Source organism: Nitrospirota bacterium, assembly GCA_040755395.1.
GTDB lineage: Bacteria > Nitrospirota > Nitrospiria > Nitrospirales > Nitrospiraceae > DATLZU01.
Genome location: JBFMAX010000017.1, coordinates 1 through 57671 on the forward strand (window position 1 = coordinate 1; position 57671 = coordinate 57671).

General features: G+C 61.1%; 51 protein-coding genes (1 of these 51 running past the window's edge). 36 read left to right on the plus strand and 15 right to left on the minus strand.

The genetic code is table 11. The features are described 5' to 3' along the window. The first annotated feature begins 167 nt into the window (after nt 1–167). The 26 genes from AB1555_17830 to AB1555_17955 all read left to right on the plus strand — a co-directional run bounded on the left by AB1555_17830 (nt 168) and on the right by AB1555_17955 (nt 30903). Nucleotides 168–1751, plus strand: a complete 1584-nt coding sequence (locus AB1555_17830; GenBank protein MEW6248546.1) for a radical SAM protein — start codon at nt 168–170, stop codon at nt 1749–1751. Between the two features lie 73 nt (nt 1752–1824). Then, nucleotides 1825–6372, plus strand: a complete 4548-nt coding sequence (locus AB1555_17835) for a glycosyltransferase (GenBank protein MEW6248547.1) — start codon at nt 1825–1827, stop codon at nt 6370–6372. 613 nt (nt 6373–6985) lie between these two features. Beyond that, entirely contained in the window at nt 6986–8212 is a 1227-nt protein-coding gene (locus tag AB1555_17840; GenBank protein ID MEW6248548.1) for a glycosyltransferase family 9 protein, read from the plus strand. Continuing rightward, nucleotides 8209–8367 (plus strand): hypothetical protein, encoded by a 159-nt coding sequence (locus AB1555_17845; protein MEW6248549.1) that lies wholly within the window; start codon nt 8209–8211, stop codon nt 8365–8367. Before AB1555_17840 ends, AB1555_17845 begins: the two co-directional genes overlap by 4 nt. Nucleotides 8368–8413: 46 nt before the next feature. Next, nucleotides 8414–10231: a glycosyltransferase gene (locus AB1555_17850; GenBank protein ID MEW6248550.1), complete on the plus strand. Its 1818-nt coding sequence runs from the start codon at nt 8414–8416 to the stop codon at nt 10229–10231. Between the two features lie 76 nt (nt 10232–10307). Next, nucleotides 10308–12038, plus strand: coding sequence for a glycosyltransferase family 9 protein (locus AB1555_17855; GenBank protein ID MEW6248551.1), 1731 nt, complete (start codon nt 10308–10310; stop codon nt 12036–12038). A 13-nt stretch (nt 12039–12051) separates the two neighbouring features. Beyond that, nucleotides 12052–12582, plus strand: coding sequence for a hypothetical protein (locus tag AB1555_17860; GenBank protein ID MEW6248552.1), 531 nt, complete (start codon nt 12052–12054; stop codon nt 12580–12582). Nucleotides 12583–12785: 203 nt separating this feature from the next. Beyond that, nucleotides 12786–13613 carry a flagellin gene (locus AB1555_17865; protein ID MEW6248553.1) on the plus strand — a complete coding sequence of 276 codons (828 nt, stop codon included), beginning with the start codon at nt 12786–12788 and terminating at the stop codon, nt 13611–13613. Between the two features lie 83 nt (nt 13614–13696). Next, nucleotides 13697–14053 (plus strand): flagellar protein FlaG, encoded by a 357-nt coding sequence (locus AB1555_17870; GenBank protein MEW6248554.1) that lies wholly within the window; start codon nt 13697–13699, stop codon nt 14051–14053. 23 nt (nt 14054–14076) lie between these two features. Next, nucleotides 14077–15459 (plus strand): flagellar filament capping protein FliD, encoded by a 1383-nt coding sequence (fliD, locus tag AB1555_17875; GenBank protein ID MEW6248555.1) that lies wholly within the window; start codon nt 14077–14079, stop codon nt 15457–15459. Nucleotides 15460–15485: 26 nt separating this feature from the next. Next, a complete protein-coding gene (gene fliS, locus AB1555_17880; GenBank protein ID MEW6248556.1) occupies nt 15486–15881 on the plus strand; it encodes a flagellar export chaperone FliS in 396 nt (131 codons plus the stop codon). A gap of 9 nt (nt 15882–15890) precedes the next feature. Further along, a complete protein-coding gene (locus AB1555_17885; GenBank protein ID MEW6248557.1) occupies nt 15891–16205 on the plus strand; it encodes a hypothetical protein in 315 nt (104 codons plus the stop codon). A 477-nt stretch (nt 16206–16682) separates the two neighbouring features. Further along, on the plus strand, nt 16683–17141 hold the full coding sequence (locus AB1555_17890; protein ID MEW6248558.1) for a PilZ domain-containing protein: 459 nt from the start codon (nt 16683–16685) through the stop codon (nt 17139–17141). Nucleotides 17142–17253: 112 nt separating this feature from the next. Next, nucleotides 17254–17451, plus strand: a complete 198-nt coding sequence (locus tag AB1555_17895) for a helix-turn-helix domain-containing protein (protein ID MEW6248559.1) — start codon at nt 17254–17256, stop codon at nt 17449–17451. Nucleotides 17452–17547: 96 nt separating this feature from the next. After that, entirely contained in the window at nt 17548–19389 is a 1842-nt protein-coding gene (locus AB1555_17900; GenBank protein MEW6248560.1) for a HEAT repeat domain-containing protein, read from the plus strand. An 81-nt stretch (nt 19390–19470) separates the two neighbouring features. Further along, nucleotides 19471–20292, plus strand: a complete 822-nt coding sequence (locus tag AB1555_17905; protein MEW6248561.1) for a protein-glutamate O-methyltransferase CheR — start codon at nt 19471–19473, stop codon at nt 20290–20292. A gap of 99 nt (nt 20293–20391) precedes the next feature. Beyond that, nucleotides 20392–20796 (plus strand): response regulator, encoded by a 405-nt coding sequence (locus tag AB1555_17910; GenBank protein MEW6248562.1) that lies wholly within the window; start codon nt 20392–20394, stop codon nt 20794–20796. Beyond that, entirely contained in the window at nt 20786–21166 is a 381-nt protein-coding gene (cheY, locus tag AB1555_17915; GenBank protein ID MEW6248563.1) for a chemotaxis response regulator CheY, read from the plus strand. Before AB1555_17910 ends, cheY begins: the two co-directional genes overlap by 11 nt. Before the next feature lie 93 nt (nt 21167–21259). Then, complete coding sequence (locus AB1555_17920; protein MEW6248564.1) at nt 21260–21850, plus strand: protein phosphatase CheZ; 591 nt, start codon at nt 21260–21262, stop codon at nt 21848–21850. 111 nt (nt 21851–21961) lie between these two features. Continuing rightward, nucleotides 21962–23875, plus strand: coding sequence for a chemotaxis protein CheA (locus AB1555_17925; protein ID MEW6248565.1), 1914 nt, complete (start codon nt 21962–21964; stop codon nt 23873–23875). Continuing rightward, a complete protein-coding gene (locus AB1555_17930; protein ID MEW6248566.1) occupies nt 23872–24852 on the plus strand; it encodes a chemotaxis protein in 981 nt (326 codons plus the stop codon). The genes AB1555_17925 and AB1555_17930 overlap by 4 nt, the downstream gene beginning before the upstream one ends. A gap of 103 nt (nt 24853–24955) precedes the next feature. Further along, entirely contained in the window at nt 24956–25249 is a 294-nt protein-coding gene (locus AB1555_17935; protein ID MEW6248567.1) for a DUF6733 family protein, read from the plus strand. Between the two features lie 237 nt (nt 25250–25486). Next, nucleotides 25487–27367, plus strand: coding sequence for a methyl-accepting chemotaxis protein (locus AB1555_17940; GenBank protein ID MEW6248568.1), 1881 nt, complete (start codon nt 25487–25489; stop codon nt 27365–27367). Nucleotides 27368–27443: 76 nt separating this feature from the next. Then, entirely contained in the window at nt 27444–28559 is a 1116-nt protein-coding gene (locus AB1555_17945; GenBank protein ID MEW6248569.1) for a chemotaxis response regulator protein-glutamate methylesterase, read from the plus strand. A gap of 88 nt (nt 28560–28647) precedes the next feature. Then, nucleotides 28648–30333 carry a methyl-accepting chemotaxis protein gene (locus tag AB1555_17950; protein ID MEW6248570.1) on the plus strand — a complete coding sequence of 562 codons (1686 nt, stop codon included), beginning with the start codon at nt 28648–28650 and terminating at the stop codon, nt 30331–30333. Nucleotides 30334–30387: 54 nt separating this feature from the next. Then, nucleotides 30388–30903: a chemotaxis protein CheW gene (locus tag AB1555_17955; protein ID MEW6248571.1), complete on the plus strand. Its 516-nt coding sequence runs from the start codon at nt 30388–30390 to the stop codon at nt 30901–30903. On the opposite strand, the gene AB1555_17960 is transcribed toward AB1555_17955, so the two are convergent. Next, nucleotides 30893–31150, minus strand: coding sequence for a hypothetical protein (locus AB1555_17960; GenBank protein MEW6248572.1), 258 nt, complete (start codon nt 31148–31150; stop codon nt 30893–30895). The genes AB1555_17955 and AB1555_17960 overlap by 11 nt on opposite strands. 145 nt (nt 31151–31295) lie before the next feature. Between AB1555_17960 and AB1555_17965 the strand changes: the two genes are divergently transcribed. From AB1555_17965 to AB1555_18010, 10 genes are all read left to right on the plus strand, one after another. Continuing rightward, nucleotides 31296–32063: a flagellar motor protein gene (locus AB1555_17965; GenBank protein MEW6248573.1), complete on the plus strand. Its 768-nt coding sequence runs from the start codon at nt 31296–31298 to the stop codon at nt 32061–32063. A gap of 94 nt (nt 32064–32157) precedes the next feature. Continuing rightward, a complete protein-coding gene (locus AB1555_17970) occupies nt 32158–32982 on the plus strand; it encodes a flagellar motor protein MotB (protein ID MEW6248574.1) in 825 nt (274 codons plus the stop codon). 127 nt (nt 32983–33109) lie between these two features. Then, the gene (locus AB1555_17975; GenBank protein MEW6248575.1) at nt 33110–33469 is read left to right on the plus strand and encodes an STAS domain-containing protein; all 360 of its coding nucleotides are present in this window, start codon (nt 33110–33112) and stop codon (nt 33467–33469) included. A gap of 4 nt (nt 33470–33473) precedes the next feature. Continuing rightward, nucleotides 33474–34688 (plus strand): fused response regulator/phosphatase, encoded by a 1215-nt coding sequence (locus AB1555_17980; protein MEW6248576.1) that lies wholly within the window; start codon nt 33474–33476, stop codon nt 34686–34688. Between the two features lie 165 nt (nt 34689–34853). After that, nucleotides 34854–38297, plus strand: coding sequence for a response regulator (locus tag AB1555_17985; GenBank protein MEW6248577.1), 3444 nt, complete (start codon nt 34854–34856; stop codon nt 38295–38297). Beyond that, on the plus strand, nt 38294–38671 hold the full coding sequence (locus AB1555_17990) for an Hpt domain-containing protein (GenBank protein ID MEW6248578.1): 378 nt from the start codon (nt 38294–38296) through the stop codon (nt 38669–38671). Before AB1555_17985 ends, AB1555_17990 begins: the two co-directional genes overlap by 4 nt. Nucleotides 38672–38688: 17 nt before the next feature. Then, nucleotides 38689–39588 carry an ATP-binding protein gene (locus tag AB1555_17995; GenBank protein MEW6248579.1) on the plus strand — a complete coding sequence of 300 codons (900 nt, stop codon included), beginning with the start codon at nt 38689–38691 and terminating at the stop codon, nt 39586–39588. Between the two features lie 314 nt (nt 39589–39902). Beyond that, a complete protein-coding gene (locus tag AB1555_18000) occupies nt 39903–40139 on the plus strand; it encodes a hypothetical protein (protein ID MEW6248580.1) in 237 nt (78 codons plus the stop codon). 268 nt (nt 40140–40407) lie between these two features. Then, nucleotides 40408–41523, plus strand: a complete 1116-nt coding sequence (locus AB1555_18005) for a PstS family phosphate ABC transporter substrate-binding protein (protein MEW6248581.1) — start codon at nt 40408–40410, stop codon at nt 41521–41523. Nucleotides 41524–41676: 153 nt separating this feature from the next. Further along, entirely contained in the window at nt 41677–42372 is a 696-nt protein-coding gene (locus tag AB1555_18010; protein MEW6248582.1) for a hypothetical protein, read from the plus strand. A gap of 52 nt (nt 42373–42424) precedes the next feature. On the opposite strand, the gene AB1555_18015 is transcribed toward AB1555_18010, so the two are convergent. The 14 genes from AB1555_18015 to gspC form a co-directional block, all read right to left on the minus strand. Then, a complete protein-coding gene (locus AB1555_18015; GenBank protein ID MEW6248583.1) occupies nt 42425–43750 on the minus strand; it encodes a porin in 1326 nt (441 codons plus the stop codon). A 390-nt stretch (nt 43751–44140) separates the two neighbouring features. Continuing rightward, the gene (gene gspK, locus AB1555_18020; GenBank protein ID MEW6248584.1) at nt 44141–45091 is read right to left on the minus strand and encodes a type II secretion system minor pseudopilin GspK; all 951 of its coding nucleotides are present in this window, start codon (nt 45089–45091) and stop codon (nt 44141–44143) included. After that, a complete protein-coding gene (gene gspM / locus AB1555_18025; protein MEW6248585.1) occupies nt 45075–45626 on the minus strand; it encodes a type II secretion system protein GspM in 552 nt (183 codons plus the stop codon). Before gspM ends, gspK begins: the two co-directional genes overlap by 17 nt. Beyond that, on the minus strand, nt 45623–47197 hold the full coding sequence (gene pilM, locus AB1555_18030) for a pilus assembly protein PilM (GenBank protein MEW6248586.1): 1575 nt from the start codon (nt 47195–47197) through the stop codon (nt 45623–45625). Before pilM ends, gspM begins: the two co-directional genes overlap by 4 nt. Nucleotides 47198–47428: 231 nt before the next feature. Beyond that, nucleotides 47429–48322, minus strand: coding sequence for a type II secretion system protein GspN (gene gspN, locus AB1555_18035; protein MEW6248587.1), 894 nt, complete (start codon nt 48320–48322; stop codon nt 47429–47431). Nucleotides 48323–48327: 5 nt separating this feature from the next. Further along, complete coding sequence (locus tag AB1555_18040) at nt 48328–48945, minus strand: type II secretion system protein GspJ (protein ID MEW6248588.1); 618 nt, start codon at nt 48943–48945, stop codon at nt 48328–48330. Continuing rightward, the gene (locus AB1555_18045; protein MEW6248589.1) at nt 48920–49351 is read right to left on the minus strand and encodes a prepilin-type N-terminal cleavage/methylation domain-containing protein; all 432 of its coding nucleotides are present in this window, start codon (nt 49349–49351) and stop codon (nt 48920–48922) included. Before AB1555_18045 ends, AB1555_18040 begins: the two co-directional genes overlap by 26 nt. Then, nucleotides 49348–50253, minus strand: coding sequence for a prepilin-type N-terminal cleavage/methylation domain-containing protein (locus AB1555_18050; GenBank protein MEW6248590.1), 906 nt, complete (start codon nt 50251–50253; stop codon nt 49348–49350). Before AB1555_18050 ends, AB1555_18045 begins: the two co-directional genes overlap by 4 nt. Before the next feature lie 12 nt (nt 50254–50265). Further along, on the minus strand, nt 50266–51144 hold the full coding sequence (gene gspG / locus AB1555_18055) for a type II secretion system major pseudopilin GspG (protein MEW6248591.1): 879 nt from the start codon (nt 51142–51144) through the stop codon (nt 50266–50268). Nucleotides 51145–51192: 48 nt separating this feature from the next. Then, nucleotides 51193–52428, minus strand: coding sequence for a type II secretion system inner membrane protein GspF (gspF, locus tag AB1555_18060; protein ID MEW6248592.1), 1236 nt, complete (start codon nt 52426–52428; stop codon nt 51193–51195). Nucleotides 52429–52438: 10 nt separating this feature from the next. Next, nucleotides 52439–54157: a type II secretion system ATPase GspE gene (gspE, locus tag AB1555_18065; protein MEW6248593.1), complete on the minus strand. Its 1719-nt coding sequence runs from the start codon at nt 54155–54157 to the stop codon at nt 52439–52441. Between the two features lie 273 nt (nt 54158–54430). Continuing rightward, entirely contained in the window at nt 54431–55252 is an 822-nt protein-coding gene (locus AB1555_18070) for a hypothetical protein (GenBank protein ID MEW6248594.1), read from the minus strand. A 346-nt stretch (nt 55253–55598) separates the two neighbouring features. Next, on the minus strand, nt 55599–57170 hold the full coding sequence (locus AB1555_18075) for a secretin N-terminal domain-containing protein (GenBank protein ID MEW6248595.1): 1572 nt from the start codon (nt 57168–57170) through the stop codon (nt 55599–55601). Further along, nucleotides 57157–57671 carry the 3' portion of a type II secretion system protein GspC gene (gspC, locus tag AB1555_18080; protein MEW6248596.1) on the minus strand. It continues 361 nt past the right edge of the window, so 515 of the gene's 876 nt are visible here — the last part of the coding sequence; its start codon lies beyond the right edge, outside the window; its stop codon occupies nt 57157–57159. Before gspC ends, AB1555_18075 begins: the two co-directional genes overlap by 14 nt.

The window sequence follows — 57671 nt, forward strand, 5'->3', positions numbered from 1 at the left end:
TGGCCTAGGACCAACGATCTCGGGTCGACCCGACCCAGAGGTCGGACAAAACATCAACCACTTAGCCCCAGGAGGGGGGGGAATTTCAGATGAAAGAAAAGGGTCCCTTTTCAGATGAAAGTTGACACGCATCACGAACTGCCTAGCGGGTTACGGAGTTGAGTGCCATGCATCGGCCCTCCTCGCCGGATTTGTTGCTTGTGAACCCCGGTCAACCGGAGCGGTGCTATCAGACCCTGGCCACCAAGCTGACAGCGGTCGAACCGCCGATTTGGGCGGGGTTGATCGCGACGTTTGTCCGTCGGCATGGTTGCTCCGTCGAGATTCTAGACGCACAGGCTGAAGGGTTGGAGCCGGAGGCTGTGGCCCGGAGGGTTGCCGCCCAGCGCCCACTCCTCGCTGCGGTGGTGGTCTACGGGCACAACCCATCGGCCTCGACTCAGTTGATGTCGGCGGCTGGGGCGATTTGCAACATGATCAAGGCGTATTGTCCAGAACAACGGGTTTTGCTCGTCGGTGGACACGTGGCGGCGCTGCCTCGGCGCACCCTCGAGGAAGAAGCGGCCGATTTCGTCTGCGGAGGGGAGGGTCCGGTGACGACGCTGGACTTACTGCAGGCCTGCAAAGGCTCCACTCATCCGAATTACGCGCAGGTCCGCGGCCTATGGTACAGGAGCGACGGGTCTATTCGGACGACCCCTCCCGCGCCTTTGGTGATGGACCTGGATGGAGCTATGCCGGAGGTCGCATGGGACCTTCTCCCCATGAGTCGCTATCGCGCCCACAACTGGCATTGCTTCAGTCGTCTGCATGCGCGACAGCCGTATGCAGCGTTCTACACGACCTTGGGATGCCCCTTCCGCTGCTCCTTCTGCTGCATTCAGGCCCCCTTTAAAACAGGTGAACTGGCGTCTGGATTTCACGAGGACACGAACAGTTACCGGTATTGGCGACCGGATACCATTATCGGGCAAATCGACATGCTGGTGAGGGACTATGGTATTCGCAACATCAAAATCGCGGACGAAATGTTCGTGCTGAATCGGCGACACGTCTCAGCCCTCTGCGATCGTCTCATTGAGCGAGGCTATGACCTGAATCTGTGGGCCTATGCCAGGGTGGACACGGTGCAATCCGACGAACTCATCGCAAAGCTCCAACGTGCGGGCTTCCGATGGCTTGCCCTGGGCATCGAATCGGCGAGCGAGCACGTTCGCCAGGAGGTCAACAAAGGCTTCACCCAGGGGCTCATTGCCAGTGCGGTGAACAGGGTGCGCCAGGCGGGCATTCACGTCGTCGGAAACTATTTATTCGGCCTCCCCGAAGACGATAGAAACAGCCTTGAGGCCACGTTGGATCTTGCCTTGGCTCTCAACACGGAATGGGCCAATTTCTACTGCGCAATGGCCTATCCCGGCTCTGCTCTCTATACGCTGGCGCTCCGCGAGCAGTGGCCGCTGCCAAAGACCTGGTCGGGCTATTCGCAGTATGCCAGCGATTCGCACCCGTTGCCGACAAGATGGCTGTCCTCAACGGAGGTCTTGCAGTTCAGGGATCAGGCCTTCAGGACCTATTTCACCAATCCCCGGTATCTTGATCTGGTAGGTGCAACGTTTGGGAAGGACACACTTCCCCATATCCACGAGATGCTGTCGCATAAGCTGGAAAGACAGACCATCCCGTCGTGGTGCAAGGAGACGACGTACTGGCGGAACGCAGACGGCGGTAGCCGGAGGCGGGTGTTGTTATGAACCACCCTCTACTGTTTCTTGGGTCGCCGCGAGGAACTCGCATCTTGATCGCAGTAGGAAAGGGACATTGGACATGAGTGACACGATCTCCCTGGATGGGGGAACCCCGTTCACCGTGCTCCTCATTCCGTTGGAATTTACCTCGTGGAGCATGGCCAAACCCTGGTCCTATACGGCCAACTTTGCCATTGAGGAGGGCTTGCGTGCCTGCGGCGCTCGTTGCACGGTCCTCCCCGCGCTCTGTCAAGCGCCGGACGTACCGCTCCGGTCGTGGTTGAACCACGCTCAACGTGTGATCGGCACCCAACGATTCGACCAGGTCTGGCTGTGGCTTGTGCACTGTCCGTACCCGGAATCCTTTCTCGACTGGGTTGCGCAGTTGGCTCCCGTTCGGGTTGGCTTCGTCATGGAATCGTTGGAGTACGACGCCGAGGAGTACCGCCGGTACCCGCATCTCCGTGGGCGAGACGCGCGTGTGATGCAGGGGTGCCGGTACCTGACGCATCTTCTGACGGTTGATGAGGAAGACGCCAGGCGATGCAATGACCGCGGGCTGGTCAGAGCGCTCTTTTGGCCACCATCCGTGCCGGCGCGTTTTCTGACGGATACGATTGATCTCCCAAGCCACCCGAAGGGCGCGTTTTATGGTGAGTCGTATGGGGTTCGAGAGACGTGGCTGTCATGGCCGTCCCTCGCACCGTGGTTGGTGCACGCGCCGCAGGCTGAGTCCCGCACGACTTTTCCGCAGCGATTCGACGAACTCCATCGGCAGGTTGCTGATCAATTCCGCGCAGGCAGACGGTGGGACTTCGAGGCAATGGAACGATATGTCGCGGCCTTGCGCGAGCTGCGGGAACAAATTTTTGCGAATTGGCTGGCGCACCTTAAGCAATGGGCGGCAATTGTCAACCTTCCGACCCTGCTGAAGTCCTATCCCGGACGCGTGGTGGAAGCGATGGCCGCCGGTCGTCCGGTGCTCTCATGGTCGATACCGAACCGTCCTAACACGCGTGCCTTGTTCGAAGACAACCGCGAGATCCTGTTAGTTCCGAACACGAATCCCGATGCGTTGGCAGCCGAGTTGGAACTGGTGATCCGAGACTCATCCTTCGCCGCCACGCTGGCTCGAGCGGCGCTGCAAAAGATCCGGCGTTATCACACGAGCGAATACCGCCTTGACCAGACCTTGCGGTGGATGAGAACCGGTGCCGAGCCGGAATACGGCCTTGGCAGGGAGACGTCGCAACTGAACGCGTGCGGCCCCTCGTGCGGAGAGGATGAGGATCCGGCGCTCCGCCAGTCTTCCACCGCTCCGCAGCCCGCATTCCGTCTGGGCGGCAAGCACCAACAAAAAGCGCAGGCCACGGCCGAACGCATTCAGCCTGGCGAGAGGAGAACGGATCATATGCGCACTGATGAGTTTTACACTCAGCTCTTTGTCAACCAGCCGGCGTGGTCTGGTCCCGAGCCCAATGCCGATGAAGCTGCGCGCTGGGCAAAAATCGCAGCATGTTTGGAATTCGTGCGACGAGACCTATTGGCAACAGACGCCCATCGTTCCTTGCGCCTCATCGATGTCGGCTGTGGACGCGGCTGGCTGACGAATCTGGCGTCAATGTATGGCACATGCGAAGGGATCGAGCCAGTCGCAGCTGTGATCGATCATGCGCGGCGGTTGTTTCCTGAGGTGCGCTTCGAAGTGGGAACTGCCGAGACCGTCACCGCACGGCCGGATTTTGAGCCTTACGATATCGTGCTCTGCTCGGAAGTGATTGAGCACGTGCCCTATGCCGACAAGGCCGCTTTTCTTCAAGGACTGGCTGCGCTGCTGAAGCCAGGGGGGTATCTCGTGTTGACGACGCCCCGCGGCGACGTGTGGGAGGAATGGCAAAAAGTCGCGCATCCCAACCAACCGATCGAAGACTGGCTGACGGAAAACCAATTGGGTCAGTTGTTGCGCGAACAGGGATTTCACCCGCGGGGTTGTGACCGGATCTATGTCGAGCTCCCTGCCCTCAGTTATGTTCCCGCACCGATGCCACGCGATTTTGCCACGCGCCGGCTGCTGCCGATTTATCAGGTCTGGGTCTGTCAATGGGCACCTGGAGAGACGGCTTTCCCTCGGCCTTTCTGCCGATCGGCGTTGGTGTCCGTGGTCGTCCCGACTTACAACCGTCCGGAACGTCTCCGCGAGGCATTGGCCAGTTTAGCCAGACAGACCTTTCGGGATTTCGAAGTGATCGTCGTAAACGACGGAGGCCAGGACGTCTCGGCGGTGGTGGCCGAGGCCAACCGCGACGGCCGCATCACCTACATCGTGCATGACAAGAATCGAGGGCTTGCGGCCGCGCGGAATACTGGCCTGCGCCATGCGAGGGGGCGCTACATCGCCTACCTTGACGACGACGATCGCTTCCTTCCAGATCACTTGGAAGTTCTCGTCACCGCGCTCGCTGGTGGGACTCACAAGGTCGCCTATACCGATGCCTGGCGCGTGCACGAACGGAAAGAAGGGGATCGGTTTGTCGAGATCGGCCGCGATGTGCCCTACTCGAGAGACTTCGACCCCGCCTTACTGCTCGTCAGTAATTACATTCCGGTCCTCTGCATTGTGCACGAACGAGCCTGCCTCGAACAAGTGGGGCTGTTCGACGAGAGTCTCTTCGCCCATGAAGACTGGGATCTGTGGATCAGAATGGCCACGCAATTCGCCTTTCTGCACGTCAAGAAAACGACAGCGGAATTCACGTGGCGAAACGATGGCTCATCCATGACGAGCGGGCGACCGGACGCGTTCGCCAGAACCACCGAGATCATCTATCGGAAATACAGCCCCTATAGCGACCACTTGCCGATCGTCCGTGCAGCTCAAGCACAGCGGAGCGGTCACTTGCGCCTACGACAGACGACTCGTGAAGTGACCTGCTCCATCATCATCCCGGTTTGGAATAAGGTGGAGTTGACGAGACGGTGCCTGGAAGCTCTGGCGACCACACCGGATGAGCCGAGGTGGGAAGTCATCATTGTCGACAACGGCTCGACCGATGGGACATCGGCGTTGCTTGCGGAACTCGGCGGCGACGTGCGGATCATCCGCAACGATGAGAATCTGGGGTTCGCGAAGGCCTGCAACCAAGGCGCGAAGGCGGCTAGAGGCCGTTATCTGGTGTTCCTCAACAACGACACCATTCCGCAATCTGGTTGGCTGGAGGCGCTGGTGCGGGAAGTCGAAGAGCATGCCGACGTCGCCGTGGTGGGCAGCAAGTTGCTGTACCCCGATGGGACGATCCAGCACGCCGGTGTGGCGTTTTCCCACGTGTGGTTCACGCCGTATCATTTGTACCAGGGTTGTCCAGCCGACTTGCCGGCGGTGAACCGGCGGCGTGAATTTCAGGCGGTGACGGCCGCCTGCATGCTGGTACGTCGAGAGGTGTTCGACGAAGTCGGGGGATTCGACGAAGGGTACCGGAACGGCTTCGAGGATGTGGATCTGTGCCTCAAGGTTCGCGAACGAGGATGGAAGATCGTCTATCAACCGAAGAGTGTGCTGTACCATCTCGAAAGCCAAACACCCGGACGCAAAGCCCATGATGCGGACAACAGCCGTCTGTTCCTGACCCGGTGGGGGTCATGCTGGTGGTTGGCGGATGAAGACCTGCTCGCATTTGAGGATGGATTCTATTGCGAGTATCCCACCGTGAATTCGGTACAGCAACGTCCCCTCATCGATCCGGCGCAGCGAGAAAGGTGGCAAGTCGTTGCGGAGACCCAACTCGCAGGGCAACGGCGCAACTTCGAAGCGGTCCGGTCGCGACTCCGAAAGCCGGATCGGTGGCCGGACAATCCCATGGTGCTGCGATGGGGAGCGCGGGTCGCGCAGGTGCTCGACGAAGCCGAAGCGGCAGAGCAGTTGTGGCGCCGTGTGCTGGAGCTGAAGGAAGATCCGGAGGCCAGGACAGCATTGGCCAAAGCAGCGCTCGCAGCCGGCCGGCTGGAAGAGGCTGAGGCGCAGTTGACCAGGATTCGGGCCGGCGCACAGGGTGGCGGAGAAGCCTGGCTCCTTCAGGGTGTCCTCGCCATGCAGCGACAGGCATTTGGCGAGGCAGCGGCGCCATTCGATGCCGCGCTGGCTGAGGGAGCCGATCGACGGAAAGCCCGGCTGGGACTGGTGATGGCACGTCTGGGGTTGTTGGAGACGGAATACTCAGAACAGCAAAAACCACATGACATAGGGCAAAAGCCAGCAGCAAGAAAGGACGCGCAAGAGAGCCCGGTCAGGCAATGGGCCCACCACGCAGAATCGGCGTGGGAGTTGGCGGTGGCGCTCCTCGAAGAGTGTCCCGACGACGCGGAGGTGATCCATTGGCTGCTCCGCGCAGGGAGGGTTCTAGAGCGCTGGGCGGCGTTAGCCGAGCGGCTCGCGCGGTTCGTCCAGCGAAATCCCGGTGAGCTGGCCATACGGTATGCGTGGGCTGGCGTCCTCCTCCGCTGCGGGCGAGTAGATGAGGCTAGGCGTGAGGCCGAAACGATCCGGCTGCTTCAGCCGGACTTTCAGGGACTTAGGGATCTGGAAAAGGCATTAGAGGCAAACGGGCAAGAAGTCGAGGTGAACTCGGGGTGAAATCGCTCACGCGAAGATGGCACTCATACAGACTTCAAGACCGAGGAAGGTCGGGGCAGTGAATGTGTGTCCCATGTCAGGGGGGCCGATCAGCCGATAGCCTTGCCGGTCAAGCTAATACAATTGCACCGGTTTCGCCGGGGGCTCCAAGAACCAGCATTTCGACAGGCCAAAGCGGGCGTTGAGCTTCATCAAGTCCATGCCAAATGCTTAGTAAATGGAGAGCAGATTTCGATTCCCAGATCGACGGGGTCTTCCGCACCTCGTATAGAGACACGGGACACATTCTCCTTGGCGAAAAACAGGAGATAAGGCTTCACGATGCCGGCCGGGGACCAGATGACGTCCAAGGGCGCGTACATGAGATTATTTAGGTCATGCTCTCTGATGACATGTTCAAACACCCCAAATAGGTTTGGGGGAGCTTTCTGACGGCGGAATTCCAGGGATAGCCTCATATAGAAATCGCCGTCGATCAATTCTTAACGTTTTCCGTCATCGAAAAGGGCGCACAAATCGTCGCAGGAGTATTTGAGGCCGCGTGGATCATTGTGGAACTCATCGCTCGAGCGTCTCGCTTCAAACTGGAACGCGGATGCTAGTCAAGGAAACTGTGGCAAGCAGGGCGCTGGTGATCCAATTGGCCCGCCTCGGCGACATCGTGCAGTCGGCGCCGGCAATCCTGGCGCTCAAGGCGCAGGACCGCGACCGACTCGTCGATGTGCTCTGCCCGGCCCCTTTGGCGACGCTGGCTGCCTGTTTGCCGGGAGTGTCAACAGTGGTCCCCTGGGACGGCATGCGGTGGAGGGCCCTTGCGCGGCGCTCGTCGCTGGACGAAGCCGAGGCGACGTTTCGCGAACTTGTGCCCGAGTTGTACCAGACGGTATTCAACCTCAACAATCACCCACTAGCAATTTACGCCGCCCATCTGCTCGGCACACGCGTGGTTGGACCCGGCGAGGCCGGACCGTTGAGCGAGACGTTGCTGCCGTGGGCCGCGTATCTCCGTCAGGTCGCTCAGGAACCTGGGGCGAACCGGGTGCACCTCGCTGATGCCTGGTGCGGATTCTGTGGCGTGAAGCCCACTGGCCTGGCGCCTCGCCTTGAAGCTTTCCCGGTCGAACTGGATTCCGATCTCAGGCGGTTTACTCAAAGTGACAGGCTTCGCATCGCAGTCGTTGTGGGAGCGGGAGATCAAACCCGGGTGATCCCGCCGTCGATGTGGGCGCAATGGATCACTGTTTTAGCCAAGGCATGCACTAATTGGACCGTCGTGTTGATCGGCGGTGCGGGCGAGCATGAAGCCGCATTGGCGATCCACGAGGCGCTGTCTCCTCTGGTGGGGGGACAGGTCTGGGATGCGACCGGCAGAACGACGCTTCGCCAATTGGCCGGGCTGTTGGCGTGCTGCCAGTGGGTGGTCGGTGCCGACACCGGGCCGCTCCATCTGGGCACGGCGGTCGGCGCCAGGGCGATGGGCTTCTATCTCGGCCGAGCCCGGGTGCATGAGACCGGGCCGTATGGAATCGGGCATTGGGTCTGGCAGGCCGATCCATCTGGACGGTTCGACCTTCACAGTTCGAAGTGCGAAGATGATGGATTCGGAGAGCATATGGGTTGGCCAATGACGACCCTCGGACTTCGAACTTCGAACCTCGAAGGGACCTGGCCGGTGGAGGAGAGCATCGAGTTGTTGCTGACTGGGTCCTGTTCGTCCGTTCCGGAGGGCTGGTCGCTGTGGCAGAGTCATCTCGACCGATGGGGTGTGTACTACACGGTGGCGGGTGCGGCGGCTGAGCCGGACCTCAGCCGGGAGGATGTCTGGAGGCGACTGGCATGAACATTCTCCTCTTGGGCAATCCGTACTTCCGCCAGGACTTGGTCGAGCTCGGCCACGAGGTGAAGACTGCCAAGTTCGTGTGTCGAGTGGATGTGCAGGTCGGGCGACCGCCGATCGCTGCGCAATTGCGGAACAATATAAGGCCCTGGCCGTAGTTGCAGCGCGAACCGCGTGGAAAGCGGTGAGGACAAGAGTCCGTTCATGAAGAGCTTCTCAGCGAATTGTGCCCGTCTGGCCGGCCGTGATGCCTTGTTGGCAGCTCGCCTTCGCGAGAGCGGTGGAGGCGTACTGTCAGTGACAGCGGCCAGGAACGGCCTGCCGACCGCAACAATCCATGGTCGCTGGGTCCATAGTGCCTATGATCCGTGGAATGAGGCGGAGGTGTGGGCTGAAGCGCAGGCGAAGGCCTATCAGTCCGGTGAGGTCGCGGTTGTGCTCGGGGTGGGATTGCTCTATCACGTGGAGGCGCTCGTGCGGCGGCTTCCGGCTGATGCGCGTGTGACAGTGGTTGTGCCGGACCTGCGCGAGCTGCACGATGCCTGTGAAGCACGGGATCTCACTGGATGGGTTGACCGTGCGGCATGGAGATGGGGCGAGCCCGGGCAGATTGCGCGGGGGCTGGCGGAGTCGGACCGGCCGCTTCGGTTCCTGACATACGCGCCGGCCGCGCGGCTCCATGCCGACGTGCATGCTCGGATCGAGGAAGCCCTGCGCCGGAGGTTGGCCGCTCAGGCCGGTGGCCAACTGCACGTCGCTGTGGTCGGACCCATTTACGGGGGTTCCTTACCCATCGCCCGCTACGCGGCATCGGCGCTGGAAACTCTCGGCCACCGTGTCAACTGGATCGACCATAGCGCCCATGACGGCAGCTATCGCATCCTGGGAGGGCTCAAGGAGCCGCGGCATCGCCTGACTCTTCAAGGCAAGTTTGCGGAGATGCTGGGCCTGCTGACGCTCGTGCGGCTAGCGGAGGATCCACCAGATCTGGTGATCGCTTTGGCGCAGGCTCCCCTGGAGATGCCGGTTTTGGAGCATCTGCGCCGCAAGAAATTTCTGACCGCCATATGGTTCGTGGAGAACTACCGCCACCTCACCTACTGGCAACAGCTCGCCGCCGGGTACGACCACTGGTTCGTCATTCAAAAAGGGGCCTACGAGGAGATGCTCCGGCGTGCCGGTGCTCCGCACGTCACCTATCTCCCGCTTGCCGCGGATCCGGCGGTGCACCGGTCCATCGAGTTGAGTGACAGCGAACGCGCGGAATTCGGGGCCGATGTCTCATTCGTCGGAGCCGGATACGCCAACCGCCGCGCGATCCTCCCCCGTCTGGTTAAGGCCGAATGGACCTTTAAGCTGTGGGGCAATGAATGGGATGGCGCGACAGATCTGGGAGGTGTGCTCCAGCGGCAGGGATCGCGAATCGACACCGAAACCTGCGTGAAAATCTTCAATGCCACCACGATCAATCTCAATCTGCATTCCTTCACCGGAACCACCTTGGATCCTCAGGGGGATTTTGTCAATCCGCGCACCTTTGAGCTGGCGGCCTGCGGCGCCTTTCAACTGACGGACCGCCGCTCGTTGCTGCCAGAGGTGTTCACGGCGGAGGAGGTCGCTTGTTTCGAGTCACCTGACGAGCTGCCGTCGCAGATCAGACAGTGGCTACATGAACCGGAGGCCCGACAAGCGATGGCGAAAGCCGCCCTTCGGCGAGTCTTGGCCGAGCACACCTACGTCCACCGAATGCGGGATCTGCTCGCTGAGGTGGGACTGAGGCAGCCCGACCGGGTCGGCTCGATCCTGCGCGGGGACCGTCAGGCGTCCCGGCTGGTGGCTTGCTGCGACAAGAGCCCTGAGTTGATCCCTCTGCTGCGGCAATTTCCGGACTCCCAGCGGGTGGAGCTCAAAGCGCTCGCCTCCCGAATCCGTGCAAAGGGACCGACCGCCAAGTTGTCGCGCGACGAACTGTTGGTGCTCATGCTCGATGAGTATCGGAGCGAAACGAGAGATCTGGTCTGAGAAATATGAACGATGAGTCCTGAATATTGAAAGGGGACCTGCAAACGGTCGTTTCCTCTGCGGTGCGTCGATAGCTATGTCTCGACAGGTGCTCATCATCAACATTACCCGCATGGGAGACCTGGTGCAGACCGTGCCGCTTCTAGCTCGCCTGCGGCACGAGCGGCCTGAGGTCGAGGTTGACCTCGTGGTCGACGTGAGTTTTGCCCCGGTCGCCGCCTTGCTTCCGGGATTCCGGCAGGTCTTCGCGTTCAATTTTCACGGACTAGTGGATGACAGTCGAGCGATGGCCAAGGACCTCGTATCGCTTTACGCCGATGTCGAGGCGTGGGTCAAGCCGCTGCGCGACGCACGCTACGACCGGATCGTCAACCTAACCTTTAACCGGCGCAGCGGCCTGATGGCATCGTGTATCGGTGCTCCTGATATTCGCGGCGTCTCGGTATCGGCGGACGGCTCGACGCTCGTGCGCGATCCGTGGATGGCGTATTTCACCGATCTCCATCATTACCGCCGCCTCAACCGGTTCAATCTCGTGGACTTGTATGCCTTAGGTGGAAGCGGTCCCGGTCCCTTTTCGCCGCTCGCGGTCACAGTTCCTCGGAAGGCAGCCGAGTGGGCGAAGAGTTTTTTACGGTTAGCCGTGCGAAGTATCTCCCATTCTCCGGCCTTGAACGTGAAACCGAAGCTGTGGATTGCCGTGCAGGCCGGCGCGAGCGAGGCGATCAAGGCGTGGCGGCCCGAGTACTTCGGGCGTACGATGGCTGCGCTCAGTCACCGGCTTCGGGTGGGCTTCGTCATGATCGGGACGAAGCAGGAGAGGGGGATGGTAGAAGAAGCCATCGCCGCGTATCGTGCGGCGGGAGGTTTTAGTCCGTTGTGCAACGCGGTGGGACAGACGACGCTTCCCGAACTGGCTGCGCTGCTGGCCGAATGTCGGCTGCTTCTCACGAATGACACGGGACCCATGCATCTCGCCGTCGGCGTCGGCACGCCGGTCATCGATCTCTCCGTCGGGCATGTCGACTTTCGCGAGACCGGTCCCTATGGGCCAGGGCATTGGGTCATCCAACCTGACATCGACTGCGCTCCCTGCGGCTTCGACCACATCTGCTTCCATCATGCATGCAAAGACCGGATAGACTGTGACCAAGTCGCCGAGCTCGGCCTCTATACGCTGCACGCCGGATCGTTTCCCGCCCACGCGACCGGCATCCGTCTTTATGAATCAGCCGTCGATGAAGACGGCCTAGCGGACTATGTTCTCCGCGCCGGGCGGTCCGACCCGTTGACCGAGTGGTACGGCTCGTTCTGGCGGCGATACTGGTTTGAGTCTTTGACCCGCCGTCCCAGCCGCCGTGCTCCCCTTTCGACGCCTGCGCCGGACTATGAGGCGGCAGGACAAGTGTTCAGCCGTCTTCAGCCCCTTGCCGATCAGCTCGTCGCTGAGGCGGAAAAGTTGGCTCAGCTCAGTCGCCAATGCCCTCTTCCGGTGAAATCGCTCAAAGAGGCGCAAGCACGATTCGGCGAGGCTCGGCAGCATGCTGTGCGCGTGGCCGCTTCCTCACCAGCCTTCGGCCCGCCGACGGTTGCCTTTCTGCGTGAAGCCTCCAATGCGGAGGACGAGGGCTTGCCGGCGTTAGCGCTGGCTCAGCTACGGGCCTGCCGTGTTTGGAGGAAGAGGCTGGCGGAGGTGGCGTGCCTGCTCGGAAGTGTGAAGAAGACGGAGATCGGGATCGAGCACGTAGCGGGTGTCGACCACTCGCGGCCCAGCTCGGTGCCCGGCTTTCAGCCTACCGTAAACTAAATGGAGAGACGCTATGCAGGTCATATTGGACGAAGAACGATGGGAGATCGAAGACGGCGCGTCGCTCATGGAAGTCTTGGCCCAAGTGAGCGAGCGAACCAAGGCCAAGCAACGTATCGTCACCGGGTTGGAGATCGAAGGCCGGCGGATGACGGACCGAGATTTAACCCCGGCGTTTCTCGCTCGCGCAGCGAGAGAGGTGGGCAACGTTCGGGCGACCTCTCAAACTGCACTGGAGATCCTGGCCGGAGCCCAAGCATCGATCGAGCGGTTCGGCTCGCTGTTGAAAACCGAGGGCCGGCGGCTCGTAATCGCCTTGCGTGAAGGTCAAGGCGCCCTTGCGCCGGTCGATACCTGGCTGGGCCAACTCGCGGATTACCTTGAGGTCGCCGAAGTAGCCAGCCATAACCGGTCGTCCCTCGCCGGCAGGGAAGCCTTGGCAAGCGTGCTGGCCGATGTGATGGAGGCTCGAGCGGCTGGCGACACCGTGCGCCTCGCGGATCTGGTCGAATACGAACTGTTGCCGAACCTCGACGGGCCGTGATCTCGTGCCTTCTTGTGCGCGGTTGCTGCTCGTTCCTGGATGGGGCGGCTACTAAAGTCCGGCGTCATCTCTGCCGATAGAGGTGGCGACGGTCGGGAGGGCTGATCGACCGCCCGATCGCGTGGAAGATTCGTCCTGGTCCTTCGGCACGGATGCCGAGGGGTTCGTGGCAGTCAGTCGCTCTAGTCAAGGAGGAACATGCTATGGCCCTCACCATCAACACCAACATCGCGTCGCTTTCCGCTCAACGCAATCTGAGTGTCAGCTCGGATTCGTTGCAGCGGTCGGTTGAACGGCTGTCGTCCGGACTTCGCATCACGCGGGCGGCCGACGACGCGGCGGGTTTGGGCGTGTCGGAAACTTTGCGCGCTCATATCCGCAGCATCAACCAAGCGATCCGGAACGCCAACGACGGTATCAGTCTGACGCAGATCGCTGACGGTGCCGCATCCACCATCGGCAATCTGCTGGCCCGGATGCGCGAACTGGCGTCGCAGTCGTCCAACGGCACCCTGGGTGCCACCGAGCGGTCGTACCTGGATCAGGAGTTCGTCGCACTCAGGTCGGAGATCGATCGCATCGCGACCGTGACGGAATTCAACGGCAATTTTCTTCTGAGCGGCGCTTCAAACAGCTTTACTCTCCAAGTAGGGTTCAAGAGCAGCGCCAACGATAAGCTGTCGATCAGCCTCAGGGACCTAGACCTGGCGTCTATCGGTCTCAGCTCGGTCAATGTGTCCACGGCGACCAACGCGCAGAGCGCCTTGGCAAACATCGACAGCGCGATCAGCGCAGTCGCCACTGCTCGCGCCGATTACGGTTCCTACCAGAATCGGTTCGAGGCTACGATTGCGAGCCTCCAGGTGACGAGCGAGAACTTCTCTGCCGCCGAATCGCGGATTCGGGATGCAGACATCGCCTACGAGACGGCGGTCTTCACGCGGAACCAGATCCTCGTGCAGTCTGGCATCGCTGTGCTGGCGCAGGCCAACACTCTGCCGCAGCAGGCGCTGGCGCTGCTCCGGGGATAGAGTAACCCCGCCGTTCACCAGTCCTCTCTCCGCGCGAGCGGAGAGGGGGCGGTGGTGAACGGATTTGCCCAACGGAGGCTCCCATGATTCGTGAAGTCACCAGACGGGAGGAACTCCTCAAAGGCGCACAAGCGATGGACAAAACCTTTGCCAGGCCGCTCCTGGCGAAGGAGCCGATAGCGGTGGCCGAGCGCGTCGACTCGGGTCAGGTCGTTTTGGATCGACAGGATGTCGAGCGCGCCATCGCACGGGTGCGCGAGGTGCTCCAAAATGTCGGCCATCTGAACATCGAGGTGGACCAGGATCTCAAACGGGTCATCATGAAAGTCGTGAACTCTCAGACGGGGGAAGTGATCCGGCAAATTCCGCCGGAAGAAGTGCTCAACCTGGCCAGGAACCTCAACGGCGTGAAGGGGCTGTTGGTGAAAGAACACGTTTAATTTCGCAACCGTAAGGATTGTCCATGGCATCCGGCATTAGTTTCGGGGGGCTCGGGAATGGGGTGGACTTCGGGCAGGTCGTCGATCAATTAGTGCGGATCCAACGACTGCCGATCGACAAGCTCTCGAAGACGCAGACCACGCTCAAGACCACGCTGACCGATTACGAGACGTTGGGCGCCAAGCTCCTTTCTCTCCAAAGCGCGGCGGATGCGCTTCGTCTCAGCGCGACGTTTGATCGGTCGTCATCGTCGGTCAGCGACTCCACCGTATTGACGGCCTCCGCTTCCTCGACGGCGACGGCCGGCAGCTATACCCTTCGGGTCACTCAACTCGCGCAGGCCCATCAACTGACCAACAAGGCGGCCAAGGCGGTCTCCAGTCCCTCCACGGATATCGTGAGCGGCGCCTCCGGCACGTTTACGTTCAGGGTCGGATCGGGGAGCAATCAGACCGTCGCGTTGAGCAATACAGCGACGTTGGAGGATCTCAAGACCGCCATCAACGACCTGGGCGCCGGAGTCTCAGCGTCGATCGTGAACACCGGGACGGATACGGCTCCGGCGTACCGTTTGGTCTTGACTGCGGCAAGCACCGGAGCGAGCAATGCCATCACCATTGTGGCCGACAGCACGGATATGGACTTCCTCAATGCTAGCGGCACGGGTGGCACCGATGTCCTTCAGGCCGCTCAGGACGCAGAGATTGTGCTGGGCGACCCGGGCCAAAACCCCGTGACCCTTCGCCGCAGTTCGAATACCATCACGGATGCGATTGCCGGTGTCACGCTGACCCTGATCAAGGCGACGGGCATCGGGACGGTGAACGTGAACGTGACGAGGGACACTGCGGCCGTGAAGGCGAACATCAAAGCATTGGTTTCGGCCTATAACGACATCGTGAAGTTTATCAACGAGCGCAACACCTACGACGTCGCCACAAAAACCGGCGGGATCTTTTTCAAAGAGAGCACGTCCAAGACGGTACTCAGCCAGCTCCGCCGGGCTCTGTCGGACGAGGTCAGCGGCCTCTCCACCTATACGGCGGTTGGCCAGATCGGCTTCAAGACCGAGCGGGACGGAACCATCACGCTGGATGAGACGAAGCTTGACTCGGCCCTGAGCGAGGACTACGGCGCGCTAAAATCGCTCTTCATCAGACAAGTGAGCACCACTGGCGTAGCCCAACGGATTGCCGATGCCGTCGATGCCCTCGACGATGTTGTCAACGGGGCGCTGACGTTGCGGAAACAGACGCTGACCGATCTGATCGAGGACCTCGGCGATGAAATCCGCCGGAAGGAGGACGCCTTGGACGCCTATGAACAGCGGTTGCGCGCTCAGTATGCCGCGTTGGATGGGTTACTCAGACAACTGCAAGGTCAACTGACGTTTCTTCAGTCGTGAGTACAACCGACACAAGGACAGAAACCATGATTACGTACGGAGTCACTCAATATCAGCAGACCCAGGTCATGACCGCGTCAAGCGTCCAGTTGATCGTGTTGTTGTACGAATCGGCGATGCGCAGTCTGGAGCTGGCCCGCGAGGGCATTCTGCGCAACAATCATATGGACAAGGGTCGCTTTCTTGGCCGGGCCATCGCGATCGTGAGCGAACTGTCGAACACGCTGGATATGGAACGAGGCGGTGAGATCGCGGTGTCGCTTCGGCGCCTGTACGACTACATGCTAGGAGAGTTTACCTGGGCGAACCTCCGTCATGACCCGAAACCCCTGGAAGGACCACTCCGCTGCCTTAGCACTCTGTGCGAAGCTTGGCAGACTGTGGCGCGCGAGGGAACCTCGCCACGAGCCGTCGGAAGCTGAGGGACGGGTGTGTCGACCCGAGACGAAGAGGTGGAAGCCTTGACCCGTCTTGCGTTAGAAGCGGCCGAGATGGGCCGTTGGGACGCCGTTCTGCAGTCCTATGAGAAACGCGAGGCGCTCTTGGCCGGGGCGGATATGTCCGTATCCTTGGCCAGGCGGTTGCATGCCATCGATTGCGCGATCCACGAAAAAGTCCGCGTGGCCCTTGTCGCCTTGGGCGCCGCGCTCGGTGAGATCGCTGCCGCTCGCAGGCGGATGAGCGGCCTTGAGAGGCAACTCGCCTCCCGCTGGAACGGGAGCATCCTCATGAGCCACCGAGTGTGATCCACTCCAGTCCGTTCGTGTTGCTGCTTAAGCGTCCGGACGGGATCACACCTTTACACCAGAGGGCGCCCGGTGCGCGCCAGGCGAGCCGGAGCATCTCTCGCACGCGGCAACAAGTGCCTGTTCTGAACAGGCTACACCCTCCTCCCCTTTTCTTTTGTGGGGGAGGGTGAGAATGGGGGGCTTCATGGTGCGCGGGCCTGCCGGTGCGGAAACGCCGACAGGTAAGCAGTCGCTCATGGGAACTTTGTTATAACAATACACGGCAGGGTTCTTGCGTCCTTATCACGGTTAGGGGGCCGAGATCGAGAGATGTCGTTGATGAGCCACACGCTGGATCAGAACAGCTTTCGAGTGAATGATGCCCACCGGTCCGATGAGCGACGAGAGTGGCTGAGAATTGAAGACCGACTGTTGTTCGAGTACAGGCTGTTGGATCCGCCTGAAGTCAGGCCGCCTCACGTGTGCCCTCCAGAGATGGAGCAGACGATCGAGACGTTCATTACGAAGCCGACGGCCGATTTGTTGTGCCATGCAGCGCCGTCGACCGCGGAGTCGCCTCTCGTTCCGTGGCTGCTGAAGATCGATTGGCTGCTGAACCTGATACTCAGGACCCTGGCGACTATGCATCCGGAAGGTATTGTTCTGCCCGAGGTCGCCTCCTTGAATATCAGCGGAGGAGGTATCGGGTTCGAAACCACGCGGGTGATCGACGTCGGCAATCGATTGTCGCTGATGCTGATTTTGCCGCCGTTCGCCGCGGTGCGCGCGGAAGCCATTGTCGTCGCCGTCACGCCGGTAAAGTGCGACCGGCCTCGCTGGCACGTGTCAACGGAGTTCACCGCCATCAGCGCCGACGACCGAGAACGCCTGATCCGCCACATCCTGCAGACCCAGGCCGAGCGGTTGCGTGAGCGCCGCACCGGTGCGGGCTAACGCGAGGCTCAGACATTCCGGGTCTGTCCCCGAGTCCACAGCCCTCAAGTTTCCTTCCTGAACGACCGATATCGTATTCACTATGAACGACACTCTGTCTGCATTAACCGATATGAATTCGGACGCAGTCGCTTCAGTACAGAGCGAGATTCTCACCGTAGAGGACGTGGCGCGGTTCCTGCGCGTTCCTAAGTCCACGGTGTATAAGCTCGCCCGGTTTGGACAGTTGCCGGCTTCCAAGATCGGGAAGCATTGGCGCTTCCTTCGCCGCGACATCCAGGACTGGATGCACGTCCGCGCCTCTCAGTGAGAAGGCGCGGCACCGTTTTCGATCGCTCTGGATGGCTGCGCCGGATTCCAGGATGCGTGCCGTCCCGCAGGGGAATCCCCTCTGCCTGGAAGTTTCATGATGGATGCGACGGCGACTTATACCCTCGAACGGCTTGCACGGGAGGATCCCGCGCGCCGGCGTGAAGCGCTCGAAGCGCTCGCGGAACGCGGGCGCCACGACGACGTGGAGATTCTCGTCGCCTGCCTGCGCGATTCCAACCCCGGTGTTCAGGAGGCGGCAATGAGCGCCTTGGCGCGAATCGGGGGAGACCTTGTCGTCAGGCGGCTGGTTGCGCTGCTGCGAGAGCCGCCCGCCATTCGGAACATGGCCGTTGAGGTGCTTAGGCAGATCGTCTCCGGCGCACTCGACTCGGCCCTGCCGATCTTGCGGTCGCCCGATCCGAATATTCGAAAATTCATGGTGGATATCCTGGGAAGGCAGACCGATTCTCGGGTCGTGCCCCCTCTGATCGAGCTGCTGTCCGATCCGGACGCCAACGTGCGGGCAGCGACGGCCGAGGCGCTCGGCCGCCTCCGCGCTGCGGAGGCGGTTTCCGGGATCGTCTCTTTGCTCAGCGACGAAGAGTGGGTGGTGTTTGCGGCGATCACGGCGTTAGCCGAAATCGGGGAGCCGGCGGCCTTGCCGCCGCTGATCGATGTGTTGGAAAAGGGCAGCGAGGCCGTGCAATGCGCAGCGGTCGACGCTATAGCCCATCTCGATCGGGAGGGCGTTAGTCTCCCGGTCCTCATGCGATTGATCGAATCGTCGAATCCGGAATTGCACGCCGTCCTGATCAAGACGTTGGTCGCGATCACGGACCGCGTCGAAGCCGACATCTGGTCGACGTTGGATCCGACGAGGTGTCTGCCAATCCTGCGTGAACTTTTGCGCCGTCCGGACCCGGAACTCCGCACCGCGGCAATCGTCGCCTTGGGACGTCTGGGGGATAAGCGTGCCACGCGCCTGATTCTGAACGCCTGCCGACGATGGGAATATGCTGGCGAAGAGGTGATCGCTAGGGCGATTGCCGCGCTGACGTCTCTGGGAGACGCGCCCCAACTGATTCAAGCCATGCGGCCGGATGAAGACGACATGACGATAGGGACCATCCTGATCCGCACGCTGGGCCAGATGCGTTGCACCGATGCGGTGCCTGCGCTGGCGGCGGTCCGACTCGGCAGCCCCAATTGGGAATTGCGAAAGCTTGCGCTTCACTCACTGGCTCTGATCGGCACGGACGAGGCGATGCACGTCATTCAACACGCCATCGGCGATCCGGCCGGCTACGTCCGCTGCGAAGCCGTGCGGCTGCTGGCCCAGTCCGGCCGAGCGACCGACATCAAGTCGCTGCTCGACCAGCTCAAAGCGGAACGCTACGAGGATGTGCGCGAAGCGATTGTCGATGCGCTCGCGGCTGTCGCGACGGCCGAGGTCGGAATCGAAGCCGTGGCCCTGCTCGACAGCACTTGCCCGAAGGTGCGGCGCGCGGGCGCGCAGCTCATCGGGCGCATGAGGCTGCCTGAAGGGCTGCAACCGCTGCTCGAGGCATTGAACGATCCGGACTGGTCAGTCCGCCAAGCGATTGCCGAGGCGCTCGGTTGTTTTGACGATCGGCGGGCGGCGGATGCGTTGCTGGTCGGCTTATCGGATGAGGACGAACGGGTGCGCCTCGCCGCCGTCATGGCGCTGTCGCAGACCGACCGTCCGGAGTGCCGCGCGGCGCTCATCGGCCAGGGCCTTCGAGACCCGGATATCTGGGTGCGCTATCGCTCAATCGAGCGTCTGGGCAGGGGCCGCGCCGCCGAGGCCGTCCCGGCGTTGACCATAATCGCGAGAGATTCTCGCGAACCGGAGATGCTGCGGCGGGCGGCTGCGGAAGCTTTGGCGGCAATCGATAGGCGGGAGACGCGCAAATAGCGAGACCTGCGTGTAATGGAAGCGAGGTCCGCCTGTCCCGTCAGGACCAGCGCTCCTCGGTCGCGCGTTAGGAGCCGGTTCATGGAACTCAGCCTCAGCACGTTCAAGGAGTTGCGCGACCTCATCTACGAACGAACAGGAATCTTTTTCCAGGAGAACAAGAAGTACGTGCTGGAGAGTCGTCTGCAACCGAGACTGCGCGAGCGCCGCTGCGCCTCATTCGATGAATACGCGAGGCTTCTTCGGTTCGACGCCTGGCGCGACAAGGAACTCAACATGCTGTTCAACCTTGTCACAACGAACGAGACGTATTTCTACAGGGACTTGCCACAACTGGACGCGTTCATGAACGTCATTCTGCCGGCTGTCATGGAAGACAATCAGTCCACCTCGCAGCTTCGGATCTGGAGCGCAGCTTGCTCCACCGGCGACGAGCCTTATACGCTCGCCATCCTGCTTCTGGAGCACGCCCCGCTGGCCAAGTGGTCGATCGAGATCCTGGCGACGGACTTGAGCGAAGCCGTCCTGCACACCGCCCGCAGGGGCGTGTACGGGCCGTACGCGGTCCGCAACGTGCCGCCGGCGATTCTCCAAAAGTATTTCATGGTCGAAGATGGTCAGTATGTGCTGTCGGCCAAGGTGAAACACCACGTCAAGTTCGCCAACGTCAATCTTTACGACCGGCCGAGGCTCAAGTTGATCCGCGGGATTGATGTCATTTTCTGCCGCAATTGCCTGATCTACTTCGACGACTGTGCCAGACAGCGGGTTGTGAGCGACTTGTACGACTGTCTGAAACCGAACGGGTACCTTGTCATCGGATTTTCAGAATCCTTGCACAACCTGACGCGAGCGTTTCAGCCAGTTCACGCGAATCGGTCCGTGGTGTACAGAAAGACGTGATGCGTAAGCCGTGAAGCGTGATAGGCGATAGGGGAGAGGGACCGCCTGTCGGGGAGCATGACTGGCGGCTAACGGGTTACGGAAACTGAAATTGCGATCATGGTCGATACCATTCTCATTGTTGATGACTGCATGACAACGCGTCGTCTGATCGCCGTGTACCTCAAGGGGGAAGGATACGATCTGATTCAGGCGGTCAACGGATTGGAGGCGTTGGAAAAACTGGCGCTCCGGTCCGTGGATTTGGTCATCACGGACATCAATATGCCGCAAATGGACGGGGTGGCGCTGACCCGCGCGCTCAAGCAGGACTCGGCGTTGAAACGGATTCCTGTGCTGATGTTGACGACAGAACATGAGGAGCGGGAGCGGCAGCGTGGGTTCGATGCCGGCGCCGAGGCCTACCTGGTGAAGCCGGTGACGCAGGAGCAGTTAGCTCAGGAAGTCCGAAGGATACTGAGAAGCGCACGCAACTCATTCGGGGAGGGCGGAAATGGCGGCTGATCCTAACATGAAAATTCTTGTCGTGGACGACATGTCCACGATGCGCCGGATCATCAAAAACATCCTAAAACAGCTCGGCTTCAACAACGTCGAAGAGGCGGAGCACGGACAGGAAGCTATCAGCAAACTGAAGGCGGACAAGTATGGGTTCGTCGTCTCCGACTGGAACATGCCGGTCATGTCCGGGATCGATCTGCTGCGCACCATCCGGAGCGACGAGCAGCTCAAGGGGATCCCGGTGTTGATGGTGACAGCGGAAGCGCAGAAGGACAATTTGATGGAAGCCATTCAGGCCGGCGTCAGCAATTACATCGTGAAACCCTTCACCGCGGAAACGCTCCAGGAAAAAATGAACAAGATCTTCAAGTAAACGGGCAAACAGTGGAGTGGCCAATAGCACATAGCTCCGAGCTATCGGCGGCTAGCTATTCGCTGCGTGCTGGCTCCTGAAAGGAAGGCGTTCGTGGACGATGTGAATCGACAACTGTACGAGGAACTGGGGCAGTTGGCCCGTTTTATCGAGACGGCGATGCGTAAGCTGGAGGAAGCCGGCGCGCCGGTGATGGCGACGACCGGCCAACTGTCTGAAGCAACCATGCACCTGACGGATCTCTCTCGCTTGACAGAGGAGGGCGCTCACGAGGTCATGCGTTTGGCGGAAGCCATCCAGGACAACCATGCGCGGGTCATGAAGGCCCTGGCCGATGTCGCCGGTCCACTGGCGGCCAGGGCCGACACGCAGGCACTAGCCAAGCAAGTGGATGAGGCTGCGCAAATTGTGGATCAGGACGACAAGCGACTGATAGATCTCATGACGGCGCTGTCCTTCCAGGACCTGGTCGCGCAGCGCGTGAAGAAGTTGGCGGCGCTCATGAACGATGTCGAGCACAAGCTGCTCGAGATGATCGTCGTCTTCGGGCTTGCGGAGAACCGGAGCACCCCCGCCGTAGACGGGAAGGCGGGAGACATACTGAAGCAACTGGAGGCCTCGAAGTCCACCGCGCTTAAACAAGAACTGGTCGACGACATTCTGACGCAATTCGGATTCAACTGATGAGTTGGCTATGAGCGAACAGCAAGCCGCGAATAATGCAGGCCTCAACACCCAAGACCGTGATTGCCGGGCGGCTTGCTCTTCGCTACGGGCTGTCCGCTGGAGGAGAACATGAGCGACGAGACACAAGAGATTTTGAAGGAGTTTTTGGCCGAATCGGAGGAAATGATCGAGGTGCTTGATCAACGGTTCGTCGCCCTTGAGTCCGATCCCGCCAACACAGAACTTCTCAACGAGATCTTCCGGGCCATGCACAGCATGAAGGGCTCGGCCAGCTTCCTCGGGTTTACGCATCTGGTCGACGTCACCCACCGGGCGGAGAACATCTTGAACAAACTCCGCCAAGGGGAGATGGCGGTCATGCCCGACGTTGTCAATGTCATTCTGGAGGCCATTGACACCATCAAGCTGCTGATGGCCGACATTCGCGAATCGGGCACCGATACACATGTGTCGACACAGGCCGTGGCGCAGAAGCTCGATGCGATCTTGTCAGGGCGGACGAGCCAGGCGCCTGGCGCGTGGCACGCGTCACATGACCGAACTGTTGCTGCCACGGCCGAAACGCAGCCGGTATCCGCTTCGTCCGCTGCTTCGCCGCCGAAACTCGGCGGGATTTTGATCAACGAAGATGCGGCGACGAAGGAGCAGGTGTTAGATGCCCTGAACGAACAGCAACACCAAGCGGAACCGAAGACTCCGCTGAGCGAGGTTCTGGTTCAGGCCAAGGTGACCACGGAGCGGGCGCTCGAATCCGCGTTGCAAAAACAGGAGAAATCCGGACGCGGCGCCGAAGACGACCAAACCATCCGAGTGGAAACGAAACGTCTGGATTCCGTCATGAACCTGGTCGGCGAACTGGTGCTCGGCCGTAACCGTCTCATCAAGATCGGGGGGCAATTGGAGCAGACTCATGAGTCCGACCCGACTGTGCGCGCACTGGGGGAGACCCTGGCGCAGCTCAATCTGGTGACCACGGATCTCCAGTTGGCGGTCATGAAGACGCGCATGCTTCCGATTCGCAAAGTGCTGGCCAAGATGCCGCGCATGGTGCGGGATCTGTCGCAAAAGCTCGGAAAGCAAGTACGGCTGGATCTTCACGGTGAAGAAACGGAGTTGGACAAGTCAGTCGCCGATGAGATCGGCGATCCGCTGGTCCATCTCGTCCGCAATGCGATCGATCACGGCATCGAGACGCCTGCCGAACGGCACGCGCACGGCAAATCCAGCGAGGGCATGCTCCGCATCGCCGCCAGTCAGGAAGGCAACTGCATCGTGATCAGGATTCAGGACGACGGCCGCGGCATCGCGCTGGACAAAGTCAAGGCCAAGGCGTTGGCGAAGGGTCTGGTGAGCGAGGCAGAGCTGGCCTCCATGGAACCCCGCGAGATCATCAATCTGATCTTCTTGCCGGGATTCAGCACCGCGGAAAAGATCACGGACGTGTCGGGCCGAGGCGTCGGAATGGACGTCGTGCGCACCAATATCCGGCGCATCAACGGCACGGTCGAGATCGATTCTCAGCCCGGTAAGGGAAGCGCCGTGACGATCAAGCTGCCGCTGACCATCGCCATTATTCAGGCGCTGATGGTTGAGGTTGAAGAGGCTACCTTCGCCATCCCGCTCAGTTCGGTCATCGAGGCGGTCAAGATCACTCGGTCTGACATCAAGACTATTAACGGGCGGGAAGTGCTCAAGTTGAGAGAACGTGTCTTGCCGCTGCTTCGGCTGGCCGATGAGTTCGAGATTCCGTCCAGCGGTGAACGCGACAAATGTTACGTCGTCGTCGTTGGATTGGGTGAGAAGCAGGTTGGTGTGATTGTCGATCGGCTGCGGTCGCAGGAAGAAGTGGTGATTAAGCCGATGGGAGACTATCTGGCCGACATCAGAGGGGTTGCCGGTGCGACGATTACGGGGGAAGGGAAGGTCGTCTTGATCCTGGATATTTCCGAGTTGGTCCAAGACATCCGGGCCGGTCGGCCCGCCGTCGCCGGCCTCTCGTATATGACCGAGGAGGCGCCATGACCACGTTGATCAAGGAAGTTGACGCTCGAACCGGGTTGGCCGGAACAAATCAAATGGAGTTGCTGCTGTTCCATGTCGGCACCGACGAGATATTGGGCATCAACGTCTTCAAGGTCCGTGAGGTGATGAAGGTGCCGCCGCTCACGCGAATGCCTGAAGCCGATTCCCGGATCGCTGGTATGGCGAATATTCGAGGAACCATGATTCCGGTCATCGACCTGAAGCGCACTCTTGGAATGGACCGCGACCCGCGGGAGGCAGAAGGCGGGATGCGGAATGCGGTCAGCGGGACGCGGGAGGCGGGAGGCAATCTGATCGTTGCTGAGTACAACATGAGCCTGCAGGCGTTCCATGTCGGCGCCGTGGATCGAATCCTGCGTTTGTCCTGGTCTCAGATCAAGGCGCCGCCGGCGCTCCTTCGAGACACGGCGAAAGGGATGGTCACGGCGGTCGCCATGCTCGACGACGGCCGGATGGTTCTGATCCTGGATGTCGAGAAAATTCTTGCGGAGATCTGCCCCAAGCCCGACGCAGAGGTGTACGCCGGACTCGAAACCAATCCACACCTCAAGGCCAAGCGGGTGCTGTTTGCCGACGACTCGACGGTCGCCCGCGCACAAATCCGGAAGACGCTTGAACAGCTGGGAATGGGTTATCTACAGGCGGCCACAGGGCGGGAAGCGTGGGATCTCTTGACCGCGCTGGCGGAGAAGGCCGCAGTGGAAGGGAAATCGGTCCGCGACGAGGTTCACTTGATTCTCAGCGATATCGAAATGCCCGATATAGATGGATTCACTTTGACGAGACGGATTCGATCGGATCCTCGGTTTGCTGGGATCCCGATTCTCCTGCATTCGTCGTTGACCGGCACGTGCAACGTGGACAAAGGGAAAGCGGTCGGGGCTACCGATTATGTCACCAAGTTTGATCCCAAGTGCCTGGGCGAAATGGTCTCCCGCTACGTCGAGAGATCCTGATGCGCTCAAAGTCATCTTTCGAAGGGCTCCACTTAAAAAAAAGACGTACGTCGGAGCACAAAGTCAGAAGACTTCCCGGTGCTCTGAACCGCCCAAAAATGAGATGATGATGCGCGGCTACTCCCTGGTAATCGTCGGATTGGTGATCGTATCGTTTCTCATCCCATCACTTCCGGCTCATGCGGAAGAGGCACTTCATATTCCGACGGAAGCCGGTCCTGTTTCCGTCACGATGGCCTTGCAGGCCGACACCTTCTTCGGCTTTAACCCGCAGGTCTTCGGCACCTATGCGCTCACCGATCACCTGGCCTTCGCCTTCAATGCCGTTTACTGGACGGACATCCAAGGCATGGGCGTGCATGATTCCAATCCATGGTTGAATTTGATGTTGGCGTGAATTGGACTGCGTTCAATAGGCAATTATCGATTACTCCCGTGCTCGTACCGGTGCACGGGCAGTTACTCTGACTCTACGGTTCGCCAGCAAACGGAAGGGAGTAAGGCTATGTTCAAGACGCAATCGATCAAGGTCAAGCTGATTCTTGCATTTCTCGTTATCGGGCTCGCTCCGGCGGCCAGCGTTGGGTGGTTGGCGTACCTGAGCGGCGCGACGGCCTAGGAAGCGAAAATCGGGGTGGCCGCAGCGCATCTCGCCAGCGATACCTTGGACAAGGTGGATCGGAACCTCTTTGAACGCTATGGAGATGTTCAGGCGTTTGCCGGCAGCGAGGCGGCTCGGAGCCGTGATCCGAAGCGGCTCACGGCCGTCATGAATCGGATGGTCCGCATCTATGCTCCTATGTATCGTCTGATGGTCATGGCGGATCGGAGCGGGAAGGTCATCGCGGTGAATACGGTCGGGCCGAAGGGCGAGGATCTGGATTCCACCTCGCTCATCGGCACCGACGTCAGTCATGAGCTGTGGTTCAGACAAGCGATCAGCGGGAATGTGAAGGACGGCGAGACGCTTATCGGTGATCTGTACGAGGACTCCGCCGTGGCCAGCCTGTATCGGGATCAAGGCCGCGTTTTGGCCTTTACCTATCCGGTCAAAGACAGGGAGGGGAAACTCATTGGAGTGTGGTCTAACCGCTTTGACTGGAGCGTCGTGGAAGAATTGCTGAGAGAGGTCGAAATGCGCGCCGTGCAGAAAGCCGGGAATCACATCAGGCTCACGCTGGTGAATAAGGATGGATCGGTCATTGTGTCCCCGTCGGACATGCGCACGGTGCGGTCGAATTTACGAGAAAACCCCAGTGTGAGAGCCGTGCTGGAGCAAGGCAAGGGGGTGAGTGGGTTCATCGACGGAACAAATCTCTACACGGGAACGCCGGCCCTCTTGGGCTATGCACGGGCGGCGGGGTATGGACCCTTCCAGGGATTTGGCTGGGGGCTCCTGGTGGGGCAGGATCGCGATGAGGCGTATGCCGCGGTGTATGCTCTGCGCGGCCGCCTGCTCTGGATACTTGTCATATTGACGGGGTTGGCAGTGGCGGCCGCCGTGGTGCTCAGCCGATCCCTCACGAAGGCGCTGGCCGACGCCATCACGATGATCGCTACGATCTGCAACGACTGGGATCTGACGAGACGGCTCACAGTGAACGGAAAAGATGAAGTAGGCCGGCTGTGCGAAACCTTTAATCATTTCATGGACAAGCTGGAAGATGCGATGACCCGAGTAGCCTCATTGATCGCGTCGTTGGCTGCATCAGTGGAGAAGCTGTCCGCCAATACAGGCCAGCTTGTCAAAGGCGGTCAAGAACAGGCTCAGCAAGCGATTCAGGCTTCAGCGGCGGTGGAGGAAATGTCCGCGACGGTGACCGAGATGGCGAAGCACGCACAGGTTGTGGCCTCTAAGGCTCAGGCCGCCAATCAGGCGGCCCGGCAGGGCAATGAAGTTGTCACGGCTTCGGTTACGGGAATGATGCACTTGGCGGAGACGATTCGCGATTCGTCCGGACGTATTCAGATGCTAGGCCAACGTTCGGAGCAAATCGGTGAAATCGTGCGGGTCATCGAGGAAATCGCCGACCAGACGAACTTGCTTGCCTTAAATGCGGCTATTGAGGCGGCCCGTGCCGGTGAGCAGGGGCGCGGATTCGCCGTTGTTGCGGATGAAGTCCGTAAATTGGCTGAACGAACAACCAAGGCGACAAAAGAGATTGCCGATACGATCCGAACCATACAGGGAGATACCACTGTCGCTGTGGAGGCGATGCAGGCGGCGACCCGCGAAACCGAGGAAGGTACGGGACTGGCGCAGAGGGCGGGAGCGTGTCTCAGTGAGATCGTCGGGGCGGTCGAAACGGTGACCAATATGGTTCAGCAAATCGCTGCGGCGGTTGAAGAACAGTCCACGGTGACTCATCAGATCGCCAGCAACATCGAAGTGACCGCCGAGGTCAGTAAGCGGAATGAAGGAGGGATCGGACAGATCGGCGCGGCGTCGGCGGATTTGGCTCGGCTGGCCAACGAGCTTCAGGCCGTCGTGAGCGGGTTTAAGCTCCGTCACTGAGACGCGCCTGTGAGCCGCTGTCTCACTCGCCGTTGAGCGTTGGAGGCGGCGGGTTCTGCTGGAGGAGAGGGCCTTCATGATGAACGATCCGATCCGAGTCCTCGTGGTCGATGATTCCGCGTTCATGCGGAAAGCGCTGTGCGGCATGTTGGCATCGGACCCCCGCATCACGGTCGTCGGGACCGGGCGCAACGGGGAGGAGGCGCTCCAAAAACTCGATGAGTTGCGCCCCGATGTGGTGACGCTCGACGTCGAAATGCCGGTAATGAACGGGCTCGCGGCGCTTCAACGCATTATGGAGACCCGGCCTCTGCCGGTGCTGATGGTAAGTTCTCTGACGACGGAAGGAGCCAAAGAGACGCTGGCGGCGCTGGAATTAGGAGCGGTGGATTATATCCCTAAACAACTCGACGGCGTGGCGACACGCATCGTCGAGGTCAAGGACGCGTTGATCGACAAAATCATCGCGGCTGCGGGGGCGGCCGGCACACTGCGCCGAAGACGCACGCGGGCTTCTCTTTCGAGGCCAGACGGGCAAGGCGTGAAAGCCGGATCGGCGGCGCAATCGGGTCCCGGCGCTCATGTGCCGGGTACCGTGTCGGCTTCAGCACGAGCCAGTTGGGGAGACAAACTGGTCGCCATTGGATGTTCGACGGGAGGCCCACGGGCACTGAGCGAGATCTTGCCGTTGTTGCCGGAGGATTTTCCAGCCGGAATCGTGATCGTTCAGCACATGCCGAAGTTTTTCACGAAGCCGTTTTCCGAGCGGATGAATCAGATCTGTCGCTTGGATGTCCGCGAAGCGTCAGATGGGGACATCGTGAAACCGGGCGTGGTGCTCATCGCACCGGGCGGCGTCCAGTTGAGGGTCGCGCGGCGGAGCACGATGGACGTCCAAGTGGCGTTGAGTTCCGATTCCGAGGGCCTGATGCACGCCCCCTCGGTCGACGTCATGATGCAGTCGGTGGCGTCGGTTTACGGCGAGCGGGGGATCGGAGTGATCCTGACGGGAATGGGACATGACGGTCTGGAAGGAATGCGCGCGATCAAGGACGCCAAAGGTCGCACCATCGCGCAGGACGAAGCGACGTGCGTGGTGTATGGCATGCCCAAGGCTGTGGTCGAAGCCGGGTGCGCCGAGAAAGTCGTGCCGTTACCTCAGGTGGTGGGAGAGATCGTCAATATGGTGTGAGCCATCGGGCTCCAGGTAGCGTGACCTGATAGAGCAGCTTTCGCAGAGGAACAGGAAGCGCTCAAAACTGGAAAGAGGAGAAAATAGCATGTGGAAATTTCTGAATAACATGAAAATCGGACCGAAGTTTATTGCGTACATCTGCGGGATAGCATTGGTGGTGACAGGGGTCGGCCTCTGGTTCGTCTATCAGCAGGAACAGGTAAAGATTCTTGGGTTGCTGGAAGCTCGCAGCAAGGTCATCGAGAGGCAGATCCAGATCACGCGGGCCTACGTCGCCCAAAATTATGTCGCCAAGATCAAGAACTCCAAGGCTGGCAAGGACATCATCATCGCCAAGGAGCACGAGTCCAACCCGAACGCGATCCCGTTCCCTGCGACCGCCACACGAGAAATGGGAGAAGAGGCGTCGAAGGGAGGACTGTTCAGCACCAGGCTCATCAGCCAGGAGCCGCTCAATCCGGACAATGTGCCTCGAGACGTGTTCGAAAAGGAGGCGATCAGGGCGATCATGAGCGGAGCCGAGAGTTACGCGAAGGTCGAGGAAACATCGGGTGTTTTGATGTTTCGTCGTGCGACGCCGGACAAAGCGAGCACTGCGGCCTGCATTGGGTGCCACCAAGGCAAACAGATCGGGGACGTCCTCGGCGTCTTGACCGTCGGGATTCCGATGGCGGCTGCGAAGGCGGCGTCGAATGAGTCGATGTATCGGACGGGAACGGTCATAGTGTCGGTGGTGCTGGCCGTGCTGGTTATGGTATACGTCCTGTTGCGAATCCTCGTGCTGAAACCGCTCACCTTCATGACCAAGATTTCTCAGGACATCTCGGAAGGGGAGGGCGACCTGACCAAACGGGTGCCCGTCAAGGGGCGGGACGAAATCGCCGAACTGGGCGGATACTTCAATCTCTTCATCGACAAGCTCCAGAAGATGATCTCGAAGGTCGCTCATGTGACCGATAGGGTTGCGTCCGCCGCCGTCCAGCTTTCGGCAACCGCCGAAGAAATCGCGAAGGGAACGGAGACGTTGACGTCCAGAACAGCCCAAACAGCCACCGCTGTGGAGGAAATGAACTCCACCGTCGGAGAGGTAGCCCAGAATTCCAGCAAAGCGGCCAATATCGCGCAAGAAACCGTGAAGATCGCGAAGGATGGGCGAGCGGTTGTCGGGGAGACGATCTCTGGCATGAAGCGACTCTCGGATGCGGTGGCGAACTCCGCAACGATTATCTCGGCCCTGGGCCGGTCATCGGACCAGATCGGTCAGATCGTGCGCGTTATCGAGGACATCGCTGACCAGACGAATTTGTTGGCGTTGAACGCAGCCATCGAAGCGGCGCGAGCCGGCGAACAGGGCCGTGGTTTTGCAGTCGTTGCGGATGAAGTCCGTAAGCTGGCGGAGCGGACGACCAAGGCGACCAAGGAGATTGTGGATATGATCCGCGAGATCCAGCACGACACGAAAGGTGCTGTCGAGGCCATGGAGGAAGGCACGCAGAAGGTGGCCGGCGGCGTCGAATTGGTCAACAAAACGGGTGAAGCTCTGTCCCGCATCGCCGAGATGGTGACGCAGAGCGCGGACATGATCCGGCAGATCGCCGTGGCGTCCGAGGAACAGTCAGTCGCGACTCAGCAAATCGCGAGCGACATTGAAAACGTCGCAAAGATCACCAAGGAATCCGCGGCGGGCGCCAACGAGTCGGCGAAAGCCAGCCAGGACCTCAGCAAGCTGGCGATCGAGCTGCAAGCCATCGTCGGCGGGTTCAAAATGTGATCGCGGCGATGGAACAACGGAAAGGAACGCACAATGATCGCGCAAGACACCAACATGCCGCCAACGGTTTCGTCCGCACGGGTCCAGGAAGTCGGCCGTGAGGCCAAGACGGCGGAAGAACTCTGCCAGTTTGTGACGTGCCGGGTAGGAAACGAAGAGTTCGCGCTGGACGTGCTGAGCGTCCAGGAGATTAACCGCATGGTGGAGATTACGCGGGTGCCGAAGGCGCCATCCTACGTGGAGGGTGTGATCAATTTGCGAGGACGGATCATTCCGGTGCTGGACCTGCGCCGGCGCTTCGGGTTGCCGGGAGTCGAGCGCACCGCACGGTTCCGGATCGTGGTCGTGTCGGTCCGACAGCGCCTGGTGGGGTTGATCGTCGATTCGGTGGAAGAAGTGCTGAGGATTCCGAAGAGCGCCATTGAACCGCCGCCGACGATTGGCGCGTCGGCGGGAGCCGAATACACCCAAGGAGTGGGCCGTATCGAAGATCGGCTCCTGATCGTCTTGGACTTGGTGCGGCTCCTGATGCCGGGCGAGGAAGCCGCGATCGAGGCGGTTACGGGGTGATAGGGTTCGACGGAGGAGCGGGAGGCGAGGGCGGTTGCTCACGCTGCCGGGCACGGGACGCGTTCAATACCCGCTCGAGGATGCCGAGCGATTCGTTGAGCAGATCCGACGCGCAGGACAGGGTGACCTGGAACTGCTGCATCGCTTCTTCCCAGCGGCCTTCACGTTGGAGAGACTGGAACCGCTTGTGCTGTTCCTCGAGGATCGCCTGCTTCGCATCGAGGATCAGGTGATCGAGGGGACTCACGCGCTCCCTCCCTTGCTCGTTCAAAGTGGTGCCGCACCGTAACAGAGTCGAAAGCCGGACTGCAAGAGACTCCGGCGGCATTTCATATCCCGCTTTCGGTCTAGTGGCCATACCATCGAGGAAAAAGAGGGGGGGGTGATTAGACGTGGACCTTGCGACCCTCATCGGAGTCGTCATCGCTATCGGCTCGATTCTCGGCGGACAAGCGCTGGAGGGGGGGCACCTCGGCTCGATTCTCCAGTTGACCGCCTTCGTTATCGTGATCGGCGGGACTGTTGGCGCGATCTGTGTCCAAAATCCGTTGTCCGTCGTGGTCAAAAGCGTGGCACTGGCCAAGCTGGCGATTCAGGATGTCAAGCGGGACCACAAGGGCACTATCACGCAGATTCTTGATCTGGCCAACCTGTCCCGGAAGCAGGGCCTCTTGGCGCTCGAAGGCAAGTTGAAGGACATCAACGACCCGTTCTTCCGGAAAGGCGTCCAGTTGATCGTGGACGGAACCGATCCCAAGGTGGTGCACGAGATCCTCGAGATCGACGCCGAGCACCACGAGACAGAGGGGCTGACTGCCGCCAAAGTGTGGGAAGCGGCGGGCGGATACGCGCCGACGGTGGGCATTTTGGGTGCCGTGCTCGGCTTGATCCATGTCATGGAAAACCTGGCCGATCCTTCGAAGCTCGGCAGCGGCATCGCCACGGCGTTCGTGGCGACGGTCTACGGAGTCGGATCGGCGAACCTGCTGTTCCTGCCCTTGGCCAACAAGATCAAACTGAAACTCAAAGAAGAGACGGCCGCCCGCACGATGCTGATCATGGGCCTAGTCGGTCTAGCGCAGGGCGAGAACCCGCGGCTGCTACAAGAAAAGTTGGAAGGCTATCTGCCGAAGCAGGAACGCACGAAGGACAAGAAATAACGTGGCTCGTGAAGCGTGAAGCGTCTCTTGTAAGAGTCTAGCAACGTGCGGTTCATGAGGTGCGAACGACGGGGGACAAGCGGCGGCTTGCGCAATGGCCAAGAAACACCAACACGAAGAACACGAGAATCACGAGCGCTGGCTCGTGTCCTATGCGGACTTCATCACGCTGTTGTTCGCCTTTTTCGTCGTGATGTATTCGGTCTCGGTTGTCAACGAGGGCAGGTTCAGGACGGTCAGCGAATCGATTAAGGCCGCCCTGCACCCCATCGTCAGCCCACCCACAACGCCCTTGGCGTTCAACATTGGGGACCACAAACCGGCGCTCGTGGCGCCCGATCTGCCCGGCAGCAAAGAACTTGTCATTCGGCGGCTGCGGGAGGTCGTGAAGTCATTGCAGCCGGCGGCACGGTTTGCGCTCATTCATGTCATGGAGCGGATGGACGGAGAAATCGTCATCACCATTCCGGATCACATCCTGTTCAACAGCGGCGAAGCCGTCATCCGCCAAAACGCGTTACCCTTTTTGTGGGCTTTGGCCGAAGTCCTGATTGAATTGGATCGACATGTTAAGGTGGAAGGCCATACGGACAACGTGCCGATCCGGACGACGCTGTATCCATCGAACTGGGAGCTTTCGGCGGCCCGCGCGGTCATGGTCGTGCGCGTGCTCACCGAACTGTATGGAGTGCCGGCGGATCACCTGGCCGCCATCGGCTATGCTGAGTCCCGTCCGATTGCGGACAATCGAACCCCCGAAGGCCGAGCGCAAAATCGACGGGTGGAGATCGTCGTGCTCGAACGATCGCCGGCGTCGCAGACAACGGTTCCGCCTTCGGATGGGTCGTCGTCCGAAGCCAATTCGCCGGCTGCTCCGGCAGTTCCTGCTTCCGGACCATCCCAGACCGCGGCTGGGTGACGCGAGCGTGAGATGTCGGCGTCGTGGCGCCCTACAGATCGCCGCAATGCGTGCCGATACAGTAGCAGCGTCCGGTTGAAGAGGACAGTATCCGTAGTTATGGATCCTTAACCAAGGAGTTATGCCCATGGACGTGACGACTCGTGAGCTTCCGGATGCCGTCATCTGCGATTTGGCTGGAGACTTGACCTATGCCAATCGGCAGGCCTTCAAGGCTGCAGTCGATCGGGTCAAGCAAAGCGGGTGCCCGCATCTCATTGTGAATCTTGAACGAGTGCGGTTCATCGACAGCTCGGGATTGGGACTGTTAGCTCTCACTGCCTCGACTTTTCAGGCGCAACACAAACATCTGAGTCTCCTAAGACCCCAGCCGTATGTCCGGGAAATCCTCACCTTGGCCAATCTGGCCAAGATGATCCCCATCTATGATTCGGAAACGGACGCTCGCCGGCAGCAAGGGGTTATGGGGCAGGCGAACGTCGTATGAGCGCATGAGCGATGGTCGAGTGCAAGATGAATCGCTCCAGGCGACGTGTCGAGCGGGCGCCTGGGAGGGGGGCGGCACGATCGTGGTTGCGGACGACGATGCGGTCAGCCGCACCGCGACGGCTGCTAAGCTCAGGCGGCTCGGGCATCAGGTCCACGAAGCCGCCGATGGTGCGGAGGCCTTGGCGTTGATCACCCAGCTCAAGCCCGATTTGGCGGTCCTGGACTGGATTATGCCGGGTTTTGATGGGCCATCGGTCTGCGAGGCCGTCCGACGCGAGCCCGAGCTGAAGTCGTGCCAACTGATCTTGCTGACTGCCCTCGATCAACCCGACCAATTGGTTGAAGGTTTGGCCCGGGGCGCCGACGATTTCTTGTCGAAGTCGGCCACCACACAGGAATTGCTGGCCAGAATCAAAGCCGGGCTGCGCAGCAGCCGCCTCGTGCGGCAGGTGGAAGCGGCCAACCGGGATCTGCAGGACGAATTGCGTGCCGCCAGCGCCTATGTGCAGACGCTCTTGCCGCGGCCAGGGTTCGTCGGCTGTCACGTTCGGTGCGACTGGAAGTACATCCCCTCACTCGCCTTAGGGGGAGATCTCTTTCTAGTCCACCCCGACTCCGACTGGGTCGCCCTGGCGATGTTCGACGCATCGGGGCACGGGGTGTCGGCCGCTCTCCGGGCTGCGGCCTTTGCGGCATTTTTGCGGGAGCGCTGGAGGACCCAACCGAATGCCGTCATGGTCCCTCACCTGGTGGTGGAGGAAGCGTCCCGTGTGTTCCCCCTGAGTGCCGAGGGCTTCTATTTTACGGTGTGGCTCGGCGGTTGGGATGTCCGGTCCGGTCGGCTGGTGTGGGCGAGTGCCGGCCATAGCGGAGCGCTCCTCGTGCGAGACGGCGGGTTCGAATGGCTGGCTTTTCCCTCGCTGCCGTTGGGGTTTGTGCCGGGGGAACCCTGCCCTGTGGCCGAAACGCGGATCGGGTCAGGCGAGCGGCTTGTGCTTGTGAGCGATGGGCTGTATGAGGCGCGGGATGCATCCGGAACGGTTTGGGGCCGGCATCGATTGGGGGAATCGGCATTCACCCACCGTCACGCAACGCTGGACCAGTTCGTCGCGCGGGTGGTAGAGGCGGCTCGGGCGTGGATGCCGAGCGACATGTTTCCCGACGATGTGGCCGTGTTCGCCGCCGAGGCTGTCCATGAGCACACCGTCAGCGGTTGAGCCATTTGCCCGGGTACGCGCCAGGTCGATCGTTACCTTGGTGCTCGATGCCGGGGTGGGGCTGGCGGCGGAGTGTAGCATCACCGGGCTGACTGGTATGACGAGACGCAACCCGCGTGGGCCATCGGAGGGCTTGGTCTCGCAGCGGTTGCGGGGCTGGTCATCGTGGGGAAACGATTCAAACGGCAACTCCGGCAGGTCGATACCGAACGCGTAGCGGAACAGGACCGGACTCACGTAGCCGTCATGTTCGAAGCGGTCGGGTGCGGCCTTGTGCTGACCGACCGACGGGGTACGATTTTGCGCGTGAATGGGGAGAGTGAACGCATGTTCGGCTATACCAGCGGAGAGCTGGTCGGGCAACCGATCACGCACCTGATCCCACACTCCGCAAGTGACGTCATGAATTCGTTCGACCAGGCGTGGGCCGGGATCCCGGTGACTGGAATAATGGAACGGGGCGTCATGCAAGTCGGTCGGCACAAAAACGGCGGAGTCCTGATGGTGCGGCCGACCATCGTGCACTTCGGCGACGAACCGGAAGCTCCGCTGCTGTGGTCGATCATCGATCTCACGGCGGAGGGCTGGCAACCGTCGGCCTCGACCGATTCCCCCCATCACTGGGAATCGATGATCGACACCATTGACGGCGTCGTGTGGGAAGCCGACCCTCACACGTTTCAATTTCTGTACGTCAGTCGGAAGGCGGAGGCGTTACTCGGGTATCCGGCCTCGTACTGGACGCAGCTGCCAACGTTTTGGATCGACCATGTCCATCCACTGGACCGCGATCGGGTCGTCGAATTTTACCGGCAGCACACGCAGGCCGGTCGATCCCACACGATGGAGTACCGGATGTTGGCCGCCGATGGTCGCACCGTGTGGGTCAAGGACCTCGTCGTTCTTGACCGGCTGCCGTCAAGCGCCACGAGACTCCGGGGCTTCCTCGTGGATATCACCGAGATTAAGCAGGCGTTAAACGCGGTGGCGGTTCAATACGAGATCGCCATGTTGGGTGCGGGCCGCAGCCGGCTGGAAGACATCGCCGGGCCGATTCTTCAATCAATGTGTCAGCATTGGGACTGGGATCTAGGCTGTCTTTGGCTGGTTGATGCCAAGGCAGGGTGTCTGCGCTGGGAAACCGCCAGCGGCCTCTGCGAAGACCGCGTCCGTCTCGTCACGGACGTCCAGGCTGCCTGGACGCTTCGAAAAGGGGAGGGGCTTGCCGGAGCGGCATGGGCAACCAAGCAGGTCGAATGGCGCACGGACCTCGCGCACCTCCCGGACTACGCCGGCTGGAGTGGGGATGAGCGGATCGCCCTCTGTAGCGGCGTCGCGTTCCCCATACTAGTCCAGCAAGAGCCCATCGCCATCATCGAGCTGTTCAGCGTGGCGAGACGTGAGGCTGATGACGCACTCGACACCGCGCTGCGAGGCATCGGGATACAACTCGGCCTAGGTCTTGAGCGTCAACAGGCCGAGGAGCGGCTGCGAACAAGTGAGCTGCGATTCCGACAGGCGATGGAGACCACGACCGACGGGCTTTGGGACTGGAACCTGGTGACCCGGCATGCCTACCACAGTCCAGCCTGGGTTCGGATGCTCGGTCTGGAACACCATGAGATTCCGCTCAACAACATCAACGACTGGCGCTTGCGGGTGCATCCGGATGACCGATCGCGATTCGATGAGATCCTAGATTCGCTAGGTCGTCCAGACGCACCCGATCACTTCGTGCTCGAACATCGCCTGCAGCATCGGTCCGGTCGCTGGATGTGGGTGTCGATGCGCGGACGAGTGGTGGAGCGAAGTGGAGACGGAACTCCCCTCCGGGTCATGGGCATCACCCAGGATCTCACCGAACGGATACAGACGGAAGAGACGCTGCGGCGCTCCGCTGCCGAGCTGGAAGCGGCCAATGCAGAACTGCTGAAGGCGCGGGATGAGGCGCTGAGCGCCGCGCGAGCGAAGGCTCAATTTCTCGCCATGATGAGCCACGAAATCCGAACCCCGATGAACGGAGTCATCGGGATGACCAGTGTGTTGCTGGAGACCGAGTTAACCGAAGAACAGCGCCGGCTGGTCGAGACAACCAAAAGCAGCGGAGAGGTTGCGCTGGCCATCATCAACGATATTTTGGATTACTCAAAGATCGAGGCTGGCAAACTTGAGCTGGAACGGATCGAATTCGATTTGCGCCTTTGCCTCGAGGAGGTCACGGACCTGTTCTCGAAGCAGGCGTATGGCAAAGGGCTGGATCTGGCGCTCGTGATCGAGGCTGGCGTGCCGGAGCGAGTTCTCGGCGATCCGACGAGACTTCGCCAGGTCCTGCTCAATCTGATCGGCAATGCGGTCAAGTTCACGGAGTGCGGGGAAGTCGTCGTGCGGGTGACGCAGGAGACCCCCGGTGGCCACACCCCCGATGCCGTCACCCTCCGGTTCGTCGTCCAGGATACCGGCGTCGGGATCGGACGCGACGACCAACGGCGGCTGTTTCAGGTCTTCAGCCAAGTCGATGTCTCGACTACGCGGAAGTACGGAGGCACCGGCCTCGGGTTGGCGATTGCCAAGCGGCTGGTCGAGCTGATGGGGGGAACCATTGACGTTCAGAGCGAGCCGGGCCGAGGGAGCCGTTTTTGGTTTGACGTGCCCCTTTTCCTGGCGCCGACCCGAACTGCCGAGCCTCCGGATCGGGCTGTCACACTGGCCGGCCGGCACGTGCTGTGCGTCGATCATCATCGCGCCAGCCGAGCGGCGCTCGTGGGGCTCCTGGCCCGCTCGGAAATGGTGCCGATAGAGGCGAGCTGCGCGTCTGAGGCGACAGCGATCCTCCGGCGGGCGGCGGAAGCTGGTACACCGATCCCGCTCGTGCTGATGGACCTCCACCTCCCGGACGCGAACGGGTATGAATTGGCGAGAGTGATCAAGACGGATCCGGCCTTGGAAACGACCAAGCTGATTGCGCTCACCGCTGTGGGACGACAGGGCGAGGCGCGGGAGGCGCGTGAAGCCGGATTTGCAGCTTACCTCCACAAGCCGATCCGCCAGGCGGCGTTGATGGACTGTCTTCGGCTCGTGCTCGGGCAGGAGAACAGAGACGAGGCGAGCTCGGCGCCGATCATCACTCGGCACACCCTCAAGGAGGCGGCAAGACGACACAAAATCTTATTGGCTGAAGACAACCAGGTGAATCAACTGGTGGCGGTCACGATGCTCCAGAAATTGGGCTATGCCGTCGAGGTCGTTTCGGATGGGGCTCAGGCCGTCGAAGCCGCCCAGCGCGGCGGGTATGCGTGTGTGCTGATGGACTGTATGATGCCGAATCTTGATGGCTATGCGGCAACAGGCTTCATCCGCAAGGCGGAAACCGGGCGGCCCCGCGTGCCGATCATCGCCCTGACGGCCAACGCGCTGCCTGAAGACCGCCAGCGTTGTCTGGATGCGGGCATGGACGATTTTCTCACCAAGCCGCTTAGGATCAACCAGCTCGCGGCCGTGCTGGATCGGTGGATACCACGCGAGACCACACGGATGCCGGCTGAGACCTGGTCTCCTGAGAGTGCGGGCCGGTCTGGTGGGGAGTCCCATATGAAGGAGGGGACAGAATGAACGATCCAGTGAATGGTTACTTCGCAGCGGCTGAGACGATGCCGGTGTGGGATGAAGCGAAGGCGTTAGCCGGCGTTGACGGGGATCGAGAGTTGTTGATGGAACTGGCGAGCGTGTTCATCACCCAGGCAGAGGCTGACTTGGAGACCTTGCGCCGCGCCTGGTTTCAACAGGATGCGGATGCCACCGCCAAGGCGGCACACCGACTCAAAGGCGCGGTGCTCCAGTTCGCGGCCGCCAGGGCCCATGGGGCCTGCCGGCGGCTTGAAGAAGCGGCTCGCTGCGGGAACTTGTCCGCTGCGCATTCCTTTTGGTCGGAGACGGAGGCGGAAGTGACCGCGCTGATCCGCGCATTAGTGGCGTTGCGACGCTGAAGGCAAGGAGGTGGACGATGGAATGCAGGGGGAGGAGTGTGCTGGTGATGGCCTGCATTTCTTGTTCGGATACGCGCAGCTGCCTTCAAGAAGCGTCGCGCGATCTGGGTTTCTCAGTGGTGATCGCCTCCGACCCGTCGGTGGCGAAGGCCACCGCCGAGTTGACGGATCCGGATATCGTCGTTGCCGAGCTGACCCCAGCGAGTGTCGAAACCGAGTCGTGGATTCGAGAATGGCATGAGTGCCGTCCCGCTTGTCCGATTCTCGTCGTCGGGAGCCTAGCCGAAGAGAGGGCGGTCTTGGAGGTGCTCAAGGTGGGGGTGCTGGAGTATCTGACGTTGCCGGTAGACAGGGCGCAGTGGCGCAAGGCACTGGAGATGGCTAAACGCGCGTTACCGATCAGGATCATTGATCTTCCCGCCATGAGTCGAGTGGAATGCACGATCGTCTGCGAAGCGGATCCGTCGCTCATCGAGCCGACGGTGAGTTGGGTCATGCAGAACGGGACGGCCGCCGTCGCGCCAGGCCGGCGAACGCACTTGCGCGCGGCCTTGCAAGAACTGCTATTGAATGCCGTCGAACACGGGAGTCTGGAAATTCTGTACAAAGAAAAGCAAGAGGCGCTGAATCGAGGAACGTATGAGGAGTTGATCGCAGCGAAACTCCGCGATCCGCGGATAGCCAAGCGACGGGTGACCGTGCGATGTCTGTATGACAAGGCGCAAGGTCTGATTCGATACCAGATTGCGGACGAAGGCAAGGGGTTTCACTGGAAGAGCTTGCTTGGCCGTTCAACAGAGCCGTGCGAAGCCCGGGAGGCCAACGGACGAGGGCTTTTTCTTGTCCGGTCGTTTTTCCCCGATGTCGCCTACAACGAGCGCGGGAACGAAGTGACACTGACGATTCCGATGTCGTAAGGACCAGCATGGGACCAAACACCGGCGTTCGTTTGCCGATTGAGCAGCTCCCCGGCCGCCCGGTCCGCTGGCTGAACCCTGCCGCTACATCACCCGTAGATACTCGTACTTCGATCGTGGCGCTATGCCGCCTGCCCCAAACTGGCTCTTTTTCTGTCCCTTTGCCATGCCGGGCCGAAGGGTCGGATTGCCAAATGACGCAATGCGCTGTCTCGGGGTGAGATTGTCAATGACTCACAACGGAACCTTGACGGCGGCCGGGCGGGCGAGTATGCTCGCAGCCCGGTATGATCGATCCCACGGTCCGCAGAGCGATGAGTCCATTTCTCACGATCGTCATCGGTCTCGTCATACTCGTCTCGGTCGCCTGCGGCTCGGCGGAGTGGGTTCATCCCAACAAACCGAAGGACGCCTTTGCCCAGGACTACAACAAGTGCGAAGGCGACGCCCTCCGCGATCCCAAGCTCCAGCAGGGAATTCGTCTGATGCTCCTCGAAGCCACCGAGCGGTGCCTCCGCAAGATGGGCTGGCAGTTGGTGGAGAAAGAATAACGCCGGCGGTCAGCTTGCTCCGCTGCGCTTTCCTCACGTTATTCTCCCCGGGTAAGGCCTCATCCCATCCCCCAAGGCGATCAACCAGTCGATGCGAGGCGAAGTTCTGTGAACCGCGGTCGGCACCGGTCCGAGAGTTAACATGTTTGTAACACTGCCGTTATCTGCATGAAACCCACTCCTGGCAAATGATGATGCAGACAGATGCTTTCGGATCCCGCGCAACAGGGAGCAGGGTCCGCCATTAACGACACTCCAGGAGGTTGCGATGTCACAGTTCAGGTCACCTGACCCTCTCCGACGTAAGGTCTTCAGCCGTCTTGCTCTTGCTACGGCGGTTCTGGGTGCGACAGCCTGGCTGTGTGAGCCGACCTGGGGTCAGGAGAGACTGGTCGTTGCCGCAGCGATCGAGCCTTATGTCCCATCGGCCGAACTCTCGGGCCGGCTGACGATCGCCGGGTCCGATACCATGCAGCCGTTGTTGAGCCGGCTGGCGGCCGAATTTATGCGCCGGCATCCTGACGTAAAAATCGGCGTGGAGGGAGGCGGGTCCAAAGCGGCACTGACGGAATTCGTGGTCGGTTACTCGCTCCAGGGCCGCGGCGACAAGGCGAGAGACGGGGGGCATCAAGGCGCGTCCAAGGCGTCGCTCTTGGCGACTTCGCGTGCGCTCACCCCCGAGGAAATTCGCCGGTTCACGTCCAAGTACGGCTATGAGCCGCTGGCTATTCCGATCGCGATGGACGCGGTGGCCATCTTCGTGAACAAGGAGAATCCGATTCAGGGGCTGACCCTGGCGCAGGTGGACGCCATCTTCAGCAGCGCTCGTCGACGCGGTTATCCCTCGGAAATTGCCGCCTGGGGAGATCTCGGGCTGAAAGGCGGTTGGGAACGCCAGCCGATCCGGCTCTATGGACGCAACGAACGCTCCGCGACACGCGAGTTTTTCATGCACGCAGCTCTCGGAGATGCCGAGATCAAATCCGAGATACGAGTGCAGCCCGGTACGGCCTCGCTCATACTGGCCCTGGCGAAAGACCCTCTCGGGATCGGCTATGCCGGGATGGGCTATCCCTCGTCAATGGTCCGAATCGTCCCTCTGGCGGAGGAAGATGGGAAGCCGTTTGTCGAACCGACTGTCGAGTCGATCGCAGACGGCCGGTATCCACTCAGCCGGTTCCTCTATCTTTACGTGAACAAGGCGCCTGACGCGAAGTTCGATCCCGTCACACAGGAGTTTTTGAAGTTCATCAACAGTCGTGACGGCCAGGACGTGGTGCTCCGGGCCAGGTTTTTCCCTCTGACCAGCAGCCAGGTCGAGAAGAATCTGGCCTTGCTCGTCGGGAGCCCAGTCACCGCCACGCTTCCACGCTCCGCCCAGTGACGCGGATTCACGCCGTGCTCTCTTTTTTTCATGCGCTTCTGGTATATAAAGACTGGGCGAGAGGCTCGGGGCGAGGGGAAGAGCACCGGGTGTCATTTCCGCCTCTCGCCTAGGGCCTCAAGCCTTGCGCCTATTTTCAAGGAAAGCGTTTCCATGCCTCGGATTGGCAGAGTTTCCGCGATCAGCGCGTTGCTTCTCTCGGTGGAGATCGGTTGCAACAGCCTCCCGCCGCCTCGTCCCGTCTACCAGGATCAATTGACTTCCATCCAGTTGCGGGTCGATGCGCAAGCCGGAGGCGGCCATACCCATCCGGCTTCGATTTCACCTGAACGAATGGCGGGAATTCTGGCCGGCATCAGGGTCCAGAAGCTTCAGGACCCGGTGTTTCGTTTGGTCACGGGAGAAAAGCCCCTTGGACCGGCGTTCAGCGCGGAGGAGATTCGGGTGATCGCTCCGCAGCTCAGCCGAGCGCTGGCCCTGGCCACGCCCCGAGAGATGGCAACCTTCTATCGGCGCTTTTCCAATGCGAACGTCGGGCTGGCCGTCACGTCCGGCGGATTATTCGTCCGCGACGGTCGCCTGTATCTCGTCCTTGCAAACCACCGCGCCCTTCCTTCCGATTTGATGAGACAGGTCAACCCGGCTTATGAGATGGATCCAGTAGATGCGCCGCTCTTGGCTCTGAGAGCCGGTGACTTCAAACTCTCGTTCTCGCCTCCGGAAGCGGAAGTTCATCTTCCTGACGGACAGCGTGGGTGGAACTATCCCGACCCAGCTAAAGTCCTTGTGGTGGATCTCTTCCTTGCCCAGAAGCGCCCGGAGCTACCAGCACATCCACGACAGCCTTAGCCTCGCCGTATCACGTTGTATCCATGAGGGCGACAAGTCGGGACAACATGCATCAATTCCAGAACCACTGCGCCTGGATTCGGAAGAGGTTCCCAGCGAATTCGACTTGGGGCGCGTTATTCGGGAGATCCACATTTGGGCGGATCAGGGAGGAATGCAGACCTTCCTTGTACATCCATTCCGCGACGAACCGCCAATGGGTATCCGGCTCCCAGACGAGCCCCACGTTGATCGTCTTGGACCGGCCGTCAACCCCGTTGATTGATTTGATCCCGCCGTAGTATTCGCCCCAGCGGAAGTAACCGGTCAGCAATCCCACATCCGAATATCGCCACGTATAGTACGGTTGCACATAGCCGCCATAGAGGTGAGCTTCGCGGATGAAGCCCTGCGCGTCGCGCTTCGGTCCGCGCCCGAGTGTGTATTCCGCCAGCAACCCCCAAGGTTGTGGCGGCGTCCACACATACCAGGTGAGCCGTTCGTCGCGCACCTGACAACCAGTCGATTTGCCGTCCCGCACGTGTGAGGAGATCGGGCAGCGCGCCACCTTGCCGGGGTCCACCACAAACTGTCCGCGGTAGGCGAACATGCCGGCCTCCAGGAGCCGACCATCGGGCAACTCGAACGGATGAGCGAGACGAATCCCGACATGCTTGTCGTCATTCAACTCCGGCTTATTGCGTGTCTGACCGTTCCAGACCATGATGCCGAAATCGCCGTAGTCGCCGGGGCCGTTGTGGTAGGTGGCCAGTTGCGCATATCGCTGCTGGGCGATCTTGGGGCTCCAGTAATAGGCGATTCCCAGATCGCGCTCGCCCGGCGCGCCGCTCTGGATGGACTCGTGCCGGTCCAGCTCCTGCCGGTTGCTGCTCGACCGATAGGTATCAAAGGCGTTCGGGGTCCGATGCTGGCCGAAGCGGATCCGATGCTCCTTGTCCTTGGTGATGAAAAAATCCGCAAAGGCGTCGACGATCTCTTTGTTAAAAAGATTCTGTTGATCGCCTTCGAATGCGGGCTGGAAGTAGAAGGCGAGGCGTTCCGAAATCTGCCCCTGGAAGACCAGGCGGATCCGCCGGATGTAAAACGTGTTCGAATCGCGCGTGGCCAGTTTGTCGCCCAACGGAATATCCATCATCGGATTGTCGAGCAAGGCGTAGCGATTCTGGATGTACCCGTTGATCCGGATCCGCTCGTACCATCGGGGACTGCTGATCATCCCCATTTCCGCGCTCGTCTCCTCGGCCTTTTTTTCCTCTTGCGCCTTGATCCTGATCCAGTCGTCCATCGTAATGAGGCCTTTTTCCAACAGGATGTCTTCAAGCGGCGTGGGCTCCGTCTCCTTGAGATAGGTCCCGGCCTGGGCAGGACGATCCGCCACCGGAACCGGTCCGATCGGTTGGGATGGCGACCGGAGTCCGCCATCTCTAGGGACGTCTTTGCCGGGCTCAGTGGGTTCGGCCCAAATCGGTTGGACCGAAAGCCAAAGGAGCGTCACAAGCATGATCTGTCCGCCCCGCTTCATTGAGCTTATTGGGAAGGCCATTCCTCCTCCTCCTGTCTTGTAATTTCTGCCAATCAAGCACTACGCGGCCGATAGCGGCAGTGCATCGCCGGAGGAGGAGATTAGAAGCGGAAGGTATCGCGGAAGTAACAGAGGTGTTACAACTGCGTTAATTCAGAGGCGAGCGGGACGCTCGTACCCGGTGAAATGTGACAGGAGTGTGGGGAGGCAAACAGGATAGGACACGACCTCACACACTCGCCTCGTCTATTCGATGCGGGAAAAGAGAACGGAACTGGCTCCGGTCGCTTCGTCCCGCCGTAGCACAATGTACACGGCCTTGTTCACCTCATTGACCGTAATGCCGATCCGGGCGGAGAAGATGTTGGTTTTCACGTCGTAGGCTTGCAAGAGTCGCAGTTCCTTGGCGATGGGTTCGAAGTTGCTGATCTGGTCGAGGTCCTGGACGGTGCGATAGGGACGACCTTGGACGATCTCGCCAGCCATCGCCGGGGTGATTCGGGGATCAAGAGCCTGGATGACGATCGGATCGGCGGTATTCAGGTTCACGCGTCCCTCGGCGCCGTTTCGTGGGTGGACGGTGACATAGGGTTCCAGCCGTTGCACGACCTCCTTCGTCACCCCTTTAATAAGGTAAAGCTCGGACAGGGTCTGCAAGGGAGCGTTGGCGGCCATGTAGGGTGGCCGGAGCGTTTGATAGTAGGCGCTCTCGGCGCCGCTGGCTTCCGGCACGTCGTCTGCATCCACCCAGTCCGCAATCGCCTCGGCCAGGTCGGGGCGTACCTGAAGCAACTCGAACAGCCGTTTCAGCCGCTTGAGCTTGCTTTCGCGTTGCTTGGGATCCTGGACGTTCGCTAGCTCATTCAGGTTGAGCTTGCCGGTTTCGTCCTCGATTCGGGCGGACAGCGCTCCGTCGCCCAGTTGGTACCCGGCGATCGGCAGCGCCCAGACATCCGTCAGGGCGTCGAACCGCTGGTTCGTGAGCTTCTGAATCCTGTGGTCCTGCAACAGCACCGCCCGCGCGGCCTGGACGCCGGCTCGGGTCAGCGCGTTGACCTTGACGTTGTCTCGGAAGGCCGCCGCATCGCGATATTCCCGGCGGGCCTCGGCGTCGAACTCCAGGATAAGCGCGACGAGCAGGGTCAGGATGAGCAGCGCCAGGATCAGGGCGACGCCCCGTTCATCGCGGCCTATCATGGGAGACCACGCGCAGGTTGGCGTCCCACAGAGACGGCGCATCATACTTCGGTTTGATCTGCAGGTGCCGGACTTGGACGTCATAGGGAGCTTGTTCCAACTCGACCAGCAACGCCAACAGGTCGGTGAGAGGCACCCCGTCCAATCTCACATCCACCGACGTTTCCTGATAGCTCTGTATCACCGCCGGAGGTTGCGGCTGCATGCCGACGATCCGTTCGCGCACGCGCGCCTGCGCCGCCGCGTCTTCCACGAAGGCCACAAGGGAAAACTGCGCCTCGGGGGGCGGCAGCCGGTTTTCGAGCGTCGAGAGGCGCGCCCGCAGAGCGGCGTACTGGGCGCCGAGCGTCGCGAGCTCGCGAATCTCCCGTTGCTTTCGGCCGGCCTGCCGTTCCAGCACCTCCTGCCGCTCGAGCAACGGATCGACGACGCCGACGAACAACAGCGCAGCGGCGATCACGGCCGTGCCGATGCCGATCGTGAGCCGTTCGCGCGGGGAAAGAGCCTTCCAGCGTTGAGCCAAACCCTGCGTCATGGCGCCTGCACCTTGAACGCCAGTCGGAACACCACTTGTTTGGCCGACGCGCCGACCCGCGTGTCGCTGACGGCGACTTCCTGGAACGCCGGCGACGCGGCGAACGCCTGCTTGACCTTCTCCACCGCTTCGAAGGAATCCGTCTCGGCCTCCAGATGAACGGCGCCGTTTTCGATGGTCAGTTCCCGCACAGCGAAGGGCAGGCCGCGGGGAATGTGTTTGACGACCTGGGCGAACACCGGCAGCGCCCGCGTCTGCGATCCGTCGACGATGCTCAACGCTTTCTTCACCCCCTCCAGTCGAGCGCGGGCCTGGTCCATCTCTTCGCCGGGCGCGGCTCCGCCGCCGAAATCCCGTTGAAACTGCGACTGCAGCGCAGCCTTCAGTTCCTTCACGCGGGCGTCTTTGAGCGAGACCCGCACGGAAAGATCGGCGAGCGCCAACAGGCAGAGCACAAGGACTCCGGCCGCCGCGAACCACACATCCCGGCGCGCGACGGCGGGTTTCGTCTCCGCCGACTCCGCGATCTGCTTCAGATCGAGCGCGACCGCCGACCGCGGGGCGCGGATCTTCCACCGGGGCCGCACGAGCTTCGGATGAATCGCCAGTCCAAAGGCCACGGAGAACGCGCGCGGGCAGTCGGCGCCGAATCCCTGTCGGGGACCGACGGGAACCAGTTCGAGTTGGCGGGCCAGGTATCCGTTGACCTCCCGGAGCTTCGAACCTCCGCCGGAGACCCAGCAGTGCGTGATCCGCGTCCGTGTCGTCGACTCGAACGCATGCAGGGTCATCCGGACGTCTTTCAGCAACGGATCCAGCCAGGGTTCCACCTGTGACGCGGCCATCCCCCGCTTCCGCCGCTCCGCTTCGGCGAACGAGCAGGCGTACCGGGCGGCCAGGGCCTCGGTCAACCGGTCTCCGCCCCACGGGATCGTGCGCAGGAGCAGGGGCCGGCCCCGGTGAATCAGGCAGAGCGTGGATTTGGAGGCGCCGAGGTCGATGACGGCCAGATCTCCGGGGACGTCGGCGCCTTCCTGCTTGAGGAATTCCGTCACGGAGAACAGGGCCAAGCCGTCCACGTTGATGGCGGCGGGATCGAGATCCGCCTCGGCCAGAAACCTCATGTGATCCGCCACCGCGCTCTTGGGCGCCGCCGTGACGAGAACCTCGGAGGCGGCGCCGGCTGGTCGCGCGGTCTTGGTCGCTCCCGGCGGCAGCACGACGCTCCCGACCGCTACGTCTTCCAAGGGGAGGGGAATCAGGTTTTCGACTTCGAAAGGCACGACCTGGGCCAGTTTGCCGGCGTCCTGGAAGGGGAACGACAGGGTGCGGATGAAGATGTCGCGGCAGGGGATGGCTGTGACCAGGTCTCCGTGGTAGAGGCCGTTCTGCCAGAGGAATTTCCGGAGAAGAGAGGCCTTGCGGGCCGGCTCCAGCGCTTGCTCGTGCGCGTACGGCATCGGCTGGTGGAAGTAGTCCACCGACTCCCGGCCGCTGAGCGTCCGGCGGAATCGCACCGCTTTGATGGCGGTCCGCCCCAAGTCGAGTCCGATGCAATCAGCGACCATCATGAGACCGTGATGCGTAATGGGCCGTCACCCCCACCCTCCCCTCCCCCTTCAAGGGGGAGGGTCTCGGGGAGGGGGTTTTCGAGGCACCCGTTGCTCTTCTCGTTGCAACGGGTGCAAGCAACGGGTCAAACAGGGTGAACCCGAGGCTCATGAAGACTGCTTTTGTAAGAACGCCGAGCGCTCGCAATCACTCAATGACTCACTGGCTTAATCGCTTTTTCCTCATAACTCTCACATGAACGCCACTTGCGGTCGTGACAATGCGCCGGAGATGCTCAATTTCAACGGTACACCGGCGGCCGCCAATGGCAGGCCCGACGCGGCGGCGCGCTGCGCAAACGCAGGAGAAGGCGTCACGGAGACGGACAACGCCAGGGTGCTGTTCCGGAACGGCCGCCGGAGCGTGATCTGGCCGTCTCCCTGAAAAAACCCGTCTGTTCCGTCCCCGGTCAACTCCTGGACGCGGCAGACGGCGGCCCGGCATTGCAGGGTCATCCTGGCGTTGGCCAGCGTGACAGAGGGGAGACGGATCTGACCCGAGGCAATTTGCTCGATCAACACGTCCGCCACGTCGATGGTCCACGTTCCTTCCAAGCCCGCCGTGCCGCCCGCCGACGAAGTCCCTTCCCATCGCTGAGTAAAATCGACGTTCAGGCGCCCGCGGCGCGCGGCCGGAAAGCCCAGAGCGGAGAGAGGCAGGTGTTCGATTCGCCCGGCGACCGACGTCGCGCTGTTGCCGGACCAGGAGTCCGCCGTCACCCGGACGGTCGCACGTCCGCCTCCGGTGGGTGCGTCTCCGTGCAACGAGGCGACCATGTCGGCGGCCAAGCGGCCGGTCAGCACGCTCGCCGCGTTGAATGTGACCCGGAGCTCGTCCATCTGCACCCGCACGTTCTCCTCCGTGAACAGGCTGACCCCTCGCCAGCCCAGGCCGAACGGCCAATCAATCTCCCACTGGTCGGCGTTGATCTCGACGCCGGTCCGGCCGGACACCTCCGCCAGGATGCGCTCCTGAAGAGCGTCATAGGGAAAGGTGACCGCCAGAAAGAACGCGCCCAGCCCGAACAGCACCGCCGTCCAACCGGCGGCAAGCTTGACCTGCGGCGACCGAACCAGCTTGAACATCAGGACTACGCTCCGACGTGAATCCATTCTCTGATGGTCCGCACATCTTCATCCGCAACTTGGAGCGTCAGCTCGATCAACACCGCCTTCGGTTGGGACCGCCTGTTCCGCCCGTCCCATTCGTCCACCCAGGCCTGGGACAGTTCGTCGAAATATCGCACATTGAACCCGATGACCTTGTCCGCCAGATCGGTTCGCTCGAGCCACTCGTCGGTGAGACCGTACAGATTGCGCCGTGCCATCCTGATCAGACGCGTTCCCTCGCGCGTGTAGAGCACCCGGGCGAGCTCGCTTTCGGCGGCCGCGTCATGGGTTCTGATCTGGCTCGAAGACAGAAACGCCACAATGTCCGCGGGCCGACCGTTCTGTTGCCCATTCTGACCGATCCACGGCGACGACGGATGGATCTGGGCCGACATCAGCTCGTCGGCCATCAACCGGAGACTGCTGCGGATCAGTTGCTCCCGCGCGGCGGCGTCCCTGACCGAGTCCGTCAGGCGGATGGTGGAGGCCAGGGAGGCAAAGATCAATGCCGCAATCGTCGCCAACGCCGCGACCGCCAGGAGGACTTCGATCAAGGTAAAGCCGCCCTGTTCGTCAGGACACGGCGGATCGAAAGACATAGGTGCTCACCTCGACCATTTCTTCGATGTCGCCTCTCGGCCAGATCACCTGCACACGGACTTCGCGCACCAGATCCAAAGGCGTCGGCGAGACGATCCGCTTCCAGCGGTAGCCCGGCGCCCGGTCGCCGGCCTCGGCGGCTGTCTGAACTCCCGGCGGCAGGCTCTTAAAATCTCCGCTCACTTCGCCCAGCGGGAGAAACCCGGCGAGTTCCGCTTCGAGCAGTTTCTCCTGAGCCAGCAGCGTGGCGGTCGTCAAATCGCGCGCCCGCAGATGCAGGTTCACGTCCCAGTTGCGCAGTCCCAACAGGACGGGGAGCGCGATGGCCAGGATCGCAAGCGCGATCATGACCTCCAAGAGCGTGAATCCGTCGTCGTCCCGGCGGCCGGGATCCGATTCGCTCATGGCTTCCCTCCGCCGACCGGCGCGGGCCCGGCCGTGAGCCCGACGAGCGGCTGGAGCAGGATGCGAAGCCGATCCGGAACCGGTTCCAGCGGCTTGTCTTCGGCCGCGCGATCGCTGATCTGCAGCGCGCCCGTCACGGCGTGAATCTTCACCGTCAGCATGCTCCGGTCTTCATCCGCGAGCGTGATGACTGCAGGCTCCGTCTTGCCCGTCGGCAGCACCTGAATGTACACTCTGCCGGACTCCACCCTTCCTCTGTTCGGCGCGGTCACGGCGAGAAATCTGATCGTCTCCGGCAGCGTCTCGCGCCGGGCGAGCACGGGATCGACCGGCGTCCGTTCTTCTCCTCCGTCCAGCATCACCGCCCAGTACGTCTGCTGATCCAGATCGAGATGGAGGCGAAACGGCTTCTGCGCCGACACAGCGGCCGTCTGCAAAGAACGGATCGCCGCTGCCACGTGCCGGGTCGCCGACGGTAAATGGTTCGCAATGCCGGTGCGGGGAAGGACCAGCGTCAGCAGCATTCCCAACAGGAACAGCACCAGGATCATCTCCACGAGCGTGAAGCCTCCCGACGGTGAGGGGTGAGGGATGAGGGATGATGAGCGATGGGTGAACCGGTACCTGTGAGGCGTGAAACGTGAGGCGTGAAACGTGAACCATTGACGATTGGCGATTGACGAATGACGATTGACCATTGACGGGCTAGCCCGCATTATTCGTGACGGTTCGTCGCGAAATCGCTGAGCCGCGTCGCGAGACGGGCGCGTGGAGCCGCGAAGGACCGACGCGTACTTGAAACAGTACGTGGAGGGACTGAGCGGCGAGCCCGCCCGCCCCCGACTGAACCTATCGGGGGCTTGTCGCAGCAGCGGATCGGCGATTGCAGCAGAAGTGCTCATGAATAATGCGGGCTAGTCCTTGTCCAAATTCCAGTTCGTAATATCGGCATTGACCCCTTCGCCGCCGACTTCGCCATCGGTGCCCAGCGAGATGATTTCGTATTCGCCGCGGGGGCTGGGGCTGAGATACTTATACGGGTTGCCCCAAGGATCCTCCGGGATCTTCTGCAGGTATCCGCCTAGCTTCCATTTTTTCGGAATCACCCCGACGGTCGGCTTTTCGACCAGGGCCCTGAGCCCCTGATCCGTCGACGGATAGACGCCGTTGTCCAGTTTGTAGAGTTGCAGGGCGCCCTCGATGTTGCGGATCTGGACCTTCGCCGCGGTCCGCTTGGCCTCATCGGTGCGGCCCATGATGCGCGGCACCACCAAAGCGGCGAGAATGGCCAAGATGGCCACGACCACCATGATCTCGATGAAAGTAAAGCCGCCTTCCTTTGAACAATGATCGAGTGATTGGTGATTCAGTGATTGGTGATTGCGCAATTGTGAGGCAACAGACTGCTTGGATTTTTGACGGCGTTGAGAGGCGATATACGCGTTCAATCCTTTGATGAGGTTGAGAACCATGCCTTTGAATCGGTTGCCTTGCGGTTGCTCCATGTATCCGGCGTCAAGGCAAGCGTTAAAGTCATCCAGCCATTCGTTGGCCGACCCTCGGTGAAGAAGGCAAAAATGTATATTCTTTTGAAAGTGGAATCTGCCGAACCCTTCGGCAATGTTGTTCGTAATCGATAAGGCCGCCAACCGCATTTGGTTCGCAAGCACAAACCGTTCCTCGTGAGGTAGAGACCGCCTATAGATCCAAACCTCGCGCCTGATTTCTCTGGCCTGCTTGTACACGTCAAGTTGTTCGAATGAGGTGATCGTTCCAGTCGACGTCACTGCCATACCCACTCCGTCCCTAATCACTCAATCACTTAATCCCCAATCACTGTCTTAACGAACCATCTGTCCCATTTCGAAAATCGGCAACAGGATCGCCACGACGATGAAAAATACTACGACGCCCATGATAAGGATCATCACCGGCTCAAGCAGCGAGGTGAGCCGCGTGATGACCCGGTCCACCTCCCCGTCGTAAATCTGGGCGATCCGCCGGAGCATCTCCTCCATCTCGCCGCTCTTTTCGCCGACCGCGATCATGTGCGTGACGAGGGACGGAAATTCCCCGCTGCGCTTCAACGGCTCGGCGACGGCCTGCCCTTCCCGGATGTTCTGCCGGGCCTCCTCGACCGCCCGTTCGAGCACGCGATTGTTCATCACCCGTTTGGCGACGTCCAGGGCGTCCAGCAATTGCACCCCGCTCGCCAGCATGGTGGCCAACGTGCCGGCCAACCGCGAGATCGAGACCATCCGCGCCACGTCGCCGATCAGGGGCAGTTTCAACAGAAACCGGTCGGCGGCGAGACGCCCGGCGGGAGTCTTCAGAAGACGCTGAGCGCCTCCCAGCGCCAGGCCGATCCCGCCAAGAAGAAACAGCCAATAATCCGCCAGAAACCGGCTGATCCCCATCAGGACCACCGTCGGCCACGGCAGCGCCTGCTTGAGATCGGCGAACACCGCGGTGATTTTGGGCACCACGAACGTCATGAGAAAGAACAGCACGGCGACGCCGACTATGAGCATGAGGACCGGGTACAGTGTGGCGTTGGTGACTTTGTGTTTCAGCGCAAGTTGCTTCTCCAGAAAATCGGCCAGTCGGAACAGGATATGGTCCAGCGCGCCGCTGGCTTCGCCGGCGCGCACCATATGGACGTAAATGGAAGAAAAGTCCCGCGGATAGCGTTCCAACACGGCGCTGAGCGCTTTGCCGCCGCGGATCTCCTCGCGCATGTCCGCAAGAAGACTCTTGACGGCCTTCTTGTCCGATTGTTCGACCAGGATGCCGAGCGCGTCCACCAGCGGCAGACCGGCCACCAGCAGGGTGCCCAATTGTCTGGTCACGACGGCCAGCTCCTGGACGGACAACGAGGCGGAACGTCCCTCTGCCGACTGCACACGTACCGCCGGTCCGGCTCCGCCGTCGCGACGCTGCCCCTGCTCGATGACATCGGTCGGATAGATCCCGCCTTTGCGGAGCTTCAGCCGCGCGACCTTGGGGCTCTCGGCGTCGATGATGCCGCTGGCCGTCGCGCCGTCCGCGCGAACGCCTTTGTACTGATAGACCGGCATGGGGGGTTCGCTATAGTTCGACTTCCTGCTGCGTGATGCGCATCACTTCCTCGGTGGTGGTCACCCCCTGCGCGACCTTGAGCGCGCCTTCCTGCTTGAGGGGAACCATCCCTTTGGCGATGGCGGCCTGCTTGATGGCCGCCGAGTCCGCCTTGGCGCCGATCAGGCGGCGGATGTCGTCGTCCATCAACAGCAGTTCGTAGATGCCGGTGCGGCCGCGGTATCCGGTCTGGGAGCAGGCCGCGCAGCCGGCGCCGCGAGAGAACGTCGGACGGGGCGTGGTGAGGGGAAGCCCGAGCCGGGTGAGCTCTTCGTCGCTCGGACGGTAGGGGCGCCGACAATCGGGACAGATCTTCCGCAGCAACCGCTGAGCCAGCACGGCGACGACCGACGACGCGACGAGGAACGGCTCGATGCCCATGTCGATCAGGCGGGTCGGGGCGCTGGCCGCATCGTTCGTATGCAAGGTGGAAAACACCAGATGGCCGGTCAACGAAGCATGGATGGCGATCTCGGCGGTTTCCAGGTCCCGGATTTCCCCGATCATGATGACGTCCGGGTCCTGGCGCAAAATCGACCGCAACCCGGAGGCGAAGGTCAGGTTGATCTTCGGATTCACCTGCATCTGGCCGATGCCCTGAAGCTGATACTCGACGGGGTCCTCGACCGTGATGATGTTTTTGTCCGGCGCATTGATCTGGCTGAGCGCCGCGTAGAGCGTCGTCGTCTTGCCGCTGCCGGTCGGGCCGGTCACCAGGATGATGCCGTGCGACAATTGGATGAGCTGCTGCATGACCGCCAGCTTATCGGGCGAGAACCCGATTTCCGAGAGGTTCAGCAGCCGGTTCTCTTTTTCGAGCAGCCGCAACACCACGCGCTCGCCGTGCGACGTGGGGAGAACGGACACGCGGAGATCGACGTCTTTCCCCGCCGTCCGGATCCCGAACCGGCCGTCCTGCGGCAGCCGTTTCTCCGCGATGTTCAGCCCCGCCATGATTTTCAGGCGCGCGATAATGCTGGCTTGCAGGTGTTTGGGCGGAGTCAGCACCGGATACAGCACGCCGTCGATCCGGTAGCGGACGACCAAGCCTTTCTCGAACGATTCGAAGTGGATGTCGCTGGCCCGCTGCTTGACGGCCTGGAAGAGAATGGAATTGACCAGGCGAATGATGGGCGCTTCGTCGGTGGCGTCCAGCAGATCCTGGGGTTCGTCCAGTTCCCGGGCGAGGCGGTCCAGATTCTCGTCCGCCGCCAGATCCTCCATGACCTGCTCGGCGGCGGCGGGATTGGCGGCTTGGTCATACACGTGATTCAGGCAGGAGAGCAACGACACGCTCGTCGTCAAGACCGGCGCGACCGGCGAGCCGAGCAACAGGCGAAGATCGTCCAGGGCGGCCGTCTCCAGCGGGTCGCAGGTGGCGACGGTGACGACGCCGTCTTCAGCCCGTAAAGGGAGCACCCGGTACCGGCGGGCGAAACCGATGGGAACGGATTTCAGGAGAGCCGGATCGACCTGGTTGGGCTCCAGTTGCGGAAGCCACGGCAATTCGAACTGATGGGCGAGGGCCTGGAGCACTTCGTCGTCCCGCACGGCGCGCAGCCGCACCAACACGTCCCCGAGCCGCCCTCCTTTGTCCCGCTGTTGCGCGAGCGCCTCTTCCAGCTTGGCTTCCGGGAGGTTGAATTTCTCGCCGAGAATGGTTCCCAGCAGAGGCCGTCCGTATCCCACAGCCCCACCGCTCCCGCTCACGCACCACCAATTTGATTCAAGGTGACCGTCACACGAATCACGAGCCTGTACCGCGCCGGCTTCAGACTCTACTCAAAGAAACTGCGTGGAACCCTCTGATATTCAGGCGCGAAGCAGGACAAACATACTCTTCCTCTCGTCCGATGGCAAGATGCGGAAACGTGAACGATCCTGTGAGCGCAAAGGACCTCAACATTTGGTTGATGTTTGTCTCTGAAAAAATGATTTTCACGTGCTCCGTGTGAAGTATCGTCAAAACCGATAGGCGATTCCTCCGACAGCGTGAAACATGCTGTACGCGCCGCTCACGCCGAATGTCGGATCGAACGTGCTGATGGTAGCATAATTGTATTTCCCTTCCGCGAAGACGCCCCATTCGTCGGTGAAGAACACTTTGAATCCGGCAAGCACGTTCAGTCCCGGAACCCACTGCCGGCCTTGAACCGGACCCGATGAGGACGAAAAATAAAACGCGCCGGCTCCGACGCCGAGATAGGGCTGCACGATTTCGCCCGGATACCGAGCGAGCACGTTGAATGCGACCGTGGTCACGCGAAGATCCGATTCTTCAGCAAGCGACACTTGACCGTCGGATCTGATGAATTTCGGGCAATTGCTGGGCGGGATGGGGTTTTGGCAGTTGACGCCGGCATCCTGGTTCGGCGTATAGGTGATCTCCTGATGAGAGCGAACCGTCTGTTTCCGGATCGACGGCTTGGTGGTATAGGCTTCGACTTCCACTCCCAGCCACGGAAGGCCCTCATCCGAAAAAAAGTATCCCGCTTTGCCGCCGAAGATCAGTGAGCTTTTCAAGGAGAGATTCTCGGTGTTGAAGGATTGGGTGAACGACCCGAACGCCACGTCGTTGGGATCAAAGATCCCCGGCGGAAGCTGCTGAAGCGCCAGACGTTCGCCCAGGTTATTCATCGTGACGTCCCTCAAGGCGCCGCCGGTGCTGACGCCGCCGTAGCCTGCCACATACCACTCGGCGGAAACCTCGTGGTGCGCGGCCGAAAGCCACAGGAGCAGAGCCAACGCGCTCGCGCGCGTGGCTCGACGTTGTGAGGGATTCAAACCGGTCCTCCGGTCAACAAGTGATTGCGGTGCGGCTTCATCGCGGCGTGTGGGAAGGTACCACCGGGAAGGCAACGGCGCAGTTTCGCGCAGATTAACTTCGCGTTAAATTCCGCTTCTCCACAGTCTTCATGAGCCTTGAGCTCACCCTAGAGCATCCCCCCTCTTCCGAAGACCCTCTCCGTTGAAGGGGGAGGGGAGGGTGGGGGTGACGCTACTGGCTGTTCGCTATTTGCTGCTGGAGATATTCAAAGAAGTGAATAACCGGTAGCGATCAGCTCTGAAAGTTGCGACCAGCAAATGCTCTTAGCTACTCGCTATCGGCTATCCGCTGTTGGCTGAAGATTTAGGGTGAGGATGATGCCGGGACCTGTTTTCCGGCGGCGTGAGGATCTGCGGGTTGTTGGTTGCGCGGTTCGAGATGCTCGATCACTTCCTGTTTCAGGCGGGTCGGTTCCTCGATGCGATTCTCCCGCTGAAGCGTGCCCACATCCGCGGCCTTGCGCTGATTCAGTTCGACCATGTCGACCTCGTCCCTGATGATGTGCGGGGTCAGGAAGACGAGCAGGTTGAGCTTTTCCACCTGCCGGCTCTGAAACCGGAACAGCCAGCCGAGCAGTGGAATGTCTCCCAGCAGCGGAATCTTGCGTTCGCTCAGGGTGACGTTGTCGCGTACCAGTCCGCCGATGACGAGGGTCTGTTTGTCCCGAGCGACGGTGGTGGTCTCCATCGCGCGCTTGGTGGTGGTCGGGCCGACCGGCACGGTCGCAGCGCCGGTCCCGATCGTCTGGGCCACGCTTTCCGCGATCGCCGTAATCTCCTGTTTGATTTCCAAACGCACGAGATCGTTTTCCAACACCTGCGGCGTGATTTCCAGCGTGACCCCGACGTCTTTTCGCTCGATCGTCACGAGCGTGCCGCCGGTGATGCCCTGCGCCTGTCCGGTCGGGAAGGGCCGATTCTCGCCGACGACGATCTTCGCTTTTTGATTGTCCGCAGCCATGACCTGCGGCGTGGACAGGATATTCGTGTCCGTCAGGTTCATCAGAAGTTGCAGAAACGCCCGCACGTTGATCGTGTTGAGCACGGTCAGCGCGCCTCCCGTCGCGGCTCCCGTCACCGCGCTTGTGCCTATTCCGCTGATCGTCTGAGCGAGCGAGGCCAGATCTTCGGGGGCCCGGTTGAATCCCCCGATGGCTTGTACTGACCCGCGGCTTCCCGCGGCGATCGCCTGGAGCGGGTCGCTCCCGATTTGCCGCAGGCGATCCACCTGCACTTCGAGAATGACCGCCTCCACGAACACCTGGTGGCGGCGCGTATCGATCTCGCGAAGCACGGACTGGAGCCGGTTATAGGCCGTGCGGGTGGCGCTGATGACGACGCTGTTGGTGGCTTTGTCGGCGAACACCTGAACCGGCGCTTCAAATTCCGTCATCGGCCGGAACGGCGGGCGGCCGGTCGGGGTCGCGGCCGGCACAGCTGAGGATTTGGCGACCAGGTTCGTCAGCAGCGCGGCCGTGTCGCTGGCGTTGGCGTACTTGAGTTTGTACACGTAGACGTTCCGCTCGGGCGGCACCTCCGCCGTTTGCACGATCTGCACAACGTTTCCCTTCGGAATCGCCATCAGCCGGCTGACTTCCAAGGCGGCCAGGAACATGTTGTACGCCTGGTCCACGCTGACTTTGGTGGGAGAAAACAGCGTGATTTTCCCGGCTGTTTTCTTGGCGGTGTCGTCCAGGACGAAATTTTTCCCGGTCAGTTCGCTGATGAAGCGCACGAACACCGGCAGCTCGACCTCGTTGAAATCGAGCGTGACGCGACCGGGCTGGGGCGTTCCGTTTTGCGCCGCCGCAACGAACGTATTCATCAGCGGCAGCGCGGCCAAGGCGACGACGGCCAGCGGCTTAGCGAATCTCATACGTCAGGGTCGTGGGTTGATTGTTGCGCAAGACATCGACTTTGACCGTCCGCTCGTTCTTCACCTGTTGAAAGACGCGCAGCATGGTGCCGGGGTCGCGGACCTCCACGCCGTTGACCCGTTGCAGGACGTCGCCGTAACTCAACCCGATCTTTTCATAAAAGCTTGCCGGAGCGATGAAGTCGATGCGGAACCCGTCCAGCGCGCCGTTGGTGAAATGCGGCACGGCATGGGCCTGGGTCAACAGTTTCGAGACGTCCGCCATCGCCTGTTCGACTTCGCGGCGATCCAGCACCCGGTTGACCGGAGGAGGCGCGTGCTTGCGTCCCGCGAACGTCGCCGGAGAGGCGGACGTCGCCGGCGTCGCCCCCGCTTGACCCTGGTCAAGCAGCACGAGCGGGAGCAATTCCTCCTGGCCGTCTTCCCGGATCACGACCCCGTCCTTCCTGATCTCCGCCAACTCTCCCACATTGGGAATCTGCTCGTGCAGCCGAAACAGGT

Bases quoted from the DNA above. Each gene is read 5' to 3' on its own strand.
- AB1555_18050 (MEW6248590.1), bottom strand. From the start codon at position 50,253: ATGAGCACTTCTGCTGCAATCGCCGATCCGCTGCTGCGACAAGCCCCC.
- AB1555_17830 (MEW6248546.1), top strand. From the start codon at position 168: ATGCATCGGCCCTCCTCGCCGGATTTGTTGCTTGTGAACCCCGGTCAA.
- fliD (MEW6248555.1), top strand. From the start codon at position 14,077: ATGGCATCCGGCATTAGTTTCGGGGGGCTCGGGAATGGGGTGGACTTC.
- AB1555_18005 (MEW6248581.1), top strand. From the start codon at position 40,408: ATGTCACAGTTCAGGTCACCTGACCCTCTCCGACGTAAGGTCTTCAGC.
- gspM (MEW6248585.1), bottom strand. From the start codon at position 45,626: ATGACGCAGGGTTTGGCTCAACGCTGGAAGGCTCTTTCCCCGCGCGAA.
- fliS (MEW6248556.1), top strand. From the start codon at position 15,486: ATGATTACGTACGGAGTCACTCAATATCAGCAGACCCAGGTCATGACC.
- AB1555_17860 (MEW6248552.1), top strand. From the start codon at position 12,052: ATGCAGGTCATATTGGACGAAGAACGATGGGAGATCGAAGACGGCGCG.
- AB1555_17955 (MEW6248571.1), top strand. From the start codon at position 30,388: ATGCCGCCAACGGTTTCGTCCGCACGGGTCCAGGAAGTCGGCCGTGAG.
- AB1555_17855 (MEW6248551.1), top strand. From the start codon at position 10,308: ATGTCTCGACAGGTGCTCATCATCAACATTACCCGCATGGGAGACCTG.
- gspN (MEW6248587.1), bottom strand. From the start codon at position 48,322: ATGTTCAAGCTGGTTCGGTCGCCGCAGGTCAAGCTTGCCGCCGGTTGG.
- AB1555_17975 (MEW6248575.1), top strand. From the start codon at position 33,110: ATGGACGTGACGACTCGTGAGCTTCCGGATGCCGTCATCTGCGATTTG.
- AB1555_17905 (MEW6248561.1), top strand. From the start codon at position 19,471: ATGGAACTCAGCCTCAGCACGTTCAAGGAGTTGCGCGACCTCATCTAC.
- AB1555_17950 (MEW6248570.1), top strand. From the start codon at position 28,648: ATGTGGAAATTTCTGAATAACATGAAAATCGGACCGAAGTTTATTGCG.
- AB1555_17980 (MEW6248576.1), top strand. From the start codon at position 33,474: ATGAGCGATGGTCGAGTGCAAGATGAATCGCTCCAGGCGACGTGTCGA.
- AB1555_17850 (MEW6248550.1), top strand. From the start codon at position 8,414: ATGAAGAGCTTCTCAGCGAATTGTGCCCGTCTGGCCGGCCGTGATGCC.
- AB1555_17895 (MEW6248559.1), top strand. From the start codon at position 17,254: ATGAATTCGGACGCAGTCGCTTCAGTACAGAGCGAGATTCTCACCGTA.
- AB1555_17865 (MEW6248553.1), top strand. From the start codon at position 12,786: ATGGCCCTCACCATCAACACCAACATCGCGTCGCTTTCCGCTCAACGC.
- AB1555_17845 (MEW6248549.1), top strand. From the start codon at position 8,209: ATGAACATTCTCCTCTTGGGCAATCCGTACTTCCGCCAGGACTTGGTC.
- pilM (MEW6248586.1), bottom strand. From the start codon at position 47,197: ATGATGGTCGCTGATTGCATCGGACTCGACTTGGGGCGGACCGCCATC.
- AB1555_17930 (MEW6248566.1), top strand. From the start codon at position 23,872: ATGACCACGTTGATCAAGGAAGTTGACGCTCGAACCGGGTTGGCCGGA.
- gspF (MEW6248592.1), bottom strand. From the start codon at position 52,428: ATGCCGGTCTATCAGTACAAAGGCGTTCGCGCGGACGGCGCGACGGCC.
- AB1555_17945 (MEW6248569.1), top strand. From the start codon at position 27,444: ATGATGAACGATCCGATCCGAGTCCTCGTGGTCGATGATTCCGCGTTC.
- gspG (MEW6248591.1), bottom strand. From the start codon at position 51,144: ATGGCAGTGACGTCGACTGGAACGATCACCTCATTCGAACAACTTGAC.
- AB1555_17925 (MEW6248565.1), top strand. From the start codon at position 21,962: ATGAGCGACGAGACACAAGAGATTTTGAAGGAGTTTTTGGCCGAATCG.
- cheY (MEW6248563.1), top strand. From the start codon at position 20,786: ATGGCGGCTGATCCTAACATGAAAATTCTTGTCGTGGACGACATGTCC.
- AB1555_17900 (MEW6248560.1), top strand. From the start codon at position 17,548: ATGATGGATGCGACGGCGACTTATACCCTCGAACGGCTTGCACGGGAG.
- AB1555_17970 (MEW6248574.1), top strand. From the start codon at position 32,158: ATGGCCAAGAAACACCAACACGAAGAACACGAGAATCACGAGCGCTGG.
- AB1555_17990 (MEW6248578.1), top strand. From the start codon at position 38,294: ATGAACGATCCAGTGAATGGTTACTTCGCAGCGGCTGAGACGATGCCG.
- AB1555_18075 (MEW6248595.1), bottom strand. From the start codon at position 57,170: ATGAGATTCGCTAAGCCGCTGGCCGTCGTCGCCTTGGCCGCGCTGCCG.
- AB1555_18010 (MEW6248582.1), top strand. From the start codon at position 41,677: ATGCCTCGGATTGGCAGAGTTTCCGCGATCAGCGCGTTGCTTCTCTCG.
- AB1555_18040 (MEW6248588.1), bottom strand. From the start codon at position 48,945: ATGTCTTTCGATCCGCCGTGTCCTGACGAACAGGGCGGCTTTACCTTG.
- AB1555_17935 (MEW6248567.1), top strand. From the start codon at position 24,956: ATGATGATGCGCGGCTACTCCCTGGTAATCGTCGGATTGGTGATCGTA.
- gspK (MEW6248584.1), bottom strand. From the start codon at position 45,091: ATGATAGGCCGCGATGAACGGGGCGTCGCCCTGATCCTGGCGCTGCTC.
- AB1555_18045 (MEW6248589.1), bottom strand. From the start codon at position 49,351: ATGAGCGAATCGGATCCCGGCCGCCGGGACGACGACGGATTCACGCTC.
- AB1555_17910 (MEW6248562.1), top strand. From the start codon at position 20,392: ATGGTCGATACCATTCTCATTGTTGATGACTGCATGACAACGCGTCGT.
- AB1555_17835 (MEW6248547.1), top strand. From the start codon at position 1,825: ATGAGTGACACGATCTCCCTGGATGGGGGAACCCCGTTCACCGTGCTC.
- AB1555_17995 (MEW6248579.1), top strand. From the start codon at position 38,689: ATGGAATGCAGGGGGAGGAGTGTGCTGGTGATGGCCTGCATTTCTTGT.
- AB1555_17870 (MEW6248554.1), top strand. From the start codon at position 13,697: ATGATTCGTGAAGTCACCAGACGGGAGGAACTCCTCAAAGGCGCACAA.
- AB1555_18000 (MEW6248580.1), top strand. From the start codon at position 39,903: ATGAGTCCATTTCTCACGATCGTCATCGGTCTCGTCATACTCGTCTCG.
- AB1555_17890 (MEW6248558.1), top strand. From the start codon at position 16,683: ATGGAGCAGACGATCGAGACGTTCATTACGAAGCCGACGGCCGATTTG.